The following is a 57671-nucleotide window of genomic DNA, read 5'->3' on the forward strand; positions in this document are numbered from 1 at the left end:
AACACCTCTTTTTCAACTTCCTTTTGGCTTCGATGAACTGAAGCAACCCGCTGCCGAAAACTGCGTAACTCATTGTTTACCAAGGAGTTTTCCGTTTCGACTGCGCCGGAAGTGGGGCGAATTATAGACAGATATAATTCGCCGTCAACCCTTAACTTCAACCTTATTCGGATTTGAGCGTAATACGCGCAAACGCCTTCTTCCCCGCCTGGCAAACATGGGTCGCGCCCAGCTCGTATATAAAGGTGCGATCTACCACTTCACCATCTATACGCACACCACCAGAATTCAGAAGGTCGCGCGCTACGGCCGAGTTCTTGACCAGGCCTGCCTTATTAAGGACAGCAGCAATAGGCATAGCCTCGCCAGCAGTCAGCTCGACCTCAGGCAAATCATCCGGCAGTTCGCCATCCTTCATACGATTACCCGCTGCGCGGTGAGCACTGGCCGCAGCCTCCTCACCATGGAAACGCGCAACAATCTCTTCAGCCAGCTTGATCTTCACGTCACGCGGGTTGGCGCCAGCCTCGACATCTGCACGCAACGCATTGATCTCATCCATGGAGCGGAAGCTCAGTAGCTCGAAGTAACGCCACATCAGCGCATCAGGAATGGAGACCAGCTTGCCGTACATCACACCCGGCGCCTCCTGGATACCCACATAGTTACCCAGGGACTTGGACATCTTCTTGACGCCGTCCAACCCTTCCAGCAGCGGCATGGTCAGAATGCACTGCGCCTCCTGCCCATACGCACGCTGAAGCTCACGCCCCATCAGCAGATTGAACTTCTGATCGGTCCCACCCAGCTCCACGTCGGCACGCAATGCCACCGAGTCATAGCCCTGGACCAGCGGATACAGGAACTCGTGAATAGCGATCGGCTGATTGGTGGAGTAGCGCTTATCGAAGTCGTCGCGCTCAAGCATCCGCGCAACAGTGTACTGGGAGGTCAGGCGAATGAAGTCCGCAGGCCCCATCTGGTCCATCCAGGTGGAGTTGAACGCTACTTCGGTCTTAGCCGGATCAAGGATCTTGAACACCTGAGTCTTGTAGGTCTCGGCATTGTCGAGAACCTGCTCGCGGGTCAGCGGCGGGCGCGTCGCACTCTTGCCACTCGGATCGCCGATCATCCCGGTGAAGTCACCTATAAGGAAGATGACCTGATGCCCCAGCTCCTGGAACTGACGCAGCTTATTAATAAGCACGGTGTGACCAAGGTGCAGATCCGGCGCCGTCGGATCGAAGCCAGCCTTAATACGCAGGGGCTGGCCACGCTTGAGCTTTTCGATCAGCTCGGACTCGACCAACAGTTCTTCCGCACCACGTTTTATCAGCGCTAGCTGCTCTTCAACCGACTTCATAACAGACCCGCAAGACTCAGATTCAAAAGGGAACCAACCATACAAGATCAGGGACTAATTACAAGTTTTGCCCTGCGCACGGACACCGTTCAGCAAGCCCAGCGTTCGCGAGCTTGCGCCACAGATGATTTGGTTATATTTTATACAGTTATTTCATCTTCATCATGTCATTCATCTTTTCCATTTCATCTTCAAAGTCAAAATTACCTATGACCACTGAACCGTCTAAAGCGCCGCCGCTTTACCCGAAGACCCACCTGCTCGCTGCAAGTGGTATCGCCGCCCTTCTTAGCCTGGCACTCCTGGTATTTCCTTCCAGTGACGTAGAAGCCAAACGAACATCCCTGAGCCTTGACTTGGAGAGTCCAGTTGAACAACTGACACAAGATCAAGACGCTTCCGACGCTCAACAAGCCACAAATGCCCAGTCTGAATCGCCGTTCGCGCAGATAGAAAACACGCCCGAAGAAACCCAACAGGCCGCTAAGGAAACGCAAAAGCCCCTCGCAGACGCTGCCAAGAATCCTCAGCACCGCGAAGTGATCGTCGCAAAAGGCGATACGCTTTCGACCCTTTTCGAGAAAGTTGGCCTTCCCGCTGCCGCCGTAAACGACGTGCTGGCGAGCGACAAACAAGCCAAGCAGTTCACCCAACTGAAACACGGCCAGAAGCTTGAGTTCGAACTGACGCCCGACGGCCAGTTGAACAACCTGCACAGTAATGTCAGCGACCTCGAAAGCATTTCCCTGACCAAAGGCGCCAAAGGCTTCGCCTTCAATCGCATCACCACCAAACCGGTGATGCGCTCCGCCTACGTTCACGGCGTGATCAACAGTTCACTGTCGCAATCCGCTGCCCGCGCCGGGTTGTCCCATGGCATGACCATGGACATGGCCAGCGTATTTGGCTACGACATCGACTTCGCTCAAGACATCCGCCAGGGTGACGAATTCGACGTAATCTACGAGCAAAAAGTCGCCAACGGCAAAGTGGTCGGCACAGGCAACATCCTCTCCGCACGCTTCACCAACCGCGGCAAGACCTACACCGCCGTGCGTTACACCAATAAACAAGGCAACAGCAGCTACTACACCGCCGATGGCAATAGCATGCGCAAGGCCTTCATCCGGACCCCGGTGGACTTCGCTCGCATTAGCTCGCGCTTCTCGATGGGTCGCAAGCATCCAATTCTGAACAAAATCCGCGCCCACAAAGGCGTCGACTATGCCGCCCCACGCGGTACGCCGATCAAGGCTGCGGGTGATGGCAAGGTCCTGCTGGCCGGCCGTCGCGGTGGTTACGGCAACACCGTGATCATCCAGCACGGCAACACTTACCGTACCTTGTATGGCCACATGCAAGGCTTCGCCAAGGGCGTGAAGACGGGCGGCAACGTGAAGCAGGGCCAAGTGATCGGTTATATCGGCACCACTGGCCTCTCTACCGGACCGCACTTGCACTACGAGTTCCAGGTCAACGGCGTACACGTCGATCCATTGGGTCAGAAACTACCGATGGCCGACCCAATTGCCAAAGCAGAGCGTGCGCGCTTCATGCAACAAAGCCAGCCGCTGATGGCACGCATGGACCAAGAGCGGTCCACCCTGCTGGCTTCGGCGAAGCGTTAAGCCATGCCGCTCTATATAGGCGTGATGTCCGGGACCAGCCTGGATGGCCTGGACATCGCTCTGGTTGAACAGGGCGCGGCAGTCAATCTGATCGCCACGCACTACACACCGATGCCTGACGCCCTGCGCGCAGAGCTGCTGAGCCTGTGCGCCAGCGGCCCGGATGAGATTGCCCGCTCAGCGATCGCCCAGCAGCACTGGGTTACCCTCGCAGCCCAAGGCATTCGTACGCTGCTCGAACAGCAAAACCTCAAGCCTCGGGAAATCCGCGCGATCGGCAGCCATGGCCAGACCATCCGCCACGAACCCGCCCGGGGCTTTACCGTGCAGATCGGCAACCCAGCCCTGCTCACCGAGCTGACGGGCATCACCGTGGTAAGCGACTTCCGCAGCCGCGATGTCGCCGCCGGTGGCCAGGGCGCGCCGCTCGTACCCGCGTTTCATGAAGCATTGTTTGGCGAAAGCACCGGCAATCGTGCGGTACTGAACGTAGGCGGTTTCAGCAACCTCAGCCTGATTGAGACCGGCAAGCCCGTAGCCGGCTTCGACTGCGGCCCGGGCAATGTCTTGCTTGATGCCTGGATTCATCTACAACGCGGCGAACACTTTGATCGCGACGGCCAGTGGGCAGCCAGCGGCAAAGTAGAACCTCAGTTGCTCAACGCACTGCTCAGCGATCCCTTCTTCCTGACCAAAGGCCCAAAAAGCACCGGCCGCGAAGTGTTCAACCTGGGATGGCTGCAACAGCACCTGAGCCGCCTACCAGCCTTCGCCCCACAAGATGTACAGGCGAGCCTGCTGGAATTGACCGCTCTGACCATCGTCGAGTCCCTGCAATCGGCACAACCGCAGACAGAAACGCTCTTGATCTGTGGTGGCGGCGCACATAACACCGCCATGATGAAGCGACTGGCTGCCCTGCTGCCATCTACTCAGGTCAGCAGCACCGCCACTTACGGCGTAGACCCTGACTGGGTCGAAGCCATGGCCTTCGCCTGGCTGGCCCATTGCTGCCTGGAAAGCATTGCCGCCAACCGACCCAGCGTCACTGGCGCACGCGGATTGCGGGTGTTGGGCGCGATCTATCCCGCCTGAATCCCAGACAGCAAAACGCCGCTTGGCCCATGAAAGCCAAGCGGCGTTTTTTTGCATCCACTCTCGATCAGATCGAGAACGAAGACCCACAACCGCAGGTAGTGGTGGCATTAGGGTTCTTGATCACGAAACGCGAACCCTCCAGACCTTCCTGATAATCCACCTCGGCGCCTGCCAAGTACTGGAAACTCATCGGGTCGACAACCAGGCTCACGCCCTCGCGCTCAACGATGGTGTCATCGTCAGCCACATCTTCATCGAAGGTAAAGCCGTACTGAAACCCTGAACAACCGCCGCCCGTAACGAATACGCGCAGCTTCAAGCGATCATTACCCTCTTCATCGACCAGGCTCTTCACCTTGTGCGCAGCACCGTGGGTGAATTGCAAAGCCGTGGGGGTGAAGGATTCAACGCTCATGCTGATAATCTCCCGGCGTAGCGCCGCCATATGCGTAATGGCGGGCATTATCCGCTTCTCCTAGAAAATCGGTCAACTATTGTTACGGTATATCAATGTGCTTCGCCGCCATTAGAAACACAAAAGGCCCGTTCGACGGGCCTTTTGCCTAGCCGCTAAACCGCCTTAAGGCAGCATGCCTGCGTGGGACAAACCCAACTTCTCGTCCAGTCCGAACAGGATGTTCATGTTCTGCACCGCCTGGCCCGACGCGCCTTTGACCAAGTTATCGATCACCGACAGCACCACGACGAGATCACCATCCTGCGGACGATGCACCGCAATCCGGCACACATTGGCGCCGCGCACGCTGCGGGTTTCCGGGTGGCTGCCCGCTGGCATTACGTCGACGAACGGCTCATTGGCGTAGCGCTTTTCAAACAACGCCTGCAGGTCTACCGAACGGTCAACCACGGTTGCGTAAAGCGTGGAATGAATACCACGGATCATCGGCGTCAGGTGCGGCACGAAGGTCAGGCCCACGTCCTTACCGGCAGCACGACGCAGGCCCTGGCGGATTTCCGGCAAATGACGATGCCCTTTTACCGCGTAGGCCTTCATGCTTTCCGACGTCTCGGAGTACAAAGAACCTACCGCCGCACCACGGCCTGCACCGCTGACGCCGGACTTGCAGTCTGCGATCAGGCGCGAAGCATCCGCCAGCCCAGCTTCCAGCAAAGGCAGGAAGCCCAGTTGCGTCGCGGTTGGGTAGCAACCCGGCACCGCAATCAGGCGCGCCTGCTTGATCTGCTCACGATTGACTTCCGGCAGGCCGTACACCGCCTCTTCCAACAACTGAGGCGCGCCGTGTGGCTGACCATACCATTTGGCCCATTCATCGGCATCCTGCAGACGGAAGTCCGCCGACAGGTCGATCACCTTGGTGCCAGCCGCCAGCAACTCACCTGCCAGCGCATGGGCAACACCATGAGGCGTGGCAAAGAACACCACGTCGCAGGCGCCAAGGGTCTTGATGTCCGGAACGCTGAACGCCAGGCCGTCGTAGTGGCCTCGCAGGTTCGGGTACATATCGGCCACGGCCAGGCCGGCCTCGGATCGGGAGGTAATGACCACCACCTCAGCTTGCGGATGCTGAGCCAACAGACGCAGCAATTCGACACCGGTGTAACCCGTGCCGCCGACGATACCGACCTTGACCATAAACCTGCCCTCAACGAACCACTGGAAAGCCGTCGATAATAGGGGCCGTATCGTCCTGCGACAACCGTCAACGTGACGTATGGACGTATGAGCCACTACTATCTCGGCTACCGTGAACCTGGGAATAACTAGAAATGCTCTATCTATGGATCAAAGCCCTCCACATCGTCAGCATCGTCTGCTGGTTTGCAGCGCTGTTCTACCTGCCGCGCCTGTTCGTCTACCACGCCCAAAGCGAAGACACGGTGAGCAAGGAACGTTTCAGCATCATGGAGCGCAAGCTGTACCGCGGCATCATGGGGCCGGCGATGATCGCCAGCCTGGTATTCGGTGGCTGGCTGATCTACCTCAACCCAAGCATCTTTCAGTCCGGCGGCTGGATCCACGCCAAGCTGACCCTGGTCGTGCTGTTGATCGGCTATCACCACATGTGCGGCGCGCAGGTAAAACGCTTCGCCCGTGGCGAAAACACCCGCAGCCATGTCTTTTATCGCTGGTTCAATGAAGTTCCGGTTCTGATATTGCTGGCTATCGTAATTTTGGTCGTGGTCAAACCGTTCTAACTTCAATTACTCGGGGTACCTCCAATGTCGCTGCCCGCTCTGCTTGAACAACGTCTGCGCCTGCCCGTGGTAGTGGCGCCGATGTTCCTGATTTCCAACCCGCAACTGGTCCTGGCCTGCTGTCGCAATGGTGTGGTCGGGAGCTTTCCCGCGCTTAACCAGCGCGAGAGCAGTGGCTTCAAGGCCTGGCTGGAGGAAATTGAAGCGGGCCGGGCGCAACTGGATGACCCCGCTCCGTATGCCGTCAACCTGATCGTGCACAACAGCAACCCGCGCCTGGAGGCGGACCTGGCAATCTGCGTCGAGCACAAGGTGCCGATTGTGATAACCAGTTTGGGCGCGGTAAAAGAGCTGGTAGATGCCGTGCACAGCTATGGCGGCCTGGTGTTTCACGATGTCACTACCCGTCGCCATGCCGAAAAAGCCGCTGAGGCGGGTGTAGATGGCCTGATTGCCGTGGCTGCGGGTGCCGGCGGCCATGCCGGTACCTGGAGCCCGTTCTCACTGATTGCCGAGATTCGCCAGTTCTTCGACAAAACCCTGCTGCTGGCTGGGTGCCTCAATCACGGGCACCAGATCCTCGCCGCACAATTGCTGGGTGCGGACCTGGCGTATTTCGGCACACGTTTTATCGGTACCACCGAAAGCCACGCCCCAGATGCTTATAAAGAGATGCTGCTCACATCGCGCGCTGCCGACATCGTGCACACTCCCGCAGTCTCCGGCGTTCCCGCTAGCTTTATGCGCCAAAGCCTGGAAAATGCCGGGTTCGACCTCGCTGCCCTGCAAGGCAAAGGCGAAGTCAACTTCGGTTCCAAGCTCAAGCCGCTGGGCGACGAAGCCAAGGCGTGGAAGACCGTATGGTCCGCCGGCCAAGGCGTCGGTGAGATTGATGATTTGCCCAGCGTCGATGAACTCGTTGCCCGCCTGGATGCCGAATACCGCAAGGCGCGCGAGCAGGCCGCACAATTGCGCTGGCCACGCTGACCCAACCGACAGGCCTGCCGATTGAGCGGGCCTGCACCTCCTACCTGAATAAGTGACAAGGAAGCCTGCATGAGCGACAACCGCTTCAAGATTGTGTTTGATGGAGCCTTGCTCCCGGGCGTCGAAAGCACCACGGCCAAGCTGAACCTGGCTGAGCTGTTCAAGAGCACCGTCGAGGACATCGAGAAACTCTTCACCGGTCGCCCGGTCGCACTCAAACGTGACCTGTCACGCCCCGATGCCGAAACCTACCTCACCGCGCTGAAAAATGCCGGCGTGGATGCACGCATCGAAGCTGAACAGCCCGTGGCCTTCAGCCTCGCCGAAACCCACGAGACAAGCTCTGGTGCGACAGACTTCGCTAGCCCAGCCGCTTCACCGTACGCGCCTCCGCGTTCTGCCGTGGGTGACAGCCTCCCGGAATACGCCACGCTGAAGATCTTCACGATCAATGGCCGTATTGGCCGCCTGCGGTATCTGGCCTGGACGCTGGTACTGACCGTCGCAATGCTCGTCGCAGCAGGCATCCTCAGTACTGTGGGCTTCGCCATCGCGACCGCGTCGCCGACGATAGCCATCATTGTTGGCTCGCTGCTCGGCTTCGCACTGTTCGTTGCGGTTATGGTCGTGAGTGTGCAAATCGGCGTGCAGCGCCTGCACGACCTCGGCTGGTCTGGCTGGCTGTACCTGCTTAACCTCGTGCCGCTGGTCAACAGCATTTTCCCGCTGTTGCTGCTGGTCGTGCCAGGTAACTCGGGGGCCAACCAGTACGGCGCGCCGCCACCGCGCAACTCCACTGCGGTGAAGGTCCTGGCGTCCCTGTGGCTGGCATTCATTCCGCTGATGCTCATCATCGTGGTGTCGCTGGGCATGAACGGCTACCTGGACCAACTCGAAACGAACGTGGACAGCAGCTACGAAAGCAGCTCCATCACGTCCGATGAAGACGCCGATCAAAGTGTCATCGTTGATGAAGAAGACGCCCAAAGTGCTGACGAAGCGGCCGAACCTGTAGACTCTGCTGAAGAACAGTAAAGAAACGCCCCCATCCGTGATGCCTCCATCATCGATGGGGGCGTTGCGATGGAGAAAGGCATGACCCGTTACGCTCTGATCACCGGTGCCTCCAGCGGCATTGGCCTGGCCTTGGCCGAAGCACTGGCCCGTCGCGGCCGCAGCTTGATTCTGGTGGCCCGCCAGCGTGATCAGTTGGAAAGCATTGCACTCGAATTGACTCAACGCTTCGGCGTCGAGGTGCTGTTTCGTGCCTGTGACCTGGGCGAGCCGCTGCGCTTGTCCGGGTTCCTGCTGGAGCTTGAAGAAGGCGAGCGGCAGATCGATTTGCTGGTCAACTGCGCCGGCATCGGCACCAGCGGGCCATTCCTGGCCCAGGACTGGATGACCGAGCAAGACCTGATTGAAGTCAACATCCTCGCCCTCACCCGCATGTGTCACGCCCTGGGCAATACCATGGCGTTGCAAGGCGGCGGGCAGATTCTCAACGTCGCATCGATTGCCGCCTTCCAACCCGGCCCGTGGATGAGCAGCTACTACGCCAGTAAAGCCTATGTGCTGCACTTCTCCGAGGGGTTACGTGAAGAACTGAAGACCTGTGGCATCAAGGTCTCGGTCCTTTGCCCCGGCCCTACGCGCACCGCATTTTTCGGCACGGCGCAAATGGACATCGCCAAACTCGATCGCAGCGAACAACTGATGAGCCCGGAAGAGGTCGCGCTCTACACCGTGCGCGCATTGGAAAAGAACAAAGCCATCATCATCCCTGGCCGCCGCAATCGCTGGCTGGCGTTCAGTCCACGTTTCAGCCCGCGCTGGCTGACTCGCAAGATCGCCGGTGCAATCAACAAAGCCTATTGCCCACGCTGACCGGCTGAGTACACTCCCCCTGCACTTTCATAATGGAGAAACAGCTGTGGATACTCTGTTCACCAAGATCATCAACAGAGAAATACCCGCGAAGATCATCTACGAAGATGATCAGGTCCTCGCCTTCCACGATATTGCCCCACAGGCACCTGTGCATTTTCTGGTGATCCCGAAGAAGCCGATCCGTACGCTCAATGACCTCACGCAAGACGACAAGGCACTGGCCGGGCACATCCTGTTCACCGCCCAGCGCCTGGCCCTTGAACTTGGCTGCGAGGATGGTTTCCGCGTCGTCATGAACTGCAATGAAAAGGGCGGCCAGACCGTCTATCACATCCATATGCATGTGCTGGGTCAGCGCCAGATGAACTGGCCGCCGGGCTGACAGGCCTCTGAAACGGATCGCAGCACGGTGCTGCGACCCCATGCCCTTGACTCAGCGCAAACGCTTCGCCCTCTCTTGCGGTAAACTGGCCGCCGAGATTCTTCCCGGAGGTCAGCATGACTACCCAACGTCACTACTCGCCGATTGATCGCCTGTTGCTGCAAGCCGATATGGCCATGCGCACGCTGCTGCCCTTCAGCGGCCAACCGTACCGTCCGTCGCCCGCCATTGTGCAGCCCGACGCGCAGATGAGTGAGACAGACACGCGTCATGTCGCCGGCTTGATGCGCATCAACCATACCGGCGAAGTCTGTGCCCAGGCGTTGTACCAAGGCCAGGCCCTGACCGCCAAGCTGCCGCAGGTACGCGCAGCCATGGAGCATGCGGCCGAGGAAGAAATCGACCACCTGGCCTGGTGCGAGCAACGCATTCGCCAACTGGGCAGCCACCCCAGCGTGCTCAACCCACTGTTTTACGGTTTGTCGTTCGGCATCGGCGCTGCTGCCGGGTTGATCAGCGACAAGGTCAGCCTGGGCTTTGTCGCCGCGACCGAACATCAAGTGTGCAAGCACCTGGATGAACACCTGGAACAACTGCCGGCCGAAGACGAAAAGTCCCGGGCCATTCTTGAGCAGATGCGTATCGATGAAGAACACCACGCTGAAAGCGCCCTGGATGCCGGCGGTTTCCGCTTCCCGGCGCCGGTGCGGTTCGGCATGAGCGTGCTGGCCAAGGTCATGACAAAAAGCACCTACCGTATCTGACCCAACCTGCAGCCGAAAAAAAGGGCGCTTTCAAAGCGCCCTTTTCTTTTGCCATTGGCGATCAACCCAACTCGACAATCTCGTAGTCGTGGGTAATGGCCACACCAGCCGCGCCGAGCATGATCGACGCCGAGCAGTACTTCTCTGCCGACAGTTCGATAGCACGTTTGACCTGGGCCTCCTTCAGCCCCCGGCCCTTCACCACGAAGTGCATATGGATCTTGGTGAACACCTTGGGATCTTCAGTGGCGCGCTCGGCTTCCAGGAACGCTTCGCAGCTTTCCACGGCCTGGCGGGATTTTTTCAGGATGCTGACCACGTCGAAATTGCTGCAACCGCCCACGCCCAGCAGGAGCATTTCCATCGGACGTACGCCCAGGTTGCGGCCACCGGCTTCCGGCGGGCCATCCATGACCACTACATGGCCACTGCCCGACTCACCGAGGAACATGGCTTCGCCCGCCCATTGGATGCGTGCCTTCATCGCCCAGACTCCACTGCTAAAAAAGGGTCGCCAGCTTAGCACAGGGCCCGAGCGCGGCAGCGTTTCCCGTCAATGTGATCAATAACAGGGCTTACTCGGTAAATTGGCTAATCGAGTCAGAATGTGTCTGTTAAGCTGGCGCCAAATGAGTGGCGTATTGCCACCCTTTATACAGCGTGTATCAATGCCGATACCGCTGAGTACAACAACTCCAACCACCTCGCGCTGCCTTTCGGGATACAACCATGGTTGCTCTGACGCCCATACCCAAGATCAAGAATCTCGACAAGCTGCTGATGCACTGCCAGCGCCGGCGCTACCCGGCCAAGCACAACATCATCTGCGCCGGCGAGCGCTCCGAAACGCTGTTCTTCATTATCAAAGGCTCCGTCACCATCCTGATCGAGGATGAAGACGGCCGCGAGATGATCATCGCCTACCTGAACACCGGGGATTTCTTCGGGGAGCTGGGGCTGTTTGAACAAGCGGGCAAGGAACAGGAGCGCAGCGCCTGGGTGCGGGCCAAGGTCGAGTGTGAAGTGGCCGAGATCAGTTACACCAAATTTCGCGAGCTGGCCCAACACGATCCCGACATTCTGTACGCCCTCAGCGGCCAAATCGCCCAACGCCTGCGCGACACGACGCGCAAAGTCGGCGACTTGGCATTCTTCGACGTCACCGGTCGCGTGGCCCGTTGCCTGCTGGAGCTGTGCAAGCAGCCCGATGCAATGACTCACCCGGACGGCATGCAGATCAAAGTTACACGCCAGGAAATCGGGCGCATTGTCGGCTGTTCACGGGAGATGGTCGGCCGTGTGCTCAAGGATCTGGAAGAGCGCAACCTGGTGCACGTCAAAGGCAAGACAATGGTGGTGTTCGGTACCCGCTAAACCGGCAGGAAGCTGGTCAGCATCTGACGGTACAAGGTATCCAACCGGCTGATGGCATCCGGCGCGGGGAACGCTTCGTGCAATGCGATATGGCTGTCGGCACGAACCCGCTGGTCGAGGCCGCACGCCTGGTTGAAGCGGTTGACCGCCGCGATCAACGCTTCGCGATGGTTATCCAGCAGCAAAGCGCCGTGTACCAACCCCACCGGGCGGCCACCGCTTTGCCGCCAGCGCTGGGCAGTGCCGACCATTTTGCGGCCATCGAGATTGACGTTGTAGCGACCGTCGCAGAATGCCCCGTCGATCTCACCCACGGAAGCCTTGCCGCCCAGCTCGGTCAGCACATCACAGATCGGCTGGCACAGACGCTGATAACCGGTTTCGATGCGGCCTTGATCGCCTTCGCTGCGGGGCGGCGCGTACACCAGCGCAATATTGACCGTAGCACTCGACTGCGGCACCGGCTCTCCGCCGGTTTCGCGCAGTAGCACGGGCCAACCAGCATCCGCGGACACGCGACTGGCGGCATCGAAAGCGGGCAGTCGACTCAAGCGACGTGGCATCACCAATGCCTGATCGCTGGGTTGCCAGAACAGCAGCCCATATTCCAGCTCACCGGCGCAAACCGCACCCAACAAGTCTTGCTCAGCAGCAAGCCCTGCTTCGACGGTCATCATCATGGGCTGAGTCATCAAACACCTACCTCTCTGCATAAACACAAAACCCAATGTGGGAGGGGGCTTGCCCCCGATAGCGGAGTGTCAGCCGACTGATTCATCAACTGACAGAATGCCATCGGGGGCAAGCCCCCTCCCACATTGTGATCGCATTTCACATCAATCGAGCGTGGAACCGCTGACCGCCACACCACGCTCCGGGAAGAACAGACGCTGCAGTTCCGCCCCCGGGTTCTCGGCACGCATAAAGGTTTCGCCCACCAGGAACGAGTACACGCCGCTGATTTCCATCAGCTCCACATCGGCGCGGTTGACGATGCCACTCTCGGTAATCACCAGGCGGTCACGCGGGATACGCGGCAGCAGGTCGAGGGTGTTTTCCAGGCTGACTTCGAAGGTATGCAGGTTACGGTTGTTGACCCCGACCAGCGGCGTGTCGAGGGTTTTCAACGCCCGCTCCAGCTCGTCGCCGTCGTGCACTTCCACCAGCACATCCAGGCCGACGCTTTTGGCTACAGCCGCGAGTTCGGCCATCTTCACGTCATCCAGTGCGGAAACGATCAGCAGCACGCAGTCGGCGCCCAAGGCACGGGCTTCGACGATCTGGTACGGGTCGACCATGAAGTCCTTGCGGATCACCGGCAACTTGCACGCCGCCCGGGCCTGTTGCAGGAACAAATCGGAACCCTGGAAATAATCAATGTCGGTCAGTACGGACAGGCATGTCGCCCCGCCCTTTTCATAGCTGACCGCGATTTCCGCTGGCACGAAGTGCTCGCGAATCACACCTTTGCTCGGCGAAGCCTTCTTGATCTCGGCGATCACCGCCGGGTGCTTGAGCTTGGCCTGGGCGATCAGCGCATCGGCAAATCCACGTGGTGCATCAGCGGCTTTCGCTTGGGCTTCCAGCTCAGCCAGGCTCACGCGGGCACGGCGCTCGGCGACTTCTTCGGCCTTGCGGGCGAGGATTTTTTCCAGAACAGTCGGAACACTCATCCTTCATTCTCCATCTTGAATACGGCGGTGAATGCTCCCAGTTCTTCAAGCTTCTCGCGAGCCAGACCGGTGTGCAGCGCATCGTGGGCCAATTCGACACCTTCCTTAAGACTATAGGCGTGGTCGGCCGCGTAAAGTGCCGCGCCAGCATTCAGAACAATCATTTCCGCAGCTTTTTGACCGTTCTCAGTCTTGCGCCGCCCCAGGGCATCACGGATCAGCTCCAGCGACGCCGCCGGGCTTTCCACCGCCAGGCCATGCAGGCTCTGACTCTTCATGCCCAGGTCTTCAGGCTCGACCCAGTATTCGGTGATCTGGTCATTCTTCAGTTCCGCCACAAAGGTCGGCGCGGCGAGGCTGAATTCATCCAGGCCATCTTTGGAATGCACCACCAGCACATGTTTGCTGCCCATGCGTTGCAGTACTTCAGCCAATGGTTTGCACAGCGCCTGGCTGAACACGCCCACCACCTGGTGCTTCACACCGGCCGGATTCGTAAGCGGGCCGAGCATGTTGAACAGGGTGCGCAGGCCCAGGTCTTTACGCGGGCCGGCGGCGTGTTTCATCGCGCCGTGGTGGGACTGGGCAAACATAAAGCCGATGCCGACGTTGTCGATGCAACGCGCCACTTGCACCGGCGTCAGGTTCAGGTAGATCCCGGCCGCTTCCAGCAGGTCGGCACTGCCGCTCTTGCCGGACACCGCACGGTTACCGTGTTTGGCCACGGTGCAACCGGCCGCCGCCACCACAAAGGAGGACGCGGTCGACACGTTGAAAATATTTGCACCATCGCCGCCGGTGCCGACCACGTCGACCACGCCATCGAGGGTCTTGAGCTCAACCTTGTCCGCCAGCTCGCGCATCACCGAGACGGCGCCGACGATCTCGTCGATGCTTTCGCTCTTCATGCGCATCGCCATCATGAACGCGCCGATCTGCGCGTCGGTGCATTGGCCGGTCATGATCTCGCGCATCACATCGCTCATTTCAGCGGTGCTCAGGTCCAGATGGCCGACGATACGGCTCAGGGCAGTCTTGATATCCATGGAAAGTCCTTAGCGCGTGCCGCCGCTCTGCTTGAGAAAGTTGGCGAACAGCTCGTGGCCCTGCTCGGTCAGGATCGATTCAGGGTGAAATTGCACCCCTTCGATGTTCAGTGTCTTGTGACGCAGGCCCATGATCTCATCGACCGAGCCGTCTTCCAGCTGGGTCCAGGCGGTCAGTTCCAGGCATTCGGGCAGGGTTTCACGCTTGACCACCAGCGAGTGGTAGCGGGTCACCGTCAAGGGATTGTTCAGGGCCTGGAATACGCCCAGCTCTTTGTGGAACACCGGGCTGGTCTTGCCGTGCATCACCTGGCGCGCACGCACCACGTCACCGCCAAAAGCCTGGCCGATGGATTGGTGGCCCAGGCATACGCCCAGGATCGGCAGTTTGCCGGCGAAATACTGGATGGCTTCAAGGGAGATGCCCGCCTCGGTCGGCGTGCACGGGCCTGGCGAAACCACGATGCGCTCGGGGTTCAGCGCCGCGATCTCGGCCACGGTCAGTTCGTCGTTGCGCACCACCTTGACCTCGGCACCCAACTCGCCCAGGTACTGCACAACGTTGTAAGTAAAGGAATCGTAGTTATCAATCATCAGCAACATGGGGCAAACCTCAGGAATTGGGGGTCTGTTCAGCCAGCGCAACAGCGCGGAACATCGCACGGCGCTTGTTCAGGGTTTCTTCCCATTCGAGGGCCGGCACCGAGTCGGCGACAATCCCGCCACCGGCCTGCACATGCAGCTCCCCGTCCTTGATCACTGCCGTGCGGATCGCAATGGCAGTGTCCATGTTGCCGTTCCAGGCGAAATACCCCACGGCGCCGCCGTAGACACCCCGCTTGACCGGTTCCAGTTCGTCGATGATTTCCATCGCGCGAATCTTCGGCGCGCCCGACAAGGTGCCCGCCGGCAGAATCGCTCGCAACGCATCCATTGCAGTCAAGCCAGCCTTCAGCTCGCCCGTGACGTTGGACACGATGTGCATAACATTGGAGTAACGCTCGATGACCATCTTCTCGGTGAGCTTCACCGAGCCGATTTCCGAGACGCGCCCGGTGTCGTTGCGGCCCAGGTCGATCAGCATCAAATGCTCGGCGATTTCCTTGTCGTCGCTGAGCAGGTCTTCTTCCAGCGCCAGATCGGCTTCTTCGGTCGCGCCACGTGGGCGCGTACCGGCAATCGGGCGCACGGTGATCAGGTTGTCTTCGACGCGCACCAGTACTTCCGGCGAACTGCCTACAACGTGGAAGTCGCCAAAGTTGAAGAAGTACATGTATGGCGTCGGGTTGAAGCAGCGCAGCGCACGGTACAGGTCGATGGGTGCAGCCTTGAAGTCGATGGACATGCGCTGCGACGGCACCACCTGCATGCAGTCACCGGCGAGGATGTATTCCTTGATGGTGTCGACGGCGCGCTCGTAGTCATCCTGGGTAAAACTTGAGCGGAACAACGGATCGCTCGCCGGCGGGCGGCTGAGGTCCAGGCCGCGACGCGGGGTGATCGGCTGGCGCAGTTTTTCCAGCAGGGCTTGCAGGCTGGCCTGGCCTTGTTCGAACGCATCTTCGCGGGACGGATCGGCCAGGACGATGGCGTGCATCTTGCCGGCGAGGTTGTCGAACACCACCACCGCGTCAGACACCATCAGCAGAATATCCGGCACGCCCAGCGGATCCGGGTTCGGGCATTTGCCCAGGCGTTTTTCCACATAGCGCACGCAGTCGTAGCCGAAATACCCGACCAACCCGCCATTGAAGCGCGGCAGGCCAGCAATGGTCGGCACGTTGTAGCGCGCCTTGAAGGTTTCGACAAAGGCCAGCGGGTCTTCCACGTCATGGCTTTCGATCTCGACGCCGTCATGGGTGATGCTCACATGATGATCGTGTACCCGCATCACGGTGCGGCACGGCAGGCCGATGATCGAATAACGGCCCCATTTCTCACCGCCCTGTACCGATTCCAACAGATAGGAATTGGGCTCGTCGGCCAGTTTCAGGTAGATCGACAGCGGCGTGTCGAAGTCGGCCAGGGTTTCGCAGGCCAGGGGAATACGGTTATAGCCGGCAGCGGCCAAACGCAGGAATTCTTCGCGATTCATGAGGTGCCTCGTGGTGTGAGGGTCTAACAGTCAGGTATGCAAACGTGCCGCAGGGCGCGGCCAGGATCAGTCAGGCGCGCCAACGCCAGCGGGCCAGGGCCTTGATGACTTTCATCCAGAGTTTGCGAGTGACCACCACGATGGGATTTCCAGAAGGGGACGGATCGGTATCGGGCAACGTTATCTCAGCGCCCGCTCCCAAGCAACCGGGGATTAGCAGTCGCAGGTCATCAATCACCAGCGCTGGCGACTCTTCGGCAATCGGCCGGCCATGGTTATAGCCGTAGCTCAGGGCGACACACTGCACGCCCGCAGCTTTTGCCGCCAGCACATCCGTGCGCGAATCGCCGACAAACAACGACTGGGACGCCGGGATATTGGCCATTTTCATCACGAAAAACAGCGCCGCCGGGTCAGGTTTCTTCTGCGGCAAGGTATCGCCGCCGATGATCCAGCGGAAATACCGGCCGATTTTCATCTGGTCCAACAGCGGCGCAACGAAACGCTCCGGCTTGTTGGTGATCAGGGCCATTTCCACGCCCTGCTTGTGCAGCCATTTGAGGGTGTCGCGCACGCCGGGATAAACCACGGTCAGTTCATGGCCGTCTTCATAGGCAGCATTGAACAGTTCCAGGGCATGCTCGGCCTCCACCTCATCGACGCCTTCGGGGTCGATGTTGTTGGCCAGGGCCCGGCGTACCAGCATATGCACGCCGTTACCTACCCAGTTACGCACGGATCCCAGGCCCGCAGGCGGGCGTCCGAGTTTGAGCAGCATCTGGTCCACCGCCGCCGCCAAGTCAGGCACCGAATCGATCAACGTACCGTCCAGATCGAACATCACCAACCGTGGCAGTTTGCCGGGGAACAGCTGCTCAAAGCCGCTCATGGACGTGCCAGCGCCAGTTCTGCACGCATCTTGTCGATCACTTCCTGGTAGTTCGGCGCGTTGAAGATCGCCGAACCGGCCACGAACGTGTCGGCACCGGCCGCTGCGATTTCACGGATATTGTTGACGTTGACCCCACCGTCGATTTCCAGGCGGATATCACGGCCCGAGGCGTCGATCAGCGCGCGGGCTTCGCGCAGTTTGTCGAGGGTGCCGGGAATGAACTTCTGTCCGCCAAAGCCTGGGTTGACGCTCATCAGCAGCACCATGTCGACCTTGTCCATCACGTACTTGAGTACATCCAGCGGGGTCGCCGGGTTGAACACCAGGCCCGCCTTGCAGCCACCTTCGCGGATCAATTGCAGGGTGCGGTCGACGTGCAGCGAGGCTTCCGGATGAAAGGTGATGTAGGTCGCGCCGGCCTCAATGAAGTCGCCGATGATGCGATCCACCGGGCTGACCATCAGGTGCGCATCGATCGGCGCGGTGACGCCGTATTTGCGCAACGCCGCACAGACCATCGGGCCGATGGTCAGGTTGGGCACGTAATGGTTGTCCATGACATCGAAGTGCACGAAGTCGGCACCGGCGGCCAACACGTTATCCACTTCCTCACCCAGTCGGGCGAAATCGGCGGAGAGAATCGATGGGGCAATAACGAAGGGCTGCATGACGCACCTTTTCTGAGCTAAATCACGATGGCGCGCATTGTATACCTCATGCTTTGCTGCGCGCACCGTGACCTAGCTCAATGGCTAGTACGCGGCCCGGTAGATTTTCTCGATATCCGCCACGCTGAGCTTGCGCGGGTTGTTGCGCATCAGCCGTTCGATCCCGACGGCTTCCGCCGCCATGGTCGCAATTGCGCTTTCGGGAATCCCGAAACTGTGAAGCCCGGCCGGGATCTCGACCGCAGCACACAGTCGCGTCATCGCCTCGACCGCCTGGTCGGCCGCGTCATTGGCACTCAACCCCGTGATGTTCACGCCCATGGCCTGGGCAATGTCCTGCATACGCTCGACACACGCGAGCTTGTTCCAGTGCATCACATAGGGCAGCAACAGCGCGTTACTTACGCCATGGGCAATGTTGAAGCGCCCACCCAGCGGATACGCCAACGCATGTACCGCGCCCACCCCGGCGTTGCCGAAAGCCATGCCGGCCATCAGGCTGGCAGTGGCCATGTCGTCGCGGGCCTGCAAGTTGGCCGGGTTGGCGTAGGCCTTGGGCAGCGCCTTGGCGATCAGCTTGATGGCGCCGATGGCCAAGGCGTCGGTGATCGGCGAAGCATTCAGCGACAGATAGGACTCAACGGCATGCACCAGCGCATCCACACCACTGGCAGCGGTGACGCTACGCGGGCAGGTCAGGGTCATTTGCGGGCTGATCAGCGCCACGTCCGGCAACAAGTAGTCGCTGACGATGCCCTTCTTGAGCTGCGCGGCCTTGTCGGAGAGGATCGCTACATTGGTCACCTCCGAGCCGGTGCCGGCCGTAGTCGGGATGGCGATCAGCGGCGGGCCCTTGCGCGGTACCTGGTCGACACCAAACAAGTCAGCCAGGGCGCCGTGGTAACCGGCGTAGGCGGCCACGCTTTTGGCAATGTCGATGGCGCTGCCGCCACCCAACCCGATCAAGCCGTCGTGGCCGCCGTCGCGGTAGGCCTGCATGCAGTCTTCGACAATGGCGATTTCCGGGTCGGGCAGCACGCGGTCGAAAATCTCATAGGGGCGGTCGCCCAAATGTTCGAGCGCCAACGCCACGGTGCCGGATTTGACCAGCACGGCGTCGGTCACGATCAGCGGGTTATCCACGTCCAGGCGCGTGAGTTCAAAGGCCAGTTGTTCGATGGCGCCAGCGCCGGTCAGGAGTTTGTGGGCGATCTTGAATGAGGAAATACTCATATGCGCGGCCTCTTATTCGGAAATGGGCTGGCACAAGAGTAGCTGACCGAAACAGGTTGTCTTCCATTCAGCAGCTGAATGGTCTTTGTGGTTCAACACACAACCCTTGTGGGAGGGGGCAAACCCGCTCCCACATTGTGATCTGCGCTGCGCTTTAGACCTGGGCAGTACGCAGTTTCTCGCTACGGCCGCGCAGCCATTCCAGGGTCAGCAACAGCAACACCGAGAACGCAATCAACAAGGTCGCCGCTGCGGCAATGGTGGGGCTGAGGTTTTCGCGGATACCGCTGAACATCTGCCGTGGCAGGGTCGCTTGCTCCGGGCCGGCAAGGAACAGCGTCACCACCACCTCGTCGAACGAGGTCGCGAACGCAAACAGCGCCCCGGATATCACCCCCGGTGCAATCAACGGCAAGGTCACCCGACGAAATGCGGTGAGTGGCGAAGCCCCCAGACTGGCCGCCGCACGCACCAGATTGTGGTTGAACCCCTGCAATGTCGCCGACACCGTGATGATCACAAACGGCACGCCCAACACCGCGTGCACCACGATCAGCGAGAAGAAACTGTTACCCAAGCCCAGCGGCGCAAAGAACAGGTAGCTGGCCACGCCGATGATCACCACCGGCACCACCATCGGCGAAATCACCAGGGCCATCACCAGCGCCTTGCCAGGGAAATTGCCACGGGTCAGGCCAATTGCCGCCAGGGTACCGAACACCATCGCCAATACCGTGGCTGCCGGGGCGACGATGATGCTGTTCTTCAGCGCACGCATCCACTCGGCCGAGGCGAAGAAATCCTGGTACCAGTGCAGCGAGAAGCCCTGCAACGGGTACACCAGGAAACTGCCGCTGTTGAACGACAGCGGGATGATGACCAGCACCGGCAGGATCAGGAACAGCAGGATCAAGCCGCAGAGGATCCGCAAGCTGTAGAACCAAACCCGCTCAACGGGCGACATGTAAGGGCTCAGCATCGCAAGGTCTCCTCAGCTCAGGCGCAGGCGGCTGGCGCCGACCAGACGGTTGTAGATCAGGTACAGCACCACGGTCGCCAGCAGCAGCAAGCCGCCCAACGCCGTCGCCATGCCCCAGTTGATGCTGGTGTTGGTGTAGAAGGCCACGAAGTAGCTGACCATCTGGTCGTTCGGGCTGCCCAGCAAGGCCGGGGTGATGTAGTAACCAATCGCCAGGATGAACACCAACAGGCAACCGGCGCCCACACCGGCGTAGGTCTGCGGGAAGTACACCCGCCAGAAACTGGCAAACGGGTGGCAGCCCAGGGAAATAGCGGCACGCATGTAGGTCGGCGAGATGCCTTTCATCACGCTGTAGATGGGCAGGATCATGAACGGCAACAGAATGTGCACCATGGAGATGTAGACCCCGGTGCGGTTGAACACCAACTCCAGGGGCTTATCGATCAATCCCATGCCCATCAGCGCGCTGTTGATCAGGCCGCCGGACTGCAACAGCACGATCCACGCCGCCACTCGCACCAGGATCGAGGTCCAGAACGGCAGCAACACCAGGATCATCAGCAGGTTGCTTTTACGCGCCGGCAGGTTGGCCAGCAGATACGCCAGGGGATAGGCCAGCAACAGGCAGATCACGGTGATCACCAGGCCCATCCAGAAGGTGCGGGCGAAGATGTCCAGGTAGATCGCCTGGTCCGGGGTGGCCGGGGCCACCTCGCCGAGGTCGTCGATACGGTGATCCACGGCCGCCAGCAGATAGAACGGGGTCAGGCTGCTGGTATTGCGCCGGATCGCCTGCCAGTACGCCGGGTCGCCCCAGCGTTCGTCGAGGGTTTCCAGCGCTTCTTTATAAGAGGCCGGCGCTTCGGTAAACGGCAGCGCCCGCGCGGTTTTGGTCAGCAGGCTGCGATAGCCGGCCAGTTCCATGTTCAAGCGTTTGGACAGATCGCCCAGGGTCTGGTTTTTACGCGCCTCGCCCAAGTCCTCACTGAGGGCCTGGTACACCGGCTCGCCGGGCAGGCCACGGCCGTCCCAGGCAGTCACCGCCACCACGGTACGCGGCAAACCGCCCACCACTTCCGGGTTGCCGACGCTTTTAAACAACAGCGCGACGATCGGCACCAGGAACACCAGCAGCAAAAACAGCACCAGCGGCGCAATCAAGGCCTGGGCCTTCCAGCGATTGAGCCGCTCGGCACGCGCCAGACGCTGCTTGAGGGTGGGGATGGCGATGGCCATGGCAAACTCCGGATCTTGAAGATAAATGCAGATCTCCTGTGGGAGGGGGCTTGCCCCCCCACAGAGGTTAGGCGGTGTTATTTAGCAGCCCAGGAATTGAAGCGCTGCTCCAGTTGCTCACCGTTATCCGCCCAGAAGCTCACGTCGATCTGCACCTGGTTGGCGATGTTCTCTGGCGTGGTCGGCATGTCCTTGAGGATGTCTTTGGCCAGCAACGGTACGGCTTGGGTGTTGGCCGGGCCGTAGGCGATGTTTTCCGAGTAGGTCTTCTGCTGCTGCGGCGCGACCGAGAAGGCGATGAATTTCTTCGCCGCTTCGGCACGATCCTTGGCCAGGCCTTTTGGAATGGCCCACGCGTCGAAGTCGTAGATACCGCCGTTCCACACCACTTTCAGGTTGCTTTCTTTCTGCACGGCAGCGATGCGGCCGTTGTAGGCCGAGCTCATCACTACGTCACCCGAGGCGAGGTACTGCGGCGGTTGTGCGCCGGCTTCCCACCACTGGATCGACGGCTTGAGTTCGTCGAGTTTCTTGAAGGCACGGTCCTGACCATCTTTGCCGGCCAGCACTTTGTACACATCCTTCGGCGCTACGCCATCGGCCATCAACGCGAATTCCAGGGTGTACTTGGCGCCTTTACGCAGGCCGCGCTTGCCCGGGAATTTCTTGGTGTCCCAGAAATCCGCCCAGCTGGTTGGCGCAGAAGCCAGTTTGTCGGCGTTGTACGCCAGCACCGTCGACCACACGAAGAAACCCACGCCGCACGGCTGGATCGCGCCCTTCACGTAGTTGGCGCTGTCGCCGAACAGTTTCGGGTCGAGCGGCTCGAACATGTCTTCGTCGCAACCGCGGGACAGTTCCGGCGATTCCACTTCGACCAGGTCCCAGGACACGCTCTTGGTGTCGACCATGGCTTTGACCTTGGCCATTTCACCGTTGTACTCACCGGCGACGATCTTGCCGTTGCCAGCGCTTTCCCACGGTGCGTAGAAGGCCTTGACCTGAGCCGCCTTATTCGCGCCGCCGAAGGACACGACCGTCAGGTCGGGGCCCGCCATGGCCTGTGTCGCGCCCATCAAGCTCAATGCCAGAACGGAATACTTCAAGGAACTCAACATTGTTGTTCTCTCCACGTGCAGGGTTGGTGAAGCCATGGGGGCGATCAATTCGCCTCTAGAAGTGGGTCGAGTGCGCGAACGTGCTCGACTTGCCAGCCAATCGGTACCACGTCGCCGACCGCCAGGGCTGGGTCCAGCTCGGCAATCGGTTGTTTCACAAAAAAATCGGCCTTGCCGCAGACTTCCAGGCGCACACGCACGTGGTCGCCCAGGTAGATGAATTCCGCCACCCGCCCGGAGAAGCGGTTGACGCAGCTTTCGCTGGAGCCATTGAGGCTGACCCGTTCCGGACGTACCGACAGCGTGACCGGGCCACCGATCTGGCCGACGTTGATCGCCAGCGCTTCGACCTTCTCGCCCCGCGCCAACTCGACTACGCAGCGGTCACCGGTATGGCTGTGCAAACGGCCATTGAGGCGGTTGTTCTCGCCGATGAAATTGGCGACAAAAGTGTTCTTCGGTTCTTCATACAGGGTGCGCGGCGGGGCGATCTGCTGGATCTCGCCCTGGTGGAACACCGCCACTCGGTCGGACATGGTCAGGGCTTCACCCTGGTCGTGGGTCACGTACACCACGGTCACGCCGAGGCGTTGGTGCAGGTGCTTGATCTCCATCTGCATGTGTTCGCGCAGTTGTTTGTCGAGGGCGCCGAGGGGTTCATCCATCAGCACCAATTGCGGTTCGAACACCAGCGCACGGGCCAGGGCCACACGCTGTTGCTGGCCCCCAGACAGTTGTGCCGGGTAGCGCTGGGCGAAGGCGTCGAGCTGGACCATGCTCAGCACACGCTTGACCCGCTCGCTGACGTCGGTCTTGCTCAAACCGCGTACAGACAAGGGAAACGCCAGGTTCTCGGCCACGGTCATGTGTGGGAACAGCGCGTAGTTCTGGAACACCATGCCGATGTCGCGCTTGTGCGGCGGCACGTTGTTGATGGAACGCCCGGCCAGCTGGATTTCACCGGCGGTCGGCGTTTCAAAGCCCGCGAGCATCATCAGGCTGGTGGTCTTGCCCGAACCGGAAGGCCCGAGCAAGGTGAGGAACTCGCCCTTGCGAATTTCCAGGTTGAGGTCTTTGACGATCAGGTTCTCGCCGTCGTAGCTCTTCTGCACGCCACGAAAGCTGACCAGCACATCATTTGAATCCACCTCGCTCATACCCGCACCTTTGTGTTTTGGACTGCTGTGGCACAAGCGTAGTCCAGGCGCGAGGCCCCGGAAATCGGGGGCCAGGAGAGAATTGCATCAGCCGGATGGAAGGTTGGGGGTAGGGATTGCCCTACACGGATGGCGGGAATGGAACAGTGCTGTGGTGCGAAGCGCCGGGCATCGCGTCAGCGCGGTTTAAAGCAGGTCGCAAACAGGCATGTCGTCACAACAGCTTGTGTTCCATGGCGTACTTCACCAGTTCAGCCAGGGAGGTGATGTTGAGCTTTTGCATCAATCGCGCCTTGTGGGTGCTGATGGTCTTGCTGCTCAGCGCCAGCTGCTGGGCGATGTCATTGACGTTGGCGCCTTGAGCCAGACGCTCGAACACCGAAAACTCACGTTCCGAGAGCAGCGAGTGCAACGGCCGGGCATCGGTGAGGCCGACTTCGAAGACCATACGGTCCGCCAAATCCGGATCGATGTAGCGCCCGCCCGCCGCGACCTTGCGAATCGCCGTGAGCAACAGCGCCGGGTCGCTGTCCTTGGTCGCGTAACCAGCGGCGCCGACCTTCAGGGCGCGGGCAGCCATTTGCGCTTCATCGTGCATCGACAGCACCAGGATCGCCGGCGGGTTGCTCAATGCACGGATCCGGGCAATGGCTTCCAGGCCGTTGACGCCGGGCATCGAGATATCCAGCAACACCACCTCGCACGGCACGTGGCGTAAGGTCTCCAGCAACTGCTCGCCATTGCTCGCCTCCCCCACCACCAGCAGGTCTTTGGCCAGGCCGATCAGTTGCTTGATGCCTTCACGAACAATGGTGTGGTCTTCGGCTACCAGTACACGGATCACAGGAATTTCCTCTTGGTGTTATGCATCCAGCGGCACCGTCACACTCAGGGTAGTGCCCTCCCCCAACTCGCTGTGCAGGCTCAATTGCCCGCCCATGATCAACACGCGCTCGCGCATACCGACTAGGCCAAACGATACCGCACGGCCTTCAGGCTGGACGAAACCGACCCCGTCGTCGCTGATGGTCAGCCGCAAATCCGTGCCTTCTATGGCCAGGGTCAGCTCCACAGTATGCGCCTGGGCATGGCGCATCACGTTGGTCAGCGCTTCCTGAAGGATACGAAACAGGCCGATGGCCTTGGCGTCGCTCAGGGCCGGCAGGTTATCCGGCACCTGAACCAGGCAGGGAATCTGCGTGCGCGCTTCGAAGCGTCGGGCCTGCCATTCAATCGCGGAGGCGATGCCGGCGTCGAGAATCGGTGGGCGCAGCGCCGTCGCGACGTCCCGCACCAGTTGGAACAGTTGAGCGATCAGGCGCTTCATGCTGTTCAAGCGCTCGTGCAGGCCGGGGTCCAGTTGCGCATAGGCCAACTCGCACATGGAGGTTTCCAGCTTGAGCACGGTGAGCATCTGCCCGAGCTCATCGTGAACCTCCCGGGCGATGCGGGCTTTTTCTTCTTCGCGCACGGTTTCCAGGTGGGCCGAGAGTTCGCGCAGTTGCGCTTCACTTTGCATCAACGCGGCCAGCGTGCGGCGCAACTCGGTGACATCGTTCAGGTAGACCACCAGGTACTCGGCCTCGGCAAACCGCAGAAAGCTCAAGGACACGTTGGCCGGCAGGATGCTGCCGTCGGCGCGTAAACAATCAGTGGCGAAGTTCTGCGGCCCCTCTTCGCTGGCTCGTGCGCGCTTCCACAGGTTGAGCCAACGGTCCATGTCCAGGGTCGGGTCGAGGTCGACGAGCGGGCGCTCGATCAGCGCACCCGGGGCGTAACCGAGCATGCTTTCGGCGGCGTGGTTGGCGTAGCGCACATGGCTGTCCCAATTGACCCATAGGATGCCGACGGTGCTTTGGTCGATGGAAAACTGCGTCAACCGCAGCGCTTGCGCACCCGCGGCGCGGGCGGCGCTTTCTTCCCGCGCAGCCAGCAGTCCATGTTCGAGCACGCGTTGCTGGCGGCGCTGCCAGAACACGGTCGCCAGACTGGCGAGCAGCAGCAGGCTCAGCAACAGGCTGAGGTTCTGCCACAGCCCAGGCGACTCCGATAACCGTGGGTATTTGGGTTGCAGCCAACGGCTGTGCAGTTGATCCAGGTCGCGGGCGGGGATAGCGGCCAGGGCACTTTCCATGATGCCCGCCAGTTCGGGCCAATCCCTGCGCGTGGCCACCCGCAGCAATTGCGGCAGACCGATGTCCCCCACCACCGCCAGGCCGGCGAACTCGGCCTCGCCAGACAGTCGGCTCAATTGCGCTTCATCCACCACGGCATAACGTGCCTGCTGGCTGACCAACAACTGCAAGGCCTGCCGCTCAATGGGCACGCCTTGCAGGTTGAGGCTCGGATAAGTGCTGCGCAGGTAATCGGCCACCGCGCTGGGCATGCGCACGGCAACGCGGGACTGATCGTCGAGTTTTTCCAGCTCCACCGCACCGCCGCCCTCGCGGACGCCGACGATATGCTGGGGCACACGCATATAGGGGTCGCTGAATAACCACAGGCGCAAACCAGCCGGGGTTTGTTGCAGGCCGGGGGCGATGTCCACTTCGTCATCGCGGACGGCGGCTTCCAGTTGCTCCTGGTTAGGGAAGTTGCGCCAGGTCAGCTCGATATTCAGCGCCTTGGCCAGCGATTGCATCAACTCCACATTGGCCCCGGACAAGCGCTGCAGGCGCCGGTCGTACTGCGCGTAGGGCACTTGCAGCACCACGCCCACCCGCAACTCCGGGTGCCGGGCCAGCCATTCGCGCTGCTGCGCAGTGAGCTGCGCCTGCGGGGCGGCAGGCGCGGGGGAGGCGTTTGCGATCAAGGCGACGCACAAACAGCCGATAACCAGCAGACAGCGAAAACCCATGATCCACGTCTCACATCACTGACAAAAACTGACCAACCCTTTAGGCTGCTGGAATCTCTTCTGGCCGGAAATCAACGATGCCCTATCGAAACCGTTCGGCACTGCCAGCATTGTGCCTGTCGCTGCTGTTTACCAGTGCCTTTTCTGTACAGGCTGCTGACGCCCCCGCGCCGGCTGCCGAAAAACCTGTCGAGCGCCAACCCCTGCTTGAGCGCAGCCAGGAAGACGCCAGCGCGCTGGAGCGCACGATACCGCAGCAGGAACAGCAACAGCTGCAGGCCGGCAGCGACTCATTCCTCGCCCTGTGGAAACCGGCCAACAGCGCCGAACCCGAAGGCGTGGTGATTATCGTACCCGGCAGCGGTGAAAGTGCTGACTGGCCGCAAGCAATCGGCCCGTTGCGACGCAAATTGCCGGACGCCAATTGGGGCAGTCTCAGCCTGTCGTTGCCGGATGTGAGCGTCGACACCCTGCCGCCGCGCGTGATGGAAGCGCCCAAGGCCACCGTCGACACCAGCAGCAAGGACGCGAGCACCGCCGACAAACCGATCGAACAAGCCGCCAGCGCCGAAGCCGAAGGCACCGATCCGTCAGTGGTGCCGGGTGTCGACGAGCAAGACAAGACCGACGCCTCGCGCATCTTTGACCGCATTGACGCGGCCGTGGCCTTTGCCCAGACCCAAAGCGCACGCAGTGTGGTGCTGGTGGGCCATGGCACTGGCGCCTGGTGGGCTGCACGTTACCTGAGCGAGAAACAACCGTCCCAAGTGCAAAAGTTTGTGATGGTCGCGGCGCAGACGCCTAACGGGCGCCATCCGGATGTGCAGCAACTGGCGCCCGGGCTGAAACTGCCGACTGCCGATGTCTACTATCAGGACAACGCACAGGCACGCAAAAACGCCCAGGCCCGTGCCCAGGCAGCCAAGCGATTGAAGAACGATGGCTACAAGCAGGTGTCACTGAAGACCTTGCCCGGCAACAGCGCTGCGGAACAGGAGCAGTTGTATCGCAGGATTCGCGGATGGTTGAGCCCGCAGGTCAGCACCGACTGAGGAACAGCACATACCCAATGAGGGAAGGGACTTGCCGCCTCCCACATTGGTTTATGGTTATCCGTGAATCTAACGAAAATCCCGGCGCTCACGAATCAGCGCATAGGCGTTATGCAGCTCGCGAGTGCGCTCGGTGGCCTCATGCACTTGCGTAGGGGTGGCGCCACCGCCGGCGACTTTATCCGGGTGGTGGCGGCTGAGCAGCCGACGGTAGGCACGCTTGATGACCGACGGTTCGGTGGTGGCGGTTACACCGAGCAAGCGCAGCGCGTCCTGATAATTGCCGCCGCGATTGACCAGCGTCTTGCGCTCGGGTGTGTAATCCGCCGCCAAGGCCTTGAGCTGCTGCGGTGTCCAGCCTAACCACTTGCCCCACAAGTCGATCAGGTCGCGCTCGGCGTCATCCGCCCTGCCGTCCGCCCAAACCATCCGCCAACAGGCGCGCAACACACCTTCCGCTGCATGGGGCTGGGCCTTGAGCACACGCAGATAACTGCGCACACGGTCTGAGCCGGACTTACCCCGATTGAACGCGGCAATCGCGCGGCGCTGCGCGGACTCGGTCATGTCCAGCGAACGCATCTCCTGTCGCGCCTGCTGAATATGCCCGTCCACCACGCGCCCGTTGCTTTTGGCCAGGCGCCCGAGCAATACAAACAACAACTCATCATTGCGCAGCACCGGACGACCACCCATGCGCTCGCGCAGCTGAGCCCAGCTGTGCAGTTGCATTCGACGGTCCAGGGCCTGGCCCAGCAATGCACCCAACAAGGCCCCCGGAATACTGGCAATGGCGAAGCCAGCCCCGGCGCCGATCAGCGTCCCTGGCCACAACATGCTACTGCCTCGCTGTCAGCAGGGTTTCGACTTGCGCCAGGCGCTCCAGCGTGCCGACATCAATCCAGCGTCCCGCCATGTGTTCCCCCGTTACCAAACCTTTAGCCATGGCCTCGCGCAATAGAGGCGCCAGCTTGAAGGCACCGGCGCTGCAACCCGCGAACAATTGAGGGTCGAGCACTGAAATGCCACTGAAGGTCAGGTTATCGGCACCGGGCGCCGCATCATGAAGCAGACCCTGATCCAGGTAGAAATCACCGCCCGAAGGGTGATGCGCCGGGTTGTCGACCATCACCAAGTGGGCCAGGCCCTTGAGCGGCCGATTGAGTGGGGTGAAGTCGTAATCGGTCCAGATATCGCCATTGACCACCAGGAAAGGCTCATCCCCCAGCAACGGCAACGCCCGGAAAATCCCGCCACCGGTTTCCAGCGGTTCGCCCTCCGGGGAGTAGCGGATGCGCAAGCCAAACTGTGCGCCATCCCCCAGGTAGCTCTCGATCTGCTGACCGAGCCAGGCGTGGTTGATCACGATATCGGTGAAACCAGCCTTGGCCAGCGCCTCCAGGTGATATTCGATCAGCCGCTTGCCGCCGGCCTGCACCAGCGGCTTGGGCGTGTGCAAGGTGAGCGGACGCATCCGCTCGCCTTTGCCGGCGGCCAGGATCATGGCCTTCATACCATTGCCTCAGCGGGTTGGCGCAGGCTGGTGAGCAACTCAGCCAATTCGCTCAACTCCGGACGATCCGCGATCACTGCTTCTATATAAGCAAAGAAACGCGGCACGTCGGCCAGATAGCGCGGCTTGCCGTCGCGATGGCAAATGCGCGCGAAGATGCCGATGACCTTGAGGTGGCGCTGCACGCCCATCAGGTCGCTGGCACGCAGGAAGTCATCGAAATCCCCGTGCACCGGGATGCCAGCCTGGCCTGCACGCTCCCAATAGCCGCGCTGCCATTCACGCACGCGCTCCTGGGGCCAGCTGAGGAAGGCGTCCTTGAACAGGCAGGTAATGTCGTAGGTGACCGGGCCGTAGACCGCGTCCTGGAAATCCAGCACGCCGGGGTTCGGCTCGCTGATCATCAGGTTGCGCGGCATGTAGTCGCGGTGCACCAGCACTTTGGGCTGCGCCAGGGCGCTGTCGATCAGGCGGTCGCTGACACGCTGCCAAAGGTTTTGTTGTTGTGCATCCAACTCGACGCCCAGATGGCGGCGTATGTACCACTCGGGGAAGAGTTCCAGCTCGCGGCGCAACAAGGCGACGTCATAACTGGGCAGCGGCGCACCCATCGGCAACTGTTGGAACGCCAGCAAGGCATTGATGGCGTCGGCAAAGAGTTGATCGGCGTTTTGCTCGTCAATCACGTCCAGGTAGGTTTTTCTTCCCAGGTCATTGAGCAAAAGAAAGCCGCGCGGCAGATCTTCTGCATAAATTTTTGGAACATTTACGCCCGACTTCGCCAGTAAATGGGCGATATCGACGAAGGGTTTGCAGTTTTCCTGGGGGGGCGGCGCGTCCATTACCACGAAAGTCCGGCCGCCGCCTTCCCAACGGAAGTAGCGCCTGAAACTCGCGTCGCTGCTGGCCGCAGTCAATGTGGCCGGGGGTACGGGGCCCCAGTCCTGAGCGTTGAAAAGGATCGGCAACTGCTCATCCAGCCAGACTTCCAGCTGTTGTAAACGTAGATCTTGCTCGGGCATTACAAGGGTCTCCGACGGCGCTAGCCGTCAAGCGGGGCATGCTTTATTATCACGCATCTTTTTCAGACCATCGAGAGGCGTGCGGCCCAAACCGCGGGCAGATGGCACGCAGGAAGCCCGGACTAATAAGATGGCATTGAAATCCCCCGCGTTTCGTAGAAAATTTCCGTTGCTGGTAACCGGCAGTCTGCTGGCCATGCAACCCTTCGCCACCTCATTCGTGGTCGCCGCGGAACAGTATGACTGCTCAGTCTCTGCTTCGGGTGCCTGGGATTGCGCGCCGAAAACCGCCGCTGCCCCGTTGCCACCGCGCCCGGTGCATGACGGCGCTGCCGTCAGCTCGGCCAACAGCACGGCGCAGGCCGATGCTGGTGGCAGTGCCGCGGCCGAACCCAAGACTGCACTGGTCACCGAATCCAAGGGCCGTGGCCTGCGCTCGCGCAGCGCCGATTACAGCCACTTGGACTGGGTACCTCGCGAAAAGTTGACCGCAGCCCAGCTGGCCGAAACCGGTCCTTATTGCGGCGGTGCGTACATCGAGCCGAATCGTCCTGGCATGAACGACAAGACGAACAAGAGCGATGCGCCCACCTTCATCGGTGCCAAGGCTTCTCGTTACGAGCAGGAACAACAAGTCGCAACCCTGGCCGGTGACGTTGTCATGCGCCAGGGCAGCATGCAGCTTGAAGCCGAAGAAGCCAGCCTGTACCAGGCGGAAAGCCGCGGCGAGCTGAACGGCAACGTACGACTGCGCGACAACGGTGCCCTGATCGTCGGCGACCACGCCCAGGTTCAGCTGGACACGGGTGCGGCGCAGATCGACAACGCCGAATACGTAATGCACAAGTCACGTATCCGCGGTAACGCGCTGTACGCCAAGCGTGCCGAAAACGCGATCATCCGTCTCAAGGACGGTACGTACACCACCTGCGAGCCGGACAGCAACGCCTGGCAACTCAGGGGCAACAACATCACGTTGAACCCGGCCACCGGTTTCGGTACCGCCACCAACGCGACGTTGCGGATCAAGAACATCCCGATCCTGTATACCCCGTATATCTATTTCCCGATCGACGATCGTCGTCAGTCCGGCTTCCTGCCGCCGAGCTTCAGCACCGGCAGCGAAACCGGCTTCACCCTGGTCACGCCGTACTACTTCAACCTGGCGCCTAACTACGACGCCACGTTGTACCCGCAATACATGACCAAGCGCGGCATGATGATGGAAGGCGAATTCCGCTACCTCACCAAGTCCAGCGAAGGCCAGTTCGGCGGCGCGTACCTCAACGACGACAACGACGAACGCAAGCTGCAGACCGATTACGAAAAAACCCGCTATATGCTCAATTGGCAGCATAAAGGTGGGCTGGATTCGCGTGTACTGACCCAGGTCGACTACACAAAGATCAGCGACCCTTATTACTTTCAGGATCTCAAGTCCTACCAGGAAGGTGTCGAGAGCCAGGACTACGTCAACCAGCAGGGTTCCGTGAGTTATCGCGGCGACTCCTTCCAGGCGCGCTTGAATGTCCAGGCTTATCAGCTGGCCACGATCTCCCAGGTCACGCCTTATGACCGGCTGCCTCAGATCACTTTCAATGGTCAGTTGCCCTACCACCCAGGCGGCTTGAATTTCAGCTACGAGACCGAAGCAGTTCGGTTTGAACGCAGCCTGGAAAGCGGCAACTTCATCAATGAAAATGGTAGCTCCGAGCGTCGCCTGGACACCTACGTCAACGGCCTGACCCGTGCAAACGGTACACGCCTGAACGTGGCGCCAGCCGTCTCCTACCCGATGAACTGGACCTACGGCTTTGTGACGCCGAAGCTCAAGTACGTCTACACCAAGTACGATCTTGACCTGGACAACAAAGGCAAGAACGACATAATCGCTGCACAAGCTGCAGCGGCGACAGCTGGCACCCAATATGCCGGTGGCACGTTCAAAAGCTCCCAGGACCGTGCAATTCCTGTAGCCAGCGTAGACAGCGGCCTGTATTTCGACCGCAATACCAACTGGTTCGGCAAAGACTATCGCCAGACCCTTGAGCCGCGCGCGTTCTATCTGTACGTACCGAACAAGGACCAAAGCGATATTCCGGTGTTCGACACCAGCGAAACCTCGTTCAGCTACGCGTCGCTGTTCCGTGACAACCGCTTCAGCGGCTCCGACCGTATCGGCGATGAAAACAAGCTGTCCCTGGGCTTGACCAGCCGCTGGATCGAAGAAAACGGCTTCGAGCGTCAACGTGTGGCCGTGGGCCAGGCGCTGTATTTCAAGGACCGTGAAGTGCAACTGCCAGGCATCCTGGCCGCCGACCGTGCCGATGCACAGTCCGACGTATCGCCGGTTGCCCTGGACTACGAGTTCCGCTTCAACCGTGACTGGCGCGCCACTGCCAATTACAACTGGGACACCGAGGAGCACAGCCCTCGCTCCGGCAGCGCGATGCTTCATTACCAGCCGGAAGACAACCCGAACAAGATCATCAACGTCGGTTATCGCTATCGTAACGACCAGGTCGTCTACAACCAGCTGACCGGTAAATGGCAGTTCGGTGGCGACTACGGCACACCAGGCTCGGCGAACTACGTGAAGGATTACTACAAAATCCAACAACACGATTTCTCGATGATGTGGCCGATCATTCCTCAGTGGAACCTGATCACCCGCTGGCAGTATGACTACGCACGCAACCGTACCCTGGAAGCCTTCGGTGGTTTCGAGTACGACAACTGCTGCTGGAAACTGCGCGTCATCAACCGTTACTGGGTTTCCAACGACGAATACAGCCAGATCGCCCCGCTGAACGAAAAGGGTGACCACGGGCTCTTCCTGCAAATCGTCCTCAAAGGACTCGGCGGCCTGACCGGCGCCAAGGTAGAGAGCTTCCTCGACAAAGGCATTGAAGGTTATCGTGAACGTGAAGACCAAGCTTTCTGATTGTCTGCGCCCGCTAGTGCTGGGCGCACTGTTCCTGGGGACCGCATCGGCACACGCTGCGGTTCAACAGCTGGACAAGGTTGTGGCCATCGTCGATAACGACGTGATCATGCAGAGCCAACTGGACCAACGCGTCAAGGAAGTTCAGCAAACCATCGCCAAGCGTGGCGGTGGTGTGCCGCCTACCAGCGTCTTGGACCAACAGGTATTGGAACGTCTGATCGTTGAAAACCTGCAACTGCAGATCGGCGACCGCTCCGGCATCCGCATTTCGGACGAAGAGCTGAACCAGGCCGTTGGCACCATTGCGCAACGCAACAACATGAGCATTGATCAGTTCCGCGCCGCCCTGGCTCACGACGGGCTCTCCTATGAAGACGCCCGTGACCAGATCCGCCGCGAGATGATCATCAGCCGTGTGCGTCAGCGCCGGGTGGCCGAGCGGGTTCAGGTGTCCGAACAGGAAGTGAAGAACTTCCTGGCGTCGGACCTGGGCAAGATGCAGCTTTCCGAAGAACTGCACCTGGCCAATATCCTGATCCCGACCCCGGACAGCGCCAACTCCGAGCAGCTCAATGCCGCCGCCGCCAAGACCCAGGCCATTTATGAGCGCCTGAAGGCGGGTGCAGATTTTGCCCAGATGGCTATTGCCCAGTCCGGCAGCGACAACGCTCTTGAAGGCGGCGACATGGGCTGGCGTAAAGCTGCTCAGTTGCCACCTCCGTTTGACCGCGAGCTGAGCGCCATGGAAGTGGGTGGTATCACCCAGCCAGCGCGTACCCCAGGCGGTTTCATCATCCTGAAGTTGCTGGAACGTCGCGGTGGCGAGACCTCGCTGAAAGACGAAGTGCATGTTCGTCATATCCTGGTCAAACCAAGCGAGATCCGCACCGAAGCACAAACCAAGGAACTGGCCCAGAAGATCTATGACCGCATCGAAGGCGGTGAAGACTTCGCCACCCTGGCCAAGAGCTTTTCGGAAGACCCTGGTTCGGCCCTCAACGGCGGCGACCTGAACTGGATCGACCCGAAAGCCCTGGTGCCGGAGTTCCAGCAGGTGATGGCCGATACACCACAGGGCGTGCTGTCCAAGCCGTTCAAGACCCAATATGGCTGGCATGTACTGGAAGTCCTTGGCCGTCGCGCCACCGACAACACCAGCCAGGCCCGCGAGCAACAAGCACTGAACGTACTGCGTAACCGCAAATACGACGAAGAGCTGCAAACGTGGTTGCGTCAGATCCGTGACGAAGCCTACGTGGAAAACAAGCTGCCAGGCGCCGAGCAAACAGGCACCGACCAGGCAGTACAGTGAAACCCCAGCGTTTCGCGGTAACACCCGGCGAGCCGGCCGGTATAGGTCCAGACCTGTGCCTGCTGCTCGCCTCGCAGCCCCAGCCACACCCCCTGATTGCCATCACCAGCCGCGACCTGCTCATTGAGCGGGCCGCGCAACTGGGTGTGGCCGTCAACTTGCTGGACGTGGCATCGGGCAACTGGCCCGACCTGCCGGCGCCAGCCGGTAGCCTGTATGTGTGGGACACCCCACTTGCAGCCAAGGTGATTGCCGGGCAACTGGACAAAGCCAATGCGGCATTTGTGCTGCAAACCCTGACCCGAGCCGGGCAAGGCTGCATCGACGGCGACTTCGCAGGAATGATTACCGGCCCGGTACACAAGGGTGTGATCAACGAATCCGGCATCGCCTTTTCCGGCCACACCGAATTCCTCGCTGAACTGACCCACACCGAACAAGTCGTGATGATGCTGGCAACGCACGGCCTGCGGGTCGCACTGGTGACCACGCACCTGCCGCTGCGTGAGATTGCCGACGCCATCACCGCTGAACGTGTGGAGCGCGTCACGCGCATCCTGCACGCCGATCTGCAGCAAAAATTCGGCATCGCCCAACCGCGCATCCTAGTCTGCGGGCTCAACCCCCATGCCGGTGAAAGCGGTCATCTGGGCCATGAAGAAATCGACATCATCGAACCAACCCTGGAGCGTCTGCGCCAAGAAGGCATGGACCTGCGTGGCCCACTGCCAGCGGACACTCTGTTTACCCCCAAATATCTGGAGCACTGCGACGCAGTGCTGGCGATGTACCATGACCAGGGGCTGCCGGTGCTGAAATACAAAGGCTTCGGCGCCGCCGTCAACGTGACACTGGGCCTGCCGATCATCCGCACGTCCGTCGACCATGGCACTGCCCTGGACCTGGCGGGCAGCGGCAAGATCGATACCGGCAGCCTGCACGTGGCCCTGGAAACCGCCTATCAGATGGCCGAGACCCGTATATGACTGAGCATTACCAACACCGGGCGCGCAAGCGTTTCGGGCAAAACTTCCTGCACGACGCCGGCGTGATCGACCGCATCCTGCGCTCCATCCATGCCAAGCCCGAAGACCGCCTGCTGGAAATCGGCCCCGGCCAGGGCGCACTGACCCAAGGCCTGCTGGCCAGCGGGGGCCAATTGGACGTGGTTGAACTGGACAAGGATCTGATCCCGATCCTGAACCAGCAGTTCGCCGGCAAATCCAACTTCAACCTGCACCAGGGCGATGCACTGAAGTTCGACTTCAACTCCCTCAACGCCGCGCCCAACAGCCTGCGCGTGGTCGGTAACCTGCCGTACAACATCTCTACGCCGCTGATTTTCCACCTGCTGAACAACGCCGGGATCATCCGCGACATGCACTTCATGCTGCAGAAAGAAGTGGTGGAGCGCCTGGCCGCAGGCCCTGGCGGTGGTGACTGGGGCCGTCTGTCGATCATGGTTCAGTACCACTGCCGTGTTGAACACCTGTTTAACGTAGGTCCAGGTGCATTCAATCCGCCACCTAAGGTCGACTCGGCCATCGTCCGCCTGGTGCCACACGCCGTACTGCCGCACCCGGCCAAGGATCACAAGTTGCTGGAGCGCGTGGTGCGCGAGGCGTTCAACCAGCGCCGCAAAACCCTGCGCAACACGCTCAAAGCACTGCTGAGCAACGCCGAAATCGAAGCCGCCGGCGTCGACGGCAGCCTGCGCCCCGAGCAACTGGACCTCGCCGCGTTTGTGCGCCTGGCCGACCAGCTTGCCATCCAGCCTGCGCCAGCCGCCGACTGAAGCACCCAGGCATGGCCAGACACATGTCTGGCCTAGTGCCCACCTCTTGGCCTAGACTGATCCGCATCTGCTGTCCTCCGCTTTTGCTTTTAAGGCCTCTTGCATGTCCGATCCTCGCTACCAGATCGACGTCAGCGTCGTCACCCGCTTCCTGGCGGACCAATCGCAACCTGAACACAACCGCTTTGCCTTTGCCTACACCATCACGGTGAAGAACAACGGGCTCGTGCCGGCCAAGTTGCTGTCACGCCACTGGGTGATCACCGACGGTGACGGCCAGGTCGAAGAAGTACGCGGCGCAGGCGTGGTTGGTCAGCAGCCGTTGATCGACATTGGCGCCAGCCACACCTACAGCAGCGGCACGGTGATGACCTCCAAGGTCGGCACCATGCAAGGCTCGTATCAGATGAAAGCCACTGACGGCCAACTGTTCGACGCCATCATCAAGCCGTTTCGCCTTGCCGTACCGGGAGCCCTGCACTGATGGCGACCTACGCGGTCGGTGACCTGCAGGGCTGCCTGGAACCGCTCAAGTGCCTGCTTGAGCGCGCGGCCTTCGATCCGGCCAACGATCGGCTTTGGTTGGTCGGTGACCTGGTCAATCGCGGCCCCGAGTCACTGGATACCCTGCGCTACTTATATAGCCTGCGTGATTCCCTGGTATGCGTACTCGGCAACCACGACCTGCATCTACTGGCGGCCGGCAACAATATCGAGCGCCTGAAAAAGGGCGACACGCTACGGGAAATCCTCGAAGCTCCCGACCGGGCCGAGTTACTCGACTGGCTGCGCCGGCAAAAGATCATGCATTACGACGAAGGCCGCAACATGGCCCTGGTGCATGCGGGTATCCCGCCGCAGTGGACACTGAAGAAGGCCCTCAAGTGCGCCGCTGAAGTTGAAAGCGCCCTGGCCGACGACAGCCTGTACACCGCCTACCTCGACGGCATGTACGGCAACGAACCGGTGAAATGGGACAACGACCTGACCGGCGTCGCCCGCCTGCGGGTGATCACCAACTACTTCACGCGCATGCGTTTCTGCACCGCCGAGGGCAAGCTGGACCTCAAGAGCAAGGAAGGCGCCGACACCGCCCTGCCCGGCTACAAGCCCTGGTTCGCCCACAAGGAACGCAAGACCCGTAACACCAAGATCATCTTCGGGCACTGGGCCGCCCTGGAAGGCAAGTGCAACGAACCCGGCGTGTTCGCCCTCGACACCGGTTGCGTGTGGGGCGGCGCCATGACCCTGATGAACATCGACACCGGCGCGCGCCACACCTGCCAGTGTGAATCCCCCCTTTCCGTTACACAGCAGACCGCAGTCAAGCCTTAGGAGCCTGCCATGAGCGAATTCAAACGTATCCCCCCCAAAGATGCCCAGGCTCTGCGCGAGCGAGGTGCAGTGGTCGTGGATATCCGCGACCAGCCCACTTACGCCGCCGCCCACATCACCGGCGCCCAGCACCTGGACAACGTCAACATCGCCGACTTCATCCGTGCGGCCGACCTCGACGCGCCGCTGATCGTGGCCTGCTACCACGGCAACTCCAGCCAGAGCGCCGCCGCCTACCTGATCAGCCAGGGTTTCTCCGACGTCTACAGCCTGGACGGTGGTTTTGAGCTGTGGCGTACGACCTATCCTGAGGAAATTTCCTCGGGCGATTCGCAATAATTTTTTTCAAACCCCGCTACCCCGCGTGACGCTTGGGCTCGCGCCGTTTCTGACGAACGGCGCAGGCAAACTAATTGCGTATCGCGCCTTGACCTCCCGGATTCCGAACTATCCTTAAGCGCAGGCCATCCGAATCAGGGGAGAGCCGGTACACCGGCGTGCGGGTCATCGGTAGGGTTTAGGGTGTTCTGGGGGGAAAACGGCCGTTGGCGATTGCCAATGGCTGCCAGCATCGACTGATTGATCCGGCGTCGGCTCCACGTATCGAGCGAGGTGACGACGTCATGAGTATTTTTAGCCACTTCCAACAACGCTTCGAGTCCACACAGCAAGAAGAACTCACGCTTCAAGAGTATCTAGAGCTGTGCAAAAAGGACCGCAGCACCTACGCGTCTGCCGCCGAACGCCTGCTGCTGGCAATTGGCGAGCCGGAGCTGGTGGACACCTCGAACAATTCGCGCCTGTCGCGAATATTTTCCAACAAGGTGATCCGCCGCTATCCGGCCTTTGAAGACTTCCACGGAATGGAAGAATGCATTGACCAGATCGTCTCCTATTTCCGCCATGCCGCCCAAGGCCTGGAAGAGAAGAAACAGATCCTTTACCTGCTCGGTCCCGTCGGCGGTGGCAAGTCGTCCCTGGCCGAAAAGCTCAAACAGCTGATCGAGAAAGTGCCCTTTTACGCGATCAAGGGCTCGCCGGTCTTCGAGTCGCCACTGGGCCTGTTCAACGCCACGGAAGATGGCGCGATCCTCGAAGAAGACTTCGGCATCCCACGACGCTACCTCAACACCATCATGTCGCCCTGGGCCACCAAGCGCCTGGCTGAATTTGGCGGCGACATCAGCCAGTTCCGTGTCGTGAAACTCTACCCGTCGATCCTCAACCAGATCGGCGTGGCCAAGACCGAGCCGGGTGACGAAAACAACCAGGATATTTCCGCGCTGGTGGGCAAGGTCGATATCCGCAAACTCGAAGAATTCCCGCAGAACGACGCCGACGCTTATAGCTACTCTGGCGCACTGTGCCGGGCCAACCAGGGCCTGATGGAGTTCGTGGAAATGTTCAAGGCACCGATCAAGGTGCTGCACCCACTGCTGACCGCGACCCAGGAAGGTAACTACAACAGCACCGAAGGCCTGGGCGCGATTCCGTTCACCGGGATTCTGCTGGCCCACTCCAACGAATCGGAATGGCATACCTTTCGCAACAACAAGAACAACGAAGCCTTCATCGACCGGATTTATATCGTCAAGGTGCCGTACTGCCTGCGTGTCAGCGATGAGATCAAGATCTACGACAAACTGCTGTTCAACAGTTCCCTGGCCAAGGCCCATTGCGCACCCGACACCCTGAAGATGCTCGCCCAGTTCACCGTGCTGTCGCGCCTCAAGGAGCCGGAGAACTCGAACATTTACTCGAAGATGCGCGTGTACGACGGTGAGAACCTCAAGGACACCGATCCTAAAGCCAAGTCGATCCAGGAATACCGCGACACGGCGGGCGTGGATGAGGGCATGAACGGCCTGTCGACACGCTTTGCGTTCAAGATCCTGTCCAAAGTCTTCAACTTCGACCCGCACGAGATCGCCGCCAACCCGGTGCACCTGCTCTATGTACTGGAACAGCAGATCGAACAGGAACAGTTCCAGGCGGAAACCCGCGAACGCTACCTGCGCTTCCTCAAGGAATACCTGGCACCGCGCTACATCGAGTTTATCGGCAAGGAAATCCAGACTGCGTACCTGGAGTCCTACAGCGAGTACGGCCAGAACATCTTCGACCGCTACGTGCTGTACGCCGACTTCTGGATCCAGGACCAGGAATACCGCGACCCGGAAACCGGCGAGATTCTCAACCGCGTCGCCCTCAACGAGGAACTGGAGAAAATCGAGAAACCGGCCGGCATCAGCAATCCGAAGGATTTCCGCAACGAAATCGTCAACTTCGTCCTGCGCGCCCGCGCCAACAACAACGGCAAGAACCCGACCTGGCTCAGCTACGAGAAGCTGCGGGTGGTCATCGAGAAGAAAATGTTCTCCAACACCGAAGACCTGCTGCCGGTCATCAGCTTCAACGCCAAGGCCAGCAAGGAGGATCAGCAAAAACACAACGACTTCGTCACACGAATGGTCGAGCGTGGCTACACCGACAAACAGGTACGGCTGCTCTCCGAGTGGTACCTGCGGGTTCGTAAATCACAGTAAGGCAGCGGCAAGCGTTCACTGCCAGGCAGTTGGCCTGGCAGCTGACCGCTTGTCTCTAAGCTTCCAGCTCGCGGCTTGAAGCTTGTAACGTGAAGCTGCCCGGAGGGCTCCCCATGAGCTATGTGATCGACCGACGCCTCAATGGCAAGAACAAGAGCACGGTAAACCGCCAGCGTTTCCTGCGGCGTTACCGTGACCACATCAAAAAGGCCGTTGAAGAGGCCGTCAGCCGCCGTTCCATTACCGATATGGAACATGGCGAGCAAATCAGCATCCCCGGACGGGACATCGACGAACCGGTGCTGCACCACGGTCGCGGCGGCAAACAGACCGTCGTGCATCCAGGCAACAAGGAATTCACCACCGGCGAACATATCCAGCGGCCCCAAGGCGGTGCGGGCGGCAAAGGTCCGGGCAAGGCCGGCAACTCCGGCGAAGGCATGGATGAGTTCGTGTTCCAGATCACCCAGGAAGAATTCCTCGAATTCATGTTCGAGGACCTGGAACTGCCCAACCTGGTCAAACGCAACCTGACGGGTACCGACACCTTCAAAACCGTGCGAGCGGGTATCAGCAACGAGGGCAACCCGTCACGGATCAATATCATCCGTACCCTGCGCTCGGCCCATGCGCGGCGCATCGCCCTGTCGGGGAGCAGCCGCGCCAAACTGAAGGAAGCCAAGGAAGAATTGGCGCGTTTGAAGCGCGAAGAACCGGACAACTTCGGCGATATCCAGGAAATCGAGGGGGAAATCGAGAAACTCAGCGCGCGTATTCACCGCGTGCCCTTCCTCGACACCTTCGACTTGAAATACAACCTGCTGGTCAAACAACCCAATCCCAGTTCCAAGGCGGTGATGTTTTGTCTCATGGACGTCTCCGGCTCCATGACCCAGGCCACCAAGGACATCGCCAAGCGGTTCTTTATCCTGCTGTACCTGTTCCTCAAGCGCAATTACGACAAGATCGACGTCGTATTCATCCGCCATCACACCAGCGCCCGGGAAGTCGACGAAGAAGAGTTCTTCTACTCGCGGGAAACCGGCGGCACCATCGTGTCCAGTGCCCTGAAGCTGATGCAGGAGATCATGGCCGAGCGCTATCCGGCCAACGAGTGGAACATCTACGCCGCCCAAGCCTCGGACGGCGACAACTGGAACGATGATTCCCCCATTTGCCGCGACATCCTGATCAACCAGATCATGCCGTTCGTGCAGTATTACACCTACGTCGAAATCACCCCCCGTGAGCACCAGGCCCTGTGGTTCGAATACGAGCGCATCGGCGAAGCCTTTGCCGACACGTTCGCCCAGCAGCAACTGGTCTCGGCCGGCGATATCTACCCGGTCTTCCGTGAACTCTTCCAGCGCAGGTTAGTGACATGACCGCCAAAAAAGAGACTAAGCGCCAACCCATTTCCACCGGCTCCGAGTGGACCTTTGAACTGATCCAGGCCTATGACCGGGAAATCAGCCGGATCGCGGCGGGTTATGCCCTGGACACATACCCCAACCAGATCGAAGTGATTACCGCCGAGCAGATGATGGATGCCTACGCGTCCGTCGGCATGCCGCTGGGTTATCACCATTGGTCCTACGGCAAACACTTCCTCAGCACCGAGAAATCCTACACCCGAGGCCAGATGGGCCTGGCCTACGAGATCGTGATCAACTCCGACCCGTGCATTGCCTACCTGATGGAAGAAAACACCATCTGTATGCAGGCTTTGGTAGTGGCTCACGCCTGCTATGGGCATAACAGCTTTTTCAAGGGCAACTACCTGTTCCGCACCTGGACCGATGCCAGCTCGATCATCGACTACCTGGTGTTCGCCAAGCAGTACATCATGCAGTGCGAGGAGCGCCACGGCATCGATGCGGTAGAAGACTTGCTCGACTCCTGTCATGCCCTGATGAACTACGGGGTCGACCGCTACAAACGCCCCTACCCGATTTCCGCCGAGGAAGAACGCCTGCGCCAGAAGGAGCGCGAGGAGCATCTGCAAAAGCAGATCAACGACCTGTGGCGCACCATTCCTAAAAAAGCCGGTAAGAACAGCGACAAGGACAACGCACGCTTCCCCGCCGAACCTCAGGAAAACATCCTGTATTTCCTGGAAAAACACGCGCCGCTGCTGGAGCCATGGCAACGGGAAATCGTGCGCATCGTGCGCAAGATCGCCCAGTACTTTTATCCACAACGCCAAACCCAGGTGATGAACGAAGGCTGGGCGACGTTCTGGCACTACACGCTGATGAACGACCTGTACGACGAAGGCCTGGTCACCGATGGCTTCATGATGGAGTTCCTCACGTCTCATACCAGCGTGGTGTTCCAACCTGGCTTCGACAGCCCCTATTACAGCGGCATCAATCCTTATGCCTTGGGCTTTGCCATGTACCGCGACATCCGACGCATGTGCGAACACCCCACCGAAGAAGACCGCCGCTGGTTCCCGGAAATCGCCGGCACTGACTGGCTGTCTACCATCAAGTTCGCCATGAGCAGCTTCAAGGACGAGAGCTTCATCCTGCAGTACCTGTCACCCCAAGTGATCCGGGACCTCAAGCTGTTCAGCATCCTTGATGACGACCTCAAGGATGACTTGGTCGTCCCGGCCATCCACGATGAGCCTGGCTACCGCATCATCCGTGAAACCTTGGCCGCGCAGTACAACCTGGGCAACCGCGAGCCCAACGTGCAGATCTACAGCATCGATGTGCGTGGCGACCGCTCGCTGACCTTGCGTCACCAGCAACATGACCGCAAGCCGCTGGGCGAATCCACCGAGGAAGTACTCAAGCATCTGCACCGGCTGTGGGGCTTCGACATCCATCTGGAAACCCTGCAGGGCGATCAGGTGATGAAGACTCACCATGTGCCACCGCGCAGCGATCACAACGACAACGACTACGGCCGCCTGGACCTGGCCGTCGTGCATCTCTGAAACGGCAAAGCCTCCATTGGTCCGGCACAGGCGGTATCCTGTGCCGCTAATGGAGGCTTTTTCATGAAAATCTATAAAGTCGGCGGCGCCGTGCGTGACCGCTTACTGGGCATCAAGGTTACCGACATCGACCGCGTGGTCGTCGGCGCCACCACCGAAGAGATGCTGGCCAAGGGCTTCAAGCCGGTGGGCTCCGACTTCCCGGTCTTTCTCGACCCCAAAAACGGCGACGAATACGCCCTGGCCCGTACCGAGCGCAAGAGCGGCCGGGGTTACGGTGGCTTTGTGTTTCACGCCAGCCCCGAGGTTACGCTGGAAGAAGACCTGATCCGTCGCGACCTGACCATCAATGCAATGGCAGAAGACGATGACGGCAACCTGACCGACCCTTATCACGGCCAGCGCGATCTCGAAGCGCGCATTCTTCGCCACGTTTCCCCCGCGTTTGCCGAAGATCCTCTGCGAGTTCTGCGCGTTGCACGTTTTGCTGCGCGCTATGCACACCTGGGTTTTACGGTGGCACCGCAGACCCTGGAACTGATGCGTCAACTCAGCGAGTCAGGAGAGTTGGAAGCCCTGACGCCGGAGCGCAGCTGGAAAGAAATCTCCCGGGCGCTGATGGAAGATCAGCCCCAGGTGTTTATCCAGATACTGCGCGACTGTGACGCACTGAAAACCCTGATGCCGGAAGTGGATGCCCTTTTTGGAGTACCGCAGCCCGAAGCCCATCACCCCGAAATCGACACCGGCGTGCACACGTTGAGCGTGCTGGAGCAGTCCACACTGCACAAGCAGCCACTCACCGTGCGCTGGGCCTGCCTGCTGCATGACCTGGGCAAAGGCCTGACGCCTGTGGATAAGTTGCCGCAGCACATCGCCCACGAGCATCGGGGTTTGAAGCTGATCAAGGCGGTCAACGAGCGCTTCAAAGTGCCAAGGGATTGCCAGGAACTGGCGCTGTTGGTGGGTCAATATCACACCCACGGCCATCGAGCGCTGGAGCTGAAAGCCTCGACACTGCTGGAGTTGCTGCAAAGTTTTGACGTCTATCGCCGACCGCAGCGCTTTGAAGAGTTTGTGGTGAGCTGTGAAATGGATGCTCGGGGCCGCAAGGGCCTTGAGCAACGCAGTTATCCACAGGCAGATTATTTGCGCGGCGCAGCAACGACAGCGCGCGAAGTGGCCGTAGCGCCACTGCTGGAGAGAGGTTTCAAAGGCCCTGAGCTGGGCGAAGCCTTGAAGCGCGAACGGCTCAAGGCGCTGCAAGCCTACAAGGCAGAACGCGCCCTATCGAATTAGGAGCGCGCTCGATGTCAATTGCTGGCCCTGCCACTCAAATGCAACAGGCGCCAGCACTTGGTCGATGTGCGCATCGCGCCACAGCTCAGCCATGGTTTTGCCCACCTCAGGGTGCACCCGGTCCGGCGCCATCATCGATAGCGGCCACAACACGAAGGCGTTTTTCAGGATCTCTGCGCGGGGCAGGATCAAACCGTCGAAATCACCCACCATTTCGCCGTACAGCAGCACGTCGATATCCAACGGCAAGCCCTTGCGATCTGGCGCATAACGACCATTGTCGGCTTCGATGAGCTTGAGACGACGATCCAGCTCCCTCAACGGCAGGTCGGTATAGGCCGACACTACTAAATTGAAAAACGGCCCACTCTTGATGCCCACTGGTTGGCTTTCGAACACCGCCGAGCAGCGCACGTCGGTCAGAAAGCTCGCCAGCGCATCGAGTCCGGCGCACAAATGGGGCTCGCGCTCGATATTGCTGCCGAGGCCAAGGTAAATCTGCGTTAGCGACATCCGCGCTCGATCTCCACGCCCACGCCCTTGGCGGCCGGTACGGCGCCGGGCTTGGTCAACTTGAGGTGCAGCCAGGGAATCTGGAATTCACTCAGCAGCACTTCGGCCAGGCGCTCGGCAAAGGTTTCCACCAGTTGGTACTGGGACTGCTCGGCAAAGGCCTGGATACGCGCGGACACGCTGGCGTAATCCAGCGCCAGGCTCAGGTCGTCACCCGCAGCCGCCGGGCGGTTATCCCATGCGAAGCTCAGGTCCAGGCGCAGGCATTGGCGGATTCCGCGCTCCCAGTCGTAGGCCCCGATCACGGTGTCGACTTCCAGGCCTTCGATAAACACTCTGTCCAAGCTCTTCTCCGCAGCACGACAAGGGCGCGATGCCCCGTTAGAATCAGGGCGTCCTCGCCCGGAATAGTTAGCATGTTTTGGTCACTGGCGATTCTCGCCTACCTGCTCGGCTCGCTGTCCTTCGCCATTTTGCTCAGCCGCCTGACGGGAAACCCCGACCCGCGAATGAGTGGCTCAGGCAATGCCGGCGCCACCAATATGTTGCGCCTGGCCGGCAAGAAGCTCGCCGTACTGACGCTGCTGGGCGATCTGTGCAAGGGTTTGCTGCCCGTGCTGATCGCCAGCCTCGTCGGCCTGACCCTGCAACAGCAGGCCTGGGTGGGCGTGTGCGCCGTCCTCGGCCATCTGTTTCCACTGTACTTCCGCTTTCGCGGCGGCAAAGGTGTCGCTACGGCAGCCGGCATGCTGCTGGGGATCTACCCACCGGCAGCATTGCTGGCCGTACTCGCCTGGCTGCTGACGTTCTACCTGACCCGCACCAGCTCACTGGCGGCTCTGATCGCCACGCCGCTCACACTGCCCTTGCTGGCCTGGCAGGAACCCGCGGCGCTGTTGCCGATGAGCGTGCTGACACTGCTGATCGTCTGGCGTCACCGGGGCAATCTACGCGACCTGTTTGCCGGGCGCGAACGGCATTTTTAAATACCGTCGATGAGCACTTCTCACGTCGCAGCCCTACAACAGCCTACAAAGGCGGCAGTTGCTCCATCGGCCAGCGCGCCTGCACGCTGATCGCCAGACTTTCGTGCTGCCCCGCCTGTAAGCGCTGGCAACCGGCATAGGCGATCATCGCGCCATTGTCGGTACAGAACTCAGGGCGGGCGTAGAACACATCGCCCTTCATATCGCCGAGCATTTTTTCCAGCGAACTGCGCAGCGCCTTGTTGGCGCTGACGCCGCCAGCGATCACCAGTCGCTTCATGCCTGCCTGTTTCAGGGCACGCTTGCACTTGATGGTCAAAGTCTCCACCACGGCCTGCTGGAACGCCAGCGCGATGTCGCAACGGGCTTGCTGACTGTCGTCCCCGGCGCTGACACTGTGCTGCCAGGTATTGAGCGCAGAGGTTTTCAAGCCGCTGAAACTGAACATCAAACCAGGGCGATCGCACATCGGACGCGGGAAGGTATAACGACCAGCAACGCCTTTTTCGGCGAGGCGGGCGATCTCCGGTCCGCCGGGGTAATTGAGGCCCATCATCTTCGCGGTCTTGTCGAACGCTTCGCCGGCGGCGTCATCCAGCGACTCGCCCAACAGCGTGTATTGACCGATTGCGTCGACCTGAACCAGCTGCGTATGCCCCCCTGAAACCAACAAAGCGACGAACGGGAACTGAGGCGGGTTTTCTTCCAGCATTGGCGCCAGTAAATGGCCTTCCATGTGGTGCACACCGAGGGCCGGAATGCCCCAGGCAAACGCCAGCGCCTGGGCGCAAGAGGCCCCAACCAGAAGGGCTCCGACCAATCCAGGGCCTGCGGTATAGGCAATCGCGTCGATCTCGGTCGGCACGCAACCGGCCTCGTCCAACACCTGACGAATCAACGGCAACATACGCTTGACGTGATCACGGCTGGCCAGCTCCGGCACCACGCCGCCATAGGCGCGATGCAGGTCGATCTGACTGAACAGTGCATCGGCCAAAAGCCCGCGTTCACTGTCGTAAAGTGCGACACCGGTTTCGTCGCAGGAGGTTTCAAGTCCCAGTACTAGCATGGGTTTGCGCCTTGTAGAGGCTAAATTCGAAGGCGCGCATAATAGTCGCCACTCCCCCTCCCGACTAGCGGTTTTCGATCAGAGGCTTTGCATTCCGGTCAATGAGGGGTTAACATCCGCAACCCTTAAAAACCGACGACCTCAGCCGCGAATTTTTTGCGACGAGAACGTTGATCCCGGTAATGAAAGAAGGTAGCTCTGGATGCCAGCCGTCAAAGTTAAAGAGAACGAACCCTTCGACGTAGCTCTGCGTCGTTTCAAGCGCTCCTGCGAAAAAGCCGGTGTACTGGCCGAAGTTCGTAGCCGCGAATTTTACGAGAAGCCAACTTCTGAGCGTAAGCGTAAAGCAGCAGCCGCTGTTAAGCGTCACGCCAAGAAAGTTCAGCGCGAGCAGCGCCGCGCCGTTCGTCTGTACTAATACACAGACGTTCGTAGCACGCTTCTGCCAAGCCCGGCCCTCAGCCGGGCTATTGGCATTTGCAGATATCGCTTGATGCTTTGCCGTCGACGCCGCACACGCGACTGAGACAACTGCTTCACACGTCAGGACTGGCTCTTTTGCCAGCGGTGCACGTCTCTTCTGACGAGCCTAACAAGGCTACTGACGAGCACACTTATTCTGTAAACAGGCGATCAACGGTCGACTGTGCCCATCGATGAGCTACCGAGGCCACCATTGGCCAAGACCGGAGCCTGGGGCAACATTTCTTCGCCGAAGACTGATTGGAAATTAACGTCAGTGAATGCTCGGCAGATACACTTCCATACAGCCCAAGCAGACGATTGATGGTCGAGCCACTCGACCCAAGCGCTTGAGCACTTCACGGGCCCTCATTTACACGCAGTGATGACGAGAACGCCATGGCCGGGCTAATTCCCCAGAGCTTTATTGACGACCTTCTGAACCGCACCGACATCGTCGATGTTGTCAGCTCGCGCGTGCAACTGAAGAAAGCCGGCAAGAACTACACCGCCTGCTGCCCGTTCCACAAAGAAAAAACCCCGTCGTTCAGTGTCAGCCCCGACAAGCAGTTCTACTACTGCTTCGGCTGCGGCGCAGGCGGCAACGCCCTCGGCTTTCTGATGGACCACGACAACCTGGATTTCCCCCAGGCAATCGAGGATCTGGCGAAAGCCGCCGGCATGGAAGTCCCCCGCGAAGAAAGCGGTCGCCCGCACAAACCGCGGCAACCCACCGATTCGCCGCTGTACCCACTGCTCACCGCCGCCGCCGACTTTTACCGACAGGCACTCAAGAGCCATCCGCAGCGCAAGGCCGCCGTCGACTACCTCAAGGGCCGCGGCCTTACCGGCGAAATCGCTCGCGACTTCGGCCTCGGCTTCGCGCCGCCCGGCTGGGATAACCTGTACAAGCACCTGAGCAGTGACACCCTGCAGCAAAAAGCCATGATCGACGCCGGTCTCCTGGTGGAAAACGCCGAGACCGGCAAGCGCTACGACCGTTTTCGCGACCGCGTGATGTTCCCGATCCGCGACAGCCGCGGCCGCATCATCGCCTTTGGTGGCCGGGTATTGGGGGACGACAAGCCCAAGTATCTGAACTCGCCGGAAACCCCGGTATTCCACAAAGGCCAGGAACTCTACGGCCTGTTCGAAGCGCGCAAAAACAATCGCAACCTCGATGAAATCATCGTGGTTGAAGGCTATATGGACGTGATTGCCCTGGCCCAGCAAGGCTTGCGCAACGCCGTAGCCACCCTCGGTACCGCCACCAGCGAAGAGCACTTGAAACGCCTGTTTCGCGTAGTGCCCAGCGTGCTGTTCTGCTTCGACGGCGACCAGGCCGGCCGCAACGCCGCCTGGCGAGCACTCGAAGCCACGCTGCCGAGCCTGCAAGACGGGCGCCGCGCACGCTTCCTGTTCCTGCCTGAAGGCGAAGACCCGGATACCCTGGTGCGCTCCGAAGGCACCGACGCATTCCGCGCACGCATCAACCAACATGCGCAGCCGCTGGCGGACTATTTCTTCCAGCAACTGACCGAAGAAGCCGATCCGCGCTCCCTCGAAGGCAAGGCCCATATGGCCACCCTCGCAGCGCCGCTGATCGACAAGGTGCCAGGCGCCAACCTGCGCACCCTGATGCGCCAGCGCCTGCTGGAAATTACCGGATTGAGTGGCGAAGCCGTCAGCCAGCTGGTGCACAGCGCACCGCAGGACGCGCCGCCCGCCTACGATCCGGGCATGGATTACGACGCCATGCCGGACTATTCCGACTTCCACCCGCAGGATGCCTACGCGCCCCAGCAGGAATGGACCCCGAAGAAACCCGGTGCCGGCGGCAAGAAGTGGGACAAAAAGCCCTGGAGCAAGAACGGTAAGCGCGGCGATCGCGACGAGGCCTACGCCCCGCGCACGCCAGTTGCCGTAGAAGCGCCCACGCTGATCGCCCTGCGCACGCTCATTCACCACCCGCAATTGGCGGGCAAGGTCGAAAGTGCCGACCATTTTGCCAACGCGAGCAATACCTACGCTCAAGTCCTGATCGCACTGATCGAAGCTGTGCAGAAAAATCCTAAGCTAAACTCAATTCAGTTGATGGCGCGCTGGCACGGCACAGAACAGGGACGCTTGTTGAAAGCACTTGCGGAAAAGGAGTGGCTAATTGACGGCGATAACCTTGAACAACAGTTTTTAGACACCATTACTAGGTTATCCGCGGGTCAGCATACGCAGACCCTCGATGAACTCATCATGAGAGCAAGACAGCCGGGATTATCGGCTGAAGAGCAAATTCAGATAGCAAAACAGATGCGTGACCTCTTAAAACAGAATGTTTCCGCATCAAACCCGACCTCAGCTGGCGTGTGAGGTCATAGCTCGGGTATAATCCTCGGCTTGTTTTTTGCCCGCCAAGACCTTCAGTGGATAGGGTGTTATGTCCGGAAAAGCGCAACAGCAGTCTCGTATCAAAGAGTTGATCACCCTTGGTCGTGAGCAGAAGTATCTGACTTACGCAGAGGTCAACGACCACCTGCCTGAGGATATTTCAGATCCTGAGCAGGTGGAAGACATCATCCGCATGATTAATGACATGGGGATCCCCGTACACGAGAGTGCTCCGGATGCGGACGCCCTTATGTTGGCCGACGCCGATACCGACGAGGCAGCCGCTGAAGAAGCCGCTGCTGCGTTGGCCGCGGTGGAGACCGACATCGGTCGCACGACTGACCCTGTGCGCATGTATATGCGTGAAATGGGTACCGTCGAGTTGCTGACACGCGAAGGCGAGATCGAAATCGCCAAGCGTATCGAAGAGGGCATCCGTGAAGTGATGGGCGCAATCGCGCACTTCCCTGGCACGGTTGACCACATTCTCTCCGAGTACACTCGCGTCACCACCGAAGGTGGCCGCCTGTCCGACGTCCTGAGCGGTTATATCGACCCGGACGACGGCATTGCGCCGCCTGCTGCCGAAGTACCGCCGCCTGTCGATCCGAAAGCCGCGAAAGCGGATGACGATTCCGAAGACGACGAGGCTGAAGCCAGCACCGACGACGAAGAAGAAGTCGAAAGCGGTCCAGACCCGATCATCGCTGCCCAGCGTTTCGGTGCGGTTTCCGATCAAATGGAAATCACCCGCAAGGCCCTGAAAAAGCACGGTCGCTCCAACAAGCTGGCAATTGCCGAGCTGCTGGCGCTGGCTGAGCTGTTCATGCCGATCAAGCTGGTACCGAAGCAATTCGAAGGCCTGGTTGAACGCGTTCGTAGCGCCCTTGAGCGTCTGCGTGCACAAGAGCGTGCGATCATGCAGCTCTGTGTCCGTGATGCGCGCATGCCGCGCACCGATTTCCTGCGCCAGTTCCCGGGCAACGAAGTTGACGAAAGCTGGAGCGACGCCCTGGCCAAAGGCAAGGCGAAGTACGCCGAAGCCATTGGCCGCCTGCAGCCGGATATCATCCGTTGCCAGCAGAAGCTGACTGCACTTGAGACCGAAACCGGTCTGACGATTGCCGAGATCAAGGACATCAACCGTCGCATGTCGATCGGTGAGGCCAAGGCCCGCCGCGCGAAGAAAGAGATGGTAGAAGCGAACTTGCGTCTGGTGATCTCCATCGCCAAGAAGTACACCAACCGTGGCCTGCAATTCCTCGATCTGATCCAGGAAGGCAACATCGGCTTGATGAAGGCTGTGGACAAGTTCGAATACCGTCGCGGCTACAAGTTCTCGACTTATGCCACCTGGTGGATCCGTCAGGCGATCACTCGCTCGATCGCCGACCAGGCCCGCACCATCCGTATTCCGGTGCACATGATCGAGACCATCAACAAGCTCAACCGTATTTCCCGGCAGATGTTGCAGGAAATGGGTCGCGAACCGACCCCGGAAGAGCTGGGCGAACGCATGGAAATGCCTGAGGATAAAATCCGCAAGGTATTGAAGATCGCTAAAGAGCCGATCTCCATGGAAACCCCGATCGGTGATGACGAAGACTCCCATCTGGGTGACTTCATCGAAGACTCGACCATGCAGTCGCCAATCGATGTCGCCACTGTTGAGAGCTTGAAAGAAGCGACTCGCGACGTACTGTCCGGCCTCACTGCCCGTGAAGCCAAGGTACTGCGCATGCGTTTCGGCATCGACATGAATACCGACCACACCCTTGAGGAAGTCGGTAAACAGTTTGACGTGACCCGCGAGCGGATCCGTCAGATCGAAGCCAAGGCGCTGCGCAAGTTGCGCCACCCGACGCGAAGCGAGCATCTGCGCTCCTTCCTCGACGAGTGATACCAGAACCCCCGGCCCAGGCCGGGGGTTTTGTTTTGCATAGATAAAATCCTGTACTGCCCCTCCTCCCCCCGCAATGCCCGTCTACACTCGACACATTCCCCGTGCCATAACGAGACCGTTATGCCCAGATTGCCGACCGTGATACTGCTGTCGCTGCTGAACTGGACCGCAACGGCTGGCGCGTTGACTCTTACTGATGATGAGCGTGGCTGGCTGGCGGACCATCAGGAGCTGAGACTTGGCGTGGACGCCTCGTGGCCACCCTTCGAATACCGTGATGACAGTGGCCGATACCAAGGCTTGTCGGCAGATTACGTGCGCCTGATCCAGGACCGCCTGGGCGTCAGGGTCAAGATAATCGAACCGCCGAGCTGGGGCGCTGTATTGGAGATGGCGCGAAACAACCAACTCGATCTTATCGCCAGCATCATGTCGACCCCGGAACGCCAGGGCTATCTGGCTTTTACCCGGCCTTACATCGACTTCCCGATGGTGATTCTTGCCCACGAAGGCGGAGCACGACCGCGCAACCTCAAGGATCTTTACGGCCTGAAGGTTGCGGTGGTGGAAAACTACGCCCCTCACGAGTTGCTGCGTACCCACCATCCCGACCTTAACCTGGTCGCACTGCCCAACGTCAGTTCCACACTGCAAGCCCTGGCGACCGGCGAAGTGGATGCCGTGGTCAGCGACCTGGCGTCCAGCGTCTGGAGCCTGCGCGAACTCAAACTCGATGGCCTTTACGTCAGCGGCGAAACCCCTTACCGCTATCAATTGGCGATGGGCGTACCACGGGACGATAAAATGCTGGTGGGCATCCTGGATAAAGTCCTGGCCGACCTCAGCCCGGAGGAAACCGACGCGATCCAGCAGCATTGGGTGGGGAAGTTCACGGATAACCGCACCTTCTGGAACGACCTGCTGATGTACGGCCTGCCCGCCGTACTGCTGCTGTGCAGCGTATTGGCCATCGTGATTCGGATCAATCGTCGGCTGAGTTCGGAAATTTCCCGCCGCGTCGCTCTCGAACAAGAATTGCGCAGCAGCGAATACCACTATCGCGGCCTGGTAGAGAGCTTGTCCGCCATCGCCTGGGAAGCCAATGTCACCGATTTCACCTACAGCTACGTGTCGCCCCACGCGGAAGAGTTGCTCGGCTACCCACGCGCTCATTGGCTGATTCCGGGCTTCTGGCGCAACATCATTCACCCGGCCGACCTCATACGTGCCGAAGCTTATTGCCACCGCGAAACCCGTGCCAGCCGCGACCACAGTGTTGATTACCGAGTGATTACCGCCGACGGCCGCTGCCTGTGGGTACGCGACATTGTCAGCCTGATCGAACACGGTCATGAGCCTGTGCTGCGCGGCCTGATGATTGATATCAGCGAGGCCAAGCGCACCGAGGAAGCGCTGCAATTGTCCGAACAGAAATTTGCCTCGGTGTTCCAGCAATGCCCGGACATTCTGGTGATTGCACGGCTATCCGATGGCTGCTTGCTGGAGGTCAATAAAGCCTTCGAAGATCAAATCGGCCTGACTGCTGAAGAGGTGATCGGCAAAACCGGTACAGAGCTGGAAATATGGGGCATCCCGGGCATCGGCCCCGAGCTGCTGCAACGTGTCCAGACCACCAGTATCCGCAACCTTGAAATGCCGTTCCTGCGCAGCAACGGCCAAGCCTTTACCGGTCTTATCTCGGCAGAACCCTTCCAGTTGGACACGACTGAAGCCATCGTGGTGGTGGTGCGCGATATCACCCAACTCAAGGAAACCCAGCAGCTGCTGCAAACCTCCGAAGAGAAGTTCGCCAAAGCCTTCCACGCCTCGCCCGACGGTTTGCTGCTGAGCCGCCAACGCGACGGTCTGCTGATTGAGGTCAACGAAGGCTTCAGCCGCCTGACCGGCCACACCAGCGCCACATCGGTTGACCAATCGAGCCTGGACCTTGGCATCTGGGTCGACCTTAACGAGCGCAAACACATGCTGGAGTTGATGCAGCGTGATGGGTTTGTCCGCGACTTTGTCTGCCATATCCGTCGCGTCGATGGCCTGATACGCCTCTGTGAATTGTCCAGTCGCCCACTGCCTATCGGCGATGAAGACTGCATGCTCACCATCGCCCGCGACATCACTGAACGCCAGCAGATGCAGGAAAAACTGCAACAGGCTGCCACCGTCTTCGAAAGCACTGCCGAAGGCGTGTTGATCACCGACACCCGCCAGAACATCAGTGCCGTCAACCGCGCCTTCAGCGAAATCACCGGCTACAGTGAAGCCGAAGCGCTCGGCCAGACACCGCGCCTGCTCGCCTCGGGCCAGCATGACAGCGCCTTCTACGCCGCCATGTGGCACCAGTTGACGGCCCATGGCCATTGGCAAGGCGAGATCTCCAACCGCCGCAAGAACGGTGAGTTGTATCCCAGTTGGCTGACCATCAGCGCCGTGCGTAACCGCGATCAACTGATCACCCACTTTGTGGCGGTGTTTGCCGACATCTCCAGCCTCAAACTGGCCCAGGCACGCCTCGACTATCAGGCGCACCACGACCCACTGACCGGCCTGCCCAACCGCACGCTGTTTGAAAACCGGTTGCAGGCCGCCCTCAACGGTCATCAGGAAACCGGTAAACAGGGCGCCGTGCTGTTCCTCGACCTGGACCGCTTCAAACACATCAACGACAGCCTCGGCCACCCGATCGGCGACCTGCTGCTCAAAGACATCGCTGTGCGCCTCAAGGATCAACTGCGAGACATCGACACCGTCGCGCGCCTGGGCGGCGACGAGTTCATCATCCTGTTGCCCGGCCTGCAACACGCCAGCGACGCCGAACACCTGGCGAATAAGCTGCTGGCCTGCTTCACCCCGCCCTTCCAGGCTGGCGAGCACGAGTTCTTCATCAGCGCCAGCATCGGCACAAGCCTCTATCCGCAGGACGGTACGGACGTCGCCACCCTGGTCAAGAATGCCGACGCCGCGATGTACCGCTCCAAAGCCAAGGGGCGTAACCGGGTCGAAAGCTACACCCGCGACCTCACGGCCCAGGCCAACGAACGTGTGGCACTGGAGCACGAACTGCGGCGAGCCATCGAACGTAAAGAGCTAAGCCTGTATTACCAGCCAAAACTGAGCCTGGTGACACACGAACTGATCGGCGCCGAAGCCCTGATTCGCTGGCACCACCCCACCTTTGGCGAAGTCCCCCCCGAACACTTCATTGCCCTGGCCGAAGAGAACGGCACGATCCTGCAAATTGGCGATTGGGTATTGGAACAGGCCTGCCAACAACTGCACGCCTGGCAGGGCACCTTCGAAGATTTCGGCCCGCTGTCGGTCAACCTCGCCGGCGCGCAGTTGCGACATCCCGGCTTGCTGAGTCGCATCGAACAACTGTTGCGCGACTACCACCTCGACCCCGGCCACCTGCAATTGGAGATCACGGAAAACTTCATCATGAGCCAGGCCGAGGAAGCACTGGAGGTGCTGTACCAACTCAAGCAGTTGGGCGTTCAACTGGCGATTGATGACTTCGGCACCGGCTACTCATCCCTCAGCTACCTTAAACGCCTGCCGCTGGATTTCCTGAAGATCGACCAATCCTTCGTCCGTGGCCTGCCCGATGACCCCCACGATGCCGCCATCGTGCGCGCCATCATCGCCCTGGGGCATAGCATGCAATTCACCATCATCGCCGAAGGCGTGGAGAACCCCGCCCAGCAAGCCTTCCTGGCCGCTGAAGGCTGCGAACAGATGCAAGGCTACATCGTCAGCCTGCCGCTGCCGCCGGAGCTTTTTGCCGCGACCTTCCTTCGCATGCACATTGAGGATTTTTCGGATGGCACAGCGGGGAAACCATCGTTATAATCCGCGACCTGTTACAGGGCCTATAGCTCAGTTGGTCAGAGCAGAGGACTCATAATCCTTTGGTCCACGGTTCAAGTCCGTGTGGGCCCACCAAACAAGAAAGCCGCGCAATGCGCGGCTTTTGTGTGTCTGGCAGTCTCACTTCGCAAACAACTGCCCAATATCCCGGAATGCCTTGAACTCCAGCGCGTTCCCGCACGGATCAAACAGAAACAACGTCGCCTGCTCCCCCACCTGCCCTTTGAAGCGAATGTGCGGTTCCAGCACAAAACGAGTTTTCCTGGCCTGCAGACGGTCCGCCAAGGCATGCCAGTCTTCCCAGCCCAACACCACGCCAAAATGCGGCACGGGCACGTCGTGGCCGTCTACCGCGTTGGTGTGGGCTGATTCCTGGGAGGCGGTTTTCGGGTGTTCGTGAATGACCAACTGATGCCCGAAAAAGTTGAAATCTACCCAGTGTTCGCTGGAACGCCCCTCTTCAAGACCAAAGACTTCACCGTAGAAATGCCGCGCAGCGGCGAGGTCGTATACCGGAATTGCCAGGTGAAAAGGTGCGAGTGTCATCAGGTCAAACCTCTGTGGGCATTAAGTCCCCCGAGTTTAGCCTTGCTTCAGCCGATGAAAAGACGATAGTTTTTGCGCCGAGCTCAAATTATTTCGATGAATAGAGACCCTATGCTGCGTGAATTGAAGACCTTTATTGCCGTAACCCGCCATGGCACGTTCGCGGCGGCGGGCATGCATGGCGGCCTGACACAGTCGGCGGTCAGCGCGCAGATTCGGCAGTTGGAGCAGACGCTGGGGGTGCAGTTGTTCGATCGCACCGGGCGTCAGGCCACGCTGAATGCGGCGGGTTTGCGCGCATTGCCATTGGCCAAGGAAATCATTGAAACGTTCAACCGCATGGCGGTGCCGGTGGACGCCGATGAATATCGGGGCGAGTTGAAAGTCGGTGCCATCACCACCGCCCAGACCGGCTTGCTGCCACAGGCGTTGGTGCGTTTGCGCCAGGCTGCGCCAACGGTCGAGTGCAAGTTGGTCCCTGGCGTGTCCCTGGAGTTGTTGAGCCAGGTAGATGCCGGCGAGTTGGATTCGGCGATCATCATTCGCCCGCCGTTCGATCTGCCCAAGGAATTGCACGTGCAGGTGCTGCGCAAGGAACCGTTCGTGCTGGTCGTGCCGCACACAATGACTGGCGATGATCCTGTGCAGTTGCTCAGCAGCCACCCCCATGTCCGCTATGACCGTGCATCGTTTGGCGGTCGGTTGGTGAGCCGGTTCCTGCGCGAGCAGAAAATTGATGTACAGGTCGCACTGGAACTGGACGAGCTGGAGGCCATCGTCAAGATGGTGGAATGTGGCCTTGGCGTATCGCTGATCCCCCAGGCGGGCCTGTGGCTGGAGCGTTCGCCTGAAATAAGAACAATCCCCCTGGGCAGCCTGACGTTTTACCGTGAGATCATCCTGCTCAGTCGCTACAGCCAACGGCATCTGCCGGTCCCGCAGCTGTTCGCCCGCTGCCTGCTGGCCGATACAAGCCTGTAACATGCGTGGCTGTTGCCGCCCGAAATGGAGCCTCTCTTGCCTGTCCTAGATGAAATCGACCGCCAGTTGATCGCCGCGCTGCAGATCAACGCCCGCGAAAGCGTGGCCATGCTTGCCCGGCAGTTGGGGATCGCACGCACCACCGTGACTTCGCGCCTCGCACGCCTGGAGAAAACCCAGGTGATCACCGGTTACGGCGTGCGCCTGGGGCAACGTGTGGCAGACGGTGGTTTGCAGGCCTACGTGGGCATCACCGTGCAACCACGCTCAGGCAAAGAAGTGCTGCGCAGGCTGAGTGCCATGGCTCAAGTGCAGCAGTTGTGCGCGGTGAGCGGCGAGTTTGATTACGTGGCCTGGCTGCGCACGGATTCGCCGGAGCAGCTTGATCAGTTGCTGGACCAGATCGGCAGTGTCGATGGTGTGGAAAAAACCACCACCTCGATCATCCTCAGTAACAAATTGGATCGCGGCCAACCAATCTGACCGTCAAACTCGTCACTTCGACTGAAAACAGTCCATTTTGACGACACATTGCGTCTTATTAACGAGCGCAACGCT

At 60.0% G+C, this 57671-nt stretch carries 53 protein-coding genes and 1 tRNA gene; 29 read left to right on the top strand and 25 right to left on the bottom strand.

The genetic code is table 11. The features are described from left to right. Nucleotides 1–163: 163 nt before the first annotated feature. Complete coding sequence (gene tyrS, locus EJD88_RS07750; protein ID WP_112192556.1) at nt 164–1363, bottom strand: tyrosine--tRNA ligase; 1200 nt, start codon at nt 1361–1363, stop codon at nt 164–166. 209 nt (nt 1364–1572) lie between these two features. On the opposite strand from tyrS, the gene EJD88_RS07755 reads away from it, so the two are divergent. Together EJD88_RS07755 and EJD88_RS07760 are read left to right on the top strand one after the other, a co-directional pair. Next, nucleotides 1573–2991 carry a peptidoglycan DD-metalloendopeptidase family protein gene (locus EJD88_RS07755; protein ID WP_158877558.1) on the top strand — a complete coding sequence of 473 codons (1419 nt, stop codon included), beginning with the start codon at nt 1573–1575 and terminating at the stop codon, nt 2989–2991. 3 nt (nt 2992–2994) lie between these two features. Then, complete coding sequence (locus tag EJD88_RS07760; protein WP_158877560.1) at nt 2995–4086, top strand: anhydro-N-acetylmuramic acid kinase; 1092 nt, start codon at nt 2995–2997, stop codon at nt 4084–4086. Nucleotides 4087–4153: 67 nt separating this feature from the next. On the opposite strand, the gene erpA is transcribed toward EJD88_RS07760, so the two are convergent. Beyond that, a complete protein-coding gene (gene erpA, locus EJD88_RS07765; RefSeq protein WP_003176443.1) occupies nt 4154–4504 on the bottom strand; it encodes an iron-sulfur cluster insertion protein ErpA in 351 nt (116 codons plus the stop codon). A 165-nt stretch (nt 4505–4669) separates the two neighbouring features. Further along, nucleotides 4670–5704, bottom strand: coding sequence for an N-acetyl-gamma-glutamyl-phosphate reductase (gene argC, locus EJD88_RS07770; protein WP_003210935.1), 1035 nt, complete (start codon nt 5702–5704; stop codon nt 4670–4672). 134 nt (nt 5705–5838) lie between these two features. On the opposite strand from argC, the gene hemJ reads away from it, so the two are divergent. The 6 genes from hemJ to coq7 all read left to right on the top strand — a co-directional run bounded on the left by hemJ (nt 5839) and on the right by coq7 (nt 10287). Further along, on the top strand, nt 5839–6267 hold the full coding sequence (gene hemJ, locus EJD88_RS07775) for a protoporphyrinogen oxidase HemJ (protein WP_099585644.1): 429 nt from the start codon (nt 5839–5841) through the stop codon (nt 6265–6267). A gap of 24 nt (nt 6268–6291) precedes the next feature. After that, nucleotides 6292–7254, top strand: coding sequence for a nitronate monooxygenase family protein (locus EJD88_RS07780; protein ID WP_158877562.1), 963 nt, complete (start codon nt 6292–6294; stop codon nt 7252–7254). 69 nt (nt 7255–7323) lie between these two features. Next, entirely contained in the window at nt 7324–8289 is a 966-nt protein-coding gene (locus EJD88_RS07785; protein WP_099585646.1) for a DUF805 domain-containing protein, read from the top strand. Nucleotides 8290–8349: 60 nt separating this feature from the next. Then, nucleotides 8350–9138 carry an SDR family oxidoreductase gene (locus tag EJD88_RS07790; protein WP_150677360.1) on the top strand — a complete coding sequence of 263 codons (789 nt, stop codon included), beginning with the start codon at nt 8350–8352 and terminating at the stop codon, nt 9136–9138. 46 nt (nt 9139–9184) lie between these two features. Further along, nucleotides 9185–9523 carry a histidine triad nucleotide-binding protein gene (locus EJD88_RS07795; RefSeq protein WP_099585648.1) on the top strand — a complete coding sequence of 113 codons (339 nt, stop codon included), beginning with the start codon at nt 9185–9187 and terminating at the stop codon, nt 9521–9523. A 116-nt stretch (nt 9524–9639) separates the two neighbouring features. After that, a complete protein-coding gene (gene coq7, locus EJD88_RS07800) occupies nt 9640–10287 on the top strand; it encodes a 2-polyprenyl-3-methyl-6-methoxy-1,4-benzoquinone monooxygenase (protein WP_017138087.1) in 648 nt (215 codons plus the stop codon). A 61-nt stretch (nt 10288–10348) separates the two neighbouring features. Here the strand turns inward: coq7 and EJD88_RS07805 are convergent, their stop codons facing one another. Then, entirely contained in the window at nt 10349–10771 is a 423-nt protein-coding gene (locus tag EJD88_RS07805; RefSeq protein ID WP_020295492.1) for an OsmC family protein, read from the bottom strand. A 245-nt stretch (nt 10772–11016) separates the two neighbouring features. On the opposite strand from EJD88_RS07805, the gene crp reads away from it, so the two are divergent. After that, nucleotides 11017–11661 (top strand): cAMP-activated global transcriptional regulator CRP, encoded by a 645-nt coding sequence (gene crp, locus EJD88_RS07810; protein ID WP_099585649.1) that lies wholly within the window; start codon nt 11017–11019, stop codon nt 11659–11661. Here the strand turns inward: crp and EJD88_RS07815 are convergent. The 14 genes from EJD88_RS07815 to EJD88_RS07880 all read right to left on the bottom strand — a co-directional run bounded on the left by EJD88_RS07815 (nt 11658) and on the right by EJD88_RS07880 (nt 26618). Further along, on the bottom strand, nt 11658–12353 hold the full coding sequence (locus EJD88_RS07815) for a lipoate--protein ligase family protein (protein WP_158877564.1): 696 nt from the start codon (nt 12351–12353) through the stop codon (nt 11658–11660). The genes crp and EJD88_RS07815 overlap by 4 nt on opposite strands. Nucleotides 12354–12497: 144 nt before the next feature. Beyond that, the gene (gene trpC, locus EJD88_RS07820) at nt 12498–13334 is read right to left on the bottom strand and encodes an indole-3-glycerol phosphate synthase TrpC (RefSeq protein ID WP_099585651.1); all 837 of its coding nucleotides are present in this window, start codon (nt 13332–13334) and stop codon (nt 12498–12500) included. Next, a complete protein-coding gene (gene trpD / locus EJD88_RS07825; RefSeq protein WP_099585652.1) occupies nt 13331–14380 on the bottom strand; it encodes an anthranilate phosphoribosyltransferase in 1050 nt (349 codons plus the stop codon). Before trpD ends, trpC begins: the two co-directional genes overlap by 4 nt. A gap of 9 nt (nt 14381–14389) precedes the next feature. Next, nucleotides 14390–14983: an aminodeoxychorismate/anthranilate synthase component II gene (locus EJD88_RS07830; protein ID WP_099585653.1), complete on the bottom strand. Its 594-nt coding sequence runs from the start codon at nt 14981–14983 to the stop codon at nt 14390–14392. 10 nt (nt 14984–14993) lie between these two features. Next, complete coding sequence (trpE, locus tag EJD88_RS07835) at nt 14994–16475, bottom strand: anthranilate synthase component I (protein WP_158877566.1); 1482 nt, start codon at nt 16473–16475, stop codon at nt 14994–14996. A 70-nt stretch (nt 16476–16545) separates the two neighbouring features. Further along, nucleotides 16546–17364 carry a phosphoglycolate phosphatase gene (locus EJD88_RS07840; protein ID WP_158877568.1) on the bottom strand — a complete coding sequence of 273 codons (819 nt, stop codon included), beginning with the start codon at nt 17362–17364 and terminating at the stop codon, nt 16546–16548. Further along, nucleotides 17361–18035 carry a ribulose-phosphate 3-epimerase gene (gene rpe / locus EJD88_RS07845; protein ID WP_032883842.1) on the bottom strand — a complete coding sequence of 225 codons (675 nt, stop codon included), beginning with the start codon at nt 18033–18035 and terminating at the stop codon, nt 17361–17363. The genes EJD88_RS07840 and rpe overlap by 4 nt, the downstream gene beginning before the upstream one ends. Nucleotides 18036–18119: 84 nt before the next feature. After that, on the bottom strand, nt 18120–19268 hold the full coding sequence (locus EJD88_RS07850) for an iron-containing alcohol dehydrogenase (RefSeq protein WP_158877570.1): 1149 nt from the start codon (nt 19266–19268) through the stop codon (nt 18120–18122). A 154-nt stretch (nt 19269–19422) separates the two neighbouring features. After that, complete coding sequence (locus EJD88_RS07855) at nt 19423–20247, bottom strand: ABC transporter permease (protein WP_017739612.1); 825 nt, start codon at nt 20245–20247, stop codon at nt 19423–19425. A 12-nt stretch (nt 20248–20259) separates the two neighbouring features. Continuing rightward, a complete protein-coding gene (locus tag EJD88_RS07860) occupies nt 20260–21486 on the bottom strand; it encodes an ABC transporter permease (protein ID WP_099585657.1) in 1227 nt (408 codons plus the stop codon). A gap of 77 nt (nt 21487–21563) precedes the next feature. Continuing rightward, on the bottom strand, nt 21564–22604 hold the full coding sequence (locus EJD88_RS07865) for an ABC transporter substrate-binding protein (protein ID WP_099585658.1): 1041 nt from the start codon (nt 22602–22604) through the stop codon (nt 21564–21566). Between the two features lie 44 nt (nt 22605–22648). Further along, entirely contained in the window at nt 22649–23761 is a 1113-nt protein-coding gene (locus tag EJD88_RS07870) for an ABC transporter ATP-binding protein (protein WP_099585659.1), read from the bottom strand. A gap of 214 nt (nt 23762–23975) precedes the next feature. Continuing rightward, nucleotides 23976–24605 (bottom strand): response regulator transcription factor, encoded by a 630-nt coding sequence (locus EJD88_RS07875; protein ID WP_032883847.1) that lies wholly within the window; start codon nt 24603–24605, stop codon nt 23976–23978. An 18-nt stretch (nt 24606–24623) separates the two neighbouring features. After that, the gene (locus EJD88_RS07880; RefSeq protein ID WP_158877572.1) at nt 24624–26618 is read right to left on the bottom strand and encodes a histidine kinase; all 1995 of its coding nucleotides are present in this window, start codon (nt 26616–26618) and stop codon (nt 24624–24626) included. Between the two features lie 77 nt (nt 26619–26695). Here EJD88_RS07880 and EJD88_RS07885 point away from each other — a divergent pair, with 77 nt between their 5' ends. Then, a complete protein-coding gene (locus EJD88_RS07885; RefSeq protein WP_158877574.1) occupies nt 26696–27670 on the top strand; it encodes an alpha/beta hydrolase family protein in 975 nt (324 codons plus the stop codon). Nucleotides 27671–27739: 69 nt separating this feature from the next. Here EJD88_RS07885 and EJD88_RS07890 read toward each other — a convergent pair whose 3' ends face one another. The 3 genes from EJD88_RS07890 to EJD88_RS07900 are packed head-to-tail and all read right to left on the bottom strand — an operon-like array spanning nt 27740 to nt 30205. Further along, nucleotides 27740–28507, bottom strand: coding sequence for a TerB family tellurite resistance protein (locus EJD88_RS07890; RefSeq protein ID WP_158877576.1), 768 nt, complete (start codon nt 28505–28507; stop codon nt 27740–27742). 1 nt (nt 28508) lies between these two features. Further along, nucleotides 28509–29183, bottom strand: coding sequence for an N-acetylmuramate alpha-1-phosphate uridylyltransferase MurU (gene murU, locus EJD88_RS07895; protein ID WP_158877578.1), 675 nt, complete (start codon nt 29181–29183; stop codon nt 28509–28511). Beyond that, nucleotides 29180–30205: an aminoglycoside phosphotransferase family protein gene (locus tag EJD88_RS07900; RefSeq protein WP_158877580.1), complete on the bottom strand. Its 1026-nt coding sequence runs from the start codon at nt 30203–30205 to the stop codon at nt 29180–29182. Before EJD88_RS07900 ends, murU begins: the two co-directional genes overlap by 4 nt. Nucleotides 30206–30335: 130 nt before the next feature. Between EJD88_RS07900 and EJD88_RS07905 the strand changes: the two genes are divergently transcribed. From EJD88_RS07905 to EJD88_RS07955, 11 genes are all read left to right on the top strand, one after another. After that, entirely contained in the window at nt 30336–33149 is a 2814-nt protein-coding gene (locus EJD88_RS07905; RefSeq protein WP_099585666.1) for an LPS-assembly protein LptD, read from the top strand. After that, nucleotides 33124–34464, top strand: a complete 1341-nt coding sequence (locus EJD88_RS07910; protein WP_099585667.1) for a peptidylprolyl isomerase — start codon at nt 33124–33126, stop codon at nt 34462–34464. Before EJD88_RS07905 ends, EJD88_RS07910 begins: the two co-directional genes overlap by 26 nt. Beyond that, nucleotides 34461–35450 carry a 4-hydroxythreonine-4-phosphate dehydrogenase PdxA gene (pdxA, locus tag EJD88_RS07915; protein WP_158877582.1) on the top strand — a complete coding sequence of 330 codons (990 nt, stop codon included), beginning with the start codon at nt 34461–34463 and terminating at the stop codon, nt 35448–35450. Before EJD88_RS07910 ends, pdxA begins: the two co-directional genes overlap by 4 nt. After that, nucleotides 35447–36259 (top strand): 16S rRNA (adenine(1518)-N(6)/adenine(1519)-N(6))-dimethyltransferase RsmA, encoded by an 813-nt coding sequence (gene rsmA / locus EJD88_RS07920; protein WP_099585669.1) that lies wholly within the window; start codon nt 35447–35449, stop codon nt 36257–36259. Before pdxA ends, rsmA begins: the two co-directional genes overlap by 4 nt. 103 nt (nt 36260–36362) lie before the next feature. Next, on the top strand, nt 36363–36743 hold the full coding sequence (apaG, locus tag EJD88_RS07925; protein ID WP_099585670.1) for a Co2+/Mg2+ efflux protein ApaG: 381 nt from the start codon (nt 36363–36365) through the stop codon (nt 36741–36743). Beyond that, complete coding sequence (locus tag EJD88_RS07930) at nt 36743–37594, top strand: symmetrical bis(5'-nucleosyl)-tetraphosphatase (RefSeq protein ID WP_158877584.1); 852 nt, start codon at nt 36743–36745, stop codon at nt 37592–37594. The genes apaG and EJD88_RS07930 overlap by 1 nt, the downstream gene beginning before the upstream one ends. A gap of 9 nt (nt 37595–37603) precedes the next feature. After that, complete coding sequence (gene glpE, locus EJD88_RS07935; protein WP_158877586.1) at nt 37604–37933, top strand: thiosulfate sulfurtransferase GlpE; 330 nt, start codon at nt 37604–37606, stop codon at nt 37931–37933. Between the two features lie 284 nt (nt 37934–38217). Next, nucleotides 38218–40140, top strand: coding sequence for a PrkA family serine protein kinase (locus tag EJD88_RS07940; RefSeq protein ID WP_017739508.1), 1923 nt, complete (start codon nt 38218–38220; stop codon nt 40138–40140). A gap of 113 nt (nt 40141–40253) precedes the next feature. Next, entirely contained in the window at nt 40254–41525 is a 1272-nt protein-coding gene (locus EJD88_RS07945) for a YeaH/YhbH family protein (protein WP_112192572.1), read from the top strand. Continuing rightward, nucleotides 41522–43087, top strand: a complete 1566-nt coding sequence (locus tag EJD88_RS07950; RefSeq protein WP_099585674.1) for a SpoVR family protein — start codon at nt 41522–41524, stop codon at nt 43085–43087. Before EJD88_RS07945 ends, EJD88_RS07950 begins: the two co-directional genes overlap by 4 nt. Before the next feature lie 63 nt (nt 43088–43150). Beyond that, entirely contained in the window at nt 43151–44386 is a 1236-nt protein-coding gene (locus EJD88_RS07955; RefSeq protein WP_158877588.1) for a multifunctional CCA addition/repair protein, read from the top strand. On the opposite strand, the gene folK is transcribed toward EJD88_RS07955, so the two are convergent. Together folK and folB are read right to left on the bottom strand one after the other, a co-directional pair. Continuing rightward, nucleotides 44375–44899: a 2-amino-4-hydroxy-6-hydroxymethyldihydropteridine diphosphokinase gene (folK, locus tag EJD88_RS07960; RefSeq protein WP_158877590.1), complete on the bottom strand. Its 525-nt coding sequence runs from the start codon at nt 44897–44899 to the stop codon at nt 44375–44377. The two genes, EJD88_RS07955 and folK, sit on opposite strands and share 12 nt — an antisense overlap. Continuing rightward, nucleotides 44890–45243: a dihydroneopterin aldolase gene (gene folB / locus EJD88_RS07965; protein ID WP_158877592.1), complete on the bottom strand. Its 354-nt coding sequence runs from the start codon at nt 45241–45243 to the stop codon at nt 44890–44892. The genes folK and folB overlap by 10 nt, the downstream gene beginning before the upstream one ends. 72 nt (nt 45244–45315) lie before the next feature. On the opposite strand from folB, the gene plsY reads away from it, so the two are divergent. Continuing rightward, entirely contained in the window at nt 45316–45885 is a 570-nt protein-coding gene (plsY, locus tag EJD88_RS07970; RefSeq protein WP_099585678.1) for a glycerol-3-phosphate 1-O-acyltransferase PlsY, read from the top strand. A 43-nt stretch (nt 45886–45928) separates the two neighbouring features. Here the strand turns inward: plsY and tsaD are convergent, their stop codons facing one another. Then, nucleotides 45929–46954: a tRNA (adenosine(37)-N6)-threonylcarbamoyltransferase complex transferase subunit TsaD gene (tsaD, locus tag EJD88_RS07975; RefSeq protein WP_099585679.1), complete on the bottom strand. Its 1026-nt coding sequence runs from the start codon at nt 46952–46954 to the stop codon at nt 45929–45931. A 202-nt stretch (nt 46955–47156) separates the two neighbouring features. Here tsaD and rpsU point away from each other — a divergent pair, with 202 nt between their 5' ends. The 5 genes from rpsU (at nt 47157) to EJD88_RS08000 (ending at nt 55661) form a co-directional block, all read left to right on the top strand. After that, nucleotides 47157–47372: a 30S ribosomal protein S21 gene (gene rpsU, locus EJD88_RS07980; protein WP_002551877.1), complete on the top strand. Its 216-nt coding sequence runs from the start codon at nt 47157–47159 to the stop codon at nt 47370–47372. Between the two features lie 443 nt (nt 47373–47815). Further along, nucleotides 47816–49783: a DNA primase gene (dnaG, locus tag EJD88_RS07985; protein ID WP_158877594.1), complete on the top strand. Its 1968-nt coding sequence runs from the start codon at nt 47816–47818 to the stop codon at nt 49781–49783. A 67-nt stretch (nt 49784–49850) separates the two neighbouring features. Continuing rightward, a complete protein-coding gene (rpoD, locus tag EJD88_RS07990; protein WP_099585681.1) occupies nt 49851–51701 on the top strand; it encodes an RNA polymerase sigma factor RpoD in 1851 nt (616 codons plus the stop codon). A 123-nt stretch (nt 51702–51824) separates the two neighbouring features. Then, nucleotides 51825–55568 carry a bifunctional diguanylate cyclase/phosphodiesterase gene (locus EJD88_RS07995; protein WP_158877596.1) on the top strand — a complete coding sequence of 1248 codons (3744 nt, stop codon included), beginning with the start codon at nt 51825–51827 and terminating at the stop codon, nt 55566–55568. A 16-nt stretch (nt 55569–55584) separates the two neighbouring features. Next, nucleotides 55585–55661: transfer RNA gene (locus EJD88_RS08000), tRNA-Ile, on the top strand. A 45-nt stretch (nt 55662–55706) separates the two neighbouring features. Here the strand turns inward: EJD88_RS08000 and EJD88_RS08005 are convergent. Then, nucleotides 55707–56132, bottom strand: a complete 426-nt coding sequence (locus tag EJD88_RS08005; RefSeq protein ID WP_099585683.1) for a VOC family protein — start codon at nt 56130–56132, stop codon at nt 55707–55709. Nucleotides 56133–56243: 111 nt separating this feature from the next. Here EJD88_RS08005 and EJD88_RS08010 point away from each other — a divergent pair, with 111 nt between their 5' ends. Then, nucleotides 56244–57113 carry a LysR family transcriptional regulator gene (locus EJD88_RS08010; protein ID WP_099585684.1) on the top strand — a complete coding sequence of 290 codons (870 nt, stop codon included), beginning with the start codon at nt 56244–56246 and terminating at the stop codon, nt 57111–57113. 36 nt (nt 57114–57149) lie between these two features. Further along, nucleotides 57150–57596: an Lrp/AsnC family transcriptional regulator gene (locus EJD88_RS08015; RefSeq protein ID WP_032883895.1), complete on the top strand. Its 447-nt coding sequence runs from the start codon at nt 57150–57152 to the stop codon at nt 57594–57596. Nucleotides 57597–57671: the final 75 nt, after the last annotated feature.

The sequence above is a fragment of the Pseudomonas sp. PB105 genome, assembly GCF_009764655.1.
GTDB classification, from domain to species: domain Bacteria; phylum Pseudomonadota; class Gammaproteobacteria; order Pseudomonadales; family Pseudomonadaceae; genus Aquipseudomonas; species Aquipseudomonas cyclaminis.

Excerpts from the sequence above, each read along its gene's own strand:
- tyrS (WP_112192556.1), bottom strand. The coding sequence starts at position 1,363 with ATGAAGTCGGTTGAAGAGCAGCTAGCGCTGATAAAACGTGGTGCGGAA.
- EJD88_RS07755 (WP_158877558.1), top strand. The coding sequence starts at position 1,573 with ATGACCACTGAACCGTCTAAAGCGCCGCCGCTTTACCCGAAGACCCAC.
- EJD88_RS07760 (WP_158877560.1), top strand. The coding sequence starts at position 2,995 with ATGCCGCTCTATATAGGCGTGATGTCCGGGACCAGCCTGGATGGCCTG.
- erpA (WP_003176443.1), bottom strand. The coding sequence starts at position 4,504 with ATGAGCGTTGAATCCTTCACCCCCACGGCTTTGCAATTCACCCACGGT.
- argC (WP_003210935.1), bottom strand. The coding sequence starts at position 5,704 with ATGGTCAAGGTCGGTATCGTCGGCGGCACGGGTTACACCGGTGTCGAA.
- hemJ (WP_099585644.1), top strand. The coding sequence starts at position 5,839 with ATGCTCTATCTATGGATCAAAGCCCTCCACATCGTCAGCATCGTCTGC.
- EJD88_RS07780 (WP_158877562.1), top strand. The coding sequence starts at position 6,292 with ATGTCGCTGCCCGCTCTGCTTGAACAACGTCTGCGCCTGCCCGTGGTA.
- EJD88_RS07785 (WP_099585646.1), top strand. The coding sequence starts at position 7,324 with ATGAGCGACAACCGCTTCAAGATTGTGTTTGATGGAGCCTTGCTCCCG.
- EJD88_RS07790 (WP_150677360.1), top strand. The coding sequence starts at position 8,350 with ATGACCCGTTACGCTCTGATCACCGGTGCCTCCAGCGGCATTGGCCTG.
- coq7 (WP_017138087.1), top strand. The coding sequence starts at position 9,640 with ATGACTACCCAACGTCACTACTCGCCGATTGATCGCCTGTTGCTGCAA.
- EJD88_RS07805 (WP_020295492.1), bottom strand. The coding sequence starts at position 10,771 with ATGAAGGCACGCATCCAATGGGCGGGCGAAGCCATGTTCCTCGGTGAG.
- crp (WP_099585649.1), top strand. The coding sequence starts at position 11,017 with ATGGTTGCTCTGACGCCCATACCCAAGATCAAGAATCTCGACAAGCTG.
- EJD88_RS07815 (WP_158877564.1), bottom strand. The coding sequence starts at position 12,353 with ATGACTCAGCCCATGATGATGACCGTCGAAGCAGGGCTTGCTGCTGAG.
- trpC (WP_099585651.1), bottom strand. The coding sequence starts at position 13,334 with ATGAGTGTTCCGACTGTTCTGGAAAAAATCCTCGCCCGCAAGGCCGAA.
- trpD (WP_099585652.1), bottom strand. The coding sequence starts at position 14,380 with ATGGATATCAAGACTGCCCTGAGCCGTATCGTCGGCCATCTGGACCTG.
- EJD88_RS07830 (WP_099585653.1), bottom strand. The coding sequence starts at position 14,983 with ATGTTGCTGATGATTGATAACTACGATTCCTTTACTTACAACGTTGTG.
- trpE (WP_158877566.1), bottom strand. The coding sequence starts at position 16,475 with ATGAATCGCGAAGAATTCCTGCGTTTGGCCGCTGCCGGCTATAACCGT.
- EJD88_RS07840 (WP_158877568.1), bottom strand. The coding sequence starts at position 17,364 with ATGAGCGGCTTTGAGCAGCTGTTCCCCGGCAAACTGCCACGGTTGGTG.
- rpe (WP_032883842.1), bottom strand. The coding sequence starts at position 18,035 with ATGCAGCCCTTCGTTATTGCCCCATCGATTCTCTCCGCCGATTTCGCC.
- EJD88_RS07850 (WP_158877570.1), bottom strand. The coding sequence starts at position 19,268 with ATGAGTATTTCCTCATTCAAGATCGCCCACAAACTCCTGACCGGCGCT.
- EJD88_RS07855 (WP_017739612.1), bottom strand. The coding sequence starts at position 20,247 with ATGCTGAGCCCTTACATGTCGCCCGTTGAGCGGGTTTGGTTCTACAGC.
- EJD88_RS07860 (WP_099585657.1), bottom strand. The coding sequence starts at position 21,486 with ATGGCCATCGCCATCCCCACCCTCAAGCAGCGTCTGGCGCGTGCCGAG.
- EJD88_RS07865 (WP_099585658.1), bottom strand. The coding sequence starts at position 22,604 with ATGTTGAGTTCCTTGAAGTATTCCGTTCTGGCATTGAGCTTGATGGGC.
- EJD88_RS07870 (WP_099585659.1), bottom strand. The coding sequence starts at position 23,761 with ATGAGCGAGGTGGATTCAAATGATGTGCTGGTCAGCTTTCGTGGCGTG.
- EJD88_RS07880 (WP_158877572.1), bottom strand. The coding sequence starts at position 26,618 with ATGGGTTTTCGCTGTCTGCTGGTTATCGGCTGTTTGTGCGTCGCCTTG.
- EJD88_RS07885 (WP_158877574.1), top strand. The coding sequence starts at position 26,696 with ATGCCCTATCGAAACCGTTCGGCACTGCCAGCATTGTGCCTGTCGCTG.
- EJD88_RS07890 (WP_158877576.1), bottom strand. The coding sequence starts at position 28,507 with ATGTTGTGGCCAGGGACGCTGATCGGCGCCGGGGCTGGCTTCGCCATT.
- murU (WP_158877578.1), bottom strand. The coding sequence starts at position 29,183 with ATGAAGGCCATGATCCTGGCCGCCGGCAAAGGCGAGCGGATGCGTCCG.
- EJD88_RS07900 (WP_158877580.1), bottom strand. The coding sequence starts at position 30,205 with ATGCCCGAGCAAGATCTACGTTTACAACAGCTGGAAGTCTGGCTGGAT.
- EJD88_RS07905 (WP_099585666.1), top strand. The coding sequence starts at position 30,336 with ATGGCATTGAAATCCCCCGCGTTTCGTAGAAAATTTCCGTTGCTGGTA.
- rsmA (WP_099585669.1), top strand. The coding sequence starts at position 35,447 with ATGACTGAGCATTACCAACACCGGGCGCGCAAGCGTTTCGGGCAAAAC.
- apaG (WP_099585670.1), top strand. The coding sequence starts at position 36,363 with ATGTCCGATCCTCGCTACCAGATCGACGTCAGCGTCGTCACCCGCTTC.
- EJD88_RS07930 (WP_158877584.1), top strand. The coding sequence starts at position 36,743 with ATGGCGACCTACGCGGTCGGTGACCTGCAGGGCTGCCTGGAACCGCTC.
- glpE (WP_158877586.1), top strand. The coding sequence starts at position 37,604 with ATGAGCGAATTCAAACGTATCCCCCCCAAAGATGCCCAGGCTCTGCGC.
- EJD88_RS07940 (WP_017739508.1), top strand. The coding sequence starts at position 38,218 with ATGAGTATTTTTAGCCACTTCCAACAACGCTTCGAGTCCACACAGCAA.
- EJD88_RS07945 (WP_112192572.1), top strand. The coding sequence starts at position 40,254 with ATGAGCTATGTGATCGACCGACGCCTCAATGGCAAGAACAAGAGCACG.
- EJD88_RS07950 (WP_099585674.1), top strand. The coding sequence starts at position 41,522 with ATGACCGCCAAAAAAGAGACTAAGCGCCAACCCATTTCCACCGGCTCC.
- EJD88_RS07955 (WP_158877588.1), top strand. The coding sequence starts at position 43,151 with ATGAAAATCTATAAAGTCGGCGGCGCCGTGCGTGACCGCTTACTGGGC.
- folK (WP_158877590.1), bottom strand. The coding sequence starts at position 44,899 with ATGTCGCTAACGCAGATTTACCTTGGCCTCGGCAGCAATATCGAGCGC.
- plsY (WP_099585678.1), top strand. The coding sequence starts at position 45,316 with ATGTTTTGGTCACTGGCGATTCTCGCCTACCTGCTCGGCTCGCTGTCC.
- tsaD (WP_099585679.1), bottom strand. The coding sequence starts at position 46,954 with ATGCTAGTACTGGGACTTGAAACCTCCTGCGACGAAACCGGTGTCGCA.
- rpsU (WP_002551877.1), top strand. The coding sequence starts at position 47,157 with ATGCCAGCCGTCAAAGTTAAAGAGAACGAACCCTTCGACGTAGCTCTG.
- dnaG (WP_158877594.1), top strand. The coding sequence starts at position 47,816 with ATGGCCGGGCTAATTCCCCAGAGCTTTATTGACGACCTTCTGAACCGC.
- rpoD (WP_099585681.1), top strand. The coding sequence starts at position 49,851 with ATGTCCGGAAAAGCGCAACAGCAGTCTCGTATCAAAGAGTTGATCACC.
- EJD88_RS07995 (WP_158877596.1), top strand. The coding sequence starts at position 51,825 with ATGCCCAGATTGCCGACCGTGATACTGCTGTCGCTGCTGAACTGGACC.
- EJD88_RS08005 (WP_099585683.1), bottom strand. The coding sequence starts at position 56,132 with ATGACACTCGCACCTTTTCACCTGGCAATTCCGGTATACGACCTCGCC.
- EJD88_RS08010 (WP_099585684.1), top strand. The coding sequence starts at position 56,244 with ATGCTGCGTGAATTGAAGACCTTTATTGCCGTAACCCGCCATGGCACG.